At 70.3% G+C, this 57671-nt stretch carries 45 protein-coding genes and 2 tRNA genes (2 of these 47 cut by a window edge); 13 read left to right on the forward strand and 34 right to left on the reverse strand.

The genetic code is table 11. From position 1 onward, the window contains the following. The 12 genes from leuC to ACVFI9_RS12485 form a co-directional block, all read right to left on the reverse strand. Positions 1 to 453, reverse strand: the start of a protein-coding gene (gene leuC, locus ACVFI9_RS12430) for a 3-isopropylmalate dehydratase large subunit (protein WP_474762531.1). Its footprint begins 996 nt before the window's first position; 453 of the gene's 1449 nt are visible here — the first part of the coding sequence; its start codon is at positions 451 to 453; its stop codon lies beyond the left edge, outside the window. Positions 454 to 571: 118 nt separating this feature from the next. Then, entirely contained in the window at positions 572 to 1135 is a 564-nt protein-coding gene (locus tag ACVFI9_RS12435; protein WP_474762532.1) for an FHA domain-containing protein, read from the reverse strand. A gap of 9 nt (positions 1136 to 1144) precedes the next feature. Further along, entirely contained in the window at positions 1145 to 3454 is a 2310-nt protein-coding gene (locus ACVFI9_RS12440) for a transglutaminase domain-containing protein (protein WP_474762533.1), read from the reverse strand. Continuing rightward, entirely contained in the window at positions 3451 to 4749 is a 1299-nt protein-coding gene (locus ACVFI9_RS12445; protein ID WP_474762534.1) for a DUF58 domain-containing protein, read from the reverse strand. The genes ACVFI9_RS12440 and ACVFI9_RS12445 overlap by 4 nt, the downstream gene beginning before the upstream one ends. After that, positions 4746 to 5714 carry an AAA family ATPase gene (locus tag ACVFI9_RS12450; RefSeq protein ID WP_474762535.1) on the reverse strand — a complete coding sequence of 323 codons (969 nt, stop codon included), beginning with the start codon at positions 5712 to 5714 and terminating at the stop codon, positions 4746 to 4748. The genes ACVFI9_RS12445 and ACVFI9_RS12450 overlap by 4 nt, the downstream gene beginning before the upstream one ends. A 45-nt stretch (positions 5715 to 5759) precedes the next feature. Continuing rightward, a complete protein-coding gene (locus ACVFI9_RS12455; protein WP_474762536.1) occupies positions 5760 to 11105 on the reverse strand; it encodes an Ig-like domain-containing protein in 5346 nt (1781 codons plus the stop codon). Between the two features lie 144 nt (positions 11106 to 11249). Beyond that, on the reverse strand, positions 11250 to 11951 hold the full coding sequence (locus ACVFI9_RS12460) for an FHA domain-containing protein (RefSeq protein ID WP_474762537.1): 702 nt from the start codon (positions 11949 to 11951) through the stop codon (positions 11250 to 11252). Beyond that, positions 11948 to 13651: a serine/threonine-protein kinase gene (locus ACVFI9_RS12465; protein ID WP_474762538.1), complete on the reverse strand. Its 1704-nt coding sequence runs from the start codon at positions 13649 to 13651 to the stop codon at positions 11948 to 11950. The genes ACVFI9_RS12460 and ACVFI9_RS12465 overlap by 4 nt, the downstream gene beginning before the upstream one ends. Next, positions 13651 to 14781 carry an FHA domain-containing protein gene (locus ACVFI9_RS12470; RefSeq protein WP_474762539.1) on the reverse strand — a complete coding sequence of 377 codons (1131 nt, stop codon included), beginning with the start codon at positions 14779 to 14781 and terminating at the stop codon, positions 13651 to 13653. Before ACVFI9_RS12470 ends, ACVFI9_RS12465 begins: the two co-directional genes overlap by 1 nt. Continuing rightward, the gene (locus tag ACVFI9_RS12475) at positions 14762 to 15643 is read right to left on the reverse strand and encodes a PP2C family protein-serine/threonine phosphatase (protein WP_474762540.1); all 882 of its coding nucleotides are present in this window, start codon (positions 15641 to 15643) and stop codon (positions 14762 to 14764) included. The genes ACVFI9_RS12470 and ACVFI9_RS12475 overlap by 20 nt, the downstream gene beginning before the upstream one ends. A gap of 133 nt (positions 15644 to 15776) precedes the next feature. Further along, positions 15777 to 16820, reverse strand: a complete 1044-nt coding sequence (locus ACVFI9_RS12480) for a TerC family protein (protein ID WP_474762541.1) — start codon at positions 16818 to 16820, stop codon at positions 15777 to 15779. Between the two features lie 199 nt (positions 16821 to 17019). Further along, entirely contained in the window at positions 17020 to 17850 is an 831-nt protein-coding gene (locus tag ACVFI9_RS12485; protein ID WP_474762542.1) for an alpha/beta fold hydrolase, read from the reverse strand. A gap of 23 nt (positions 17851 to 17873) precedes the next feature. Between ACVFI9_RS12485 and ACVFI9_RS12490 the strand changes: the two genes are divergently transcribed. Then, positions 17874 to 18482, forward strand: a complete 609-nt coding sequence (locus ACVFI9_RS12490; protein ID WP_474762543.1) for a TetR/AcrR family transcriptional regulator — start codon at positions 17874 to 17876, stop codon at positions 18480 to 18482. A 41-nt stretch (positions 18483 to 18523) separates the two neighbouring features. On the opposite strand, the gene ACVFI9_RS12495 is transcribed toward ACVFI9_RS12490, so the two are convergent. Continuing rightward, positions 18524 to 18596: transfer RNA gene (locus ACVFI9_RS12495), tRNA-Glu, on the reverse strand. A gap of 76 nt (positions 18597 to 18672) precedes the next feature. Then, entirely contained in the window at positions 18673 to 19575 is a 903-nt protein-coding gene (locus tag ACVFI9_RS12500; protein WP_474762544.1) for a diacylglycerol/lipid kinase family protein, read from the reverse strand. Positions 19576 to 19638: 63 nt separating this feature from the next. Here ACVFI9_RS12500 and ACVFI9_RS12505 point away from each other — a divergent pair, with 63 nt between their 5' ends. From ACVFI9_RS12505 to ACVFI9_RS12515, 3 genes are all read left to right on the forward strand, one after another. Continuing rightward, positions 19639 to 20277, forward strand: a complete 639-nt coding sequence (locus ACVFI9_RS12505) for an MBL fold metallo-hydrolase (RefSeq protein WP_474762545.1) — start codon at positions 19639 to 19641, stop codon at positions 20275 to 20277. A gap of 8 nt (positions 20278 to 20285) precedes the next feature. Continuing rightward, positions 20286 to 21215, forward strand: a complete 930-nt coding sequence (locus ACVFI9_RS12510; RefSeq protein WP_474762546.1) for an NAD-dependent epimerase/dehydratase family protein — start codon at positions 20286 to 20288, stop codon at positions 21213 to 21215. Positions 21216 to 21520: 305 nt separating this feature from the next. Beyond that, complete coding sequence (locus ACVFI9_RS12515; RefSeq protein ID WP_474762547.1) at positions 21521 to 23248, forward strand: hypothetical protein; 1728 nt, start codon at positions 21521 to 21523, stop codon at positions 23246 to 23248. A 56-nt stretch (positions 23249 to 23304) separates the two neighbouring features. Here ACVFI9_RS12515 and ACVFI9_RS12520 read toward each other — a convergent pair whose 3' ends face one another. Then, complete coding sequence (locus tag ACVFI9_RS12520) at positions 23305 to 25659, reverse strand: transglycosylase domain-containing protein (protein ID WP_474762548.1); 2355 nt, start codon at positions 25657 to 25659, stop codon at positions 23305 to 23307. 334 nt (positions 25660 to 25993) lie between these two features. Beyond that, complete coding sequence (locus ACVFI9_RS12525) at positions 25994 to 29017, reverse strand: hypothetical protein (protein ID WP_474762549.1); 3024 nt, start codon at positions 29015 to 29017, stop codon at positions 25994 to 25996. Between ACVFI9_RS12525 and ACVFI9_RS12530 the strand changes: the two genes are divergently transcribed. From ACVFI9_RS12530 to ACVFI9_RS12540, 3 genes are all read left to right on the forward strand, one after another. Continuing rightward, the gene (locus ACVFI9_RS12530) at positions 29016 to 29861 is read left to right on the forward strand and encodes a dienelactone hydrolase family protein (protein WP_474762550.1); all 846 of its coding nucleotides are present in this window, start codon (positions 29016 to 29018) and stop codon (positions 29859 to 29861) included. The two genes, ACVFI9_RS12525 and ACVFI9_RS12530, sit on opposite strands and share 2 nt — an antisense overlap. A gap of 271 nt (positions 29862 to 30132) precedes the next feature. After that, positions 30133 to 31056 carry a hypothetical protein gene (locus tag ACVFI9_RS12535; protein WP_474762551.1) on the forward strand — a complete coding sequence of 308 codons (924 nt, stop codon included), beginning with the start codon at positions 30133 to 30135 and terminating at the stop codon, positions 31054 to 31056. A gap of 47 nt (positions 31057 to 31103) precedes the next feature. Then, positions 31104 to 32318, forward strand: a complete 1215-nt coding sequence (locus tag ACVFI9_RS12540) for a hypothetical protein (protein ID WP_474762552.1) — start codon at positions 31104 to 31106, stop codon at positions 32316 to 32318. A 714-nt stretch (positions 32319 to 33032) separates the two neighbouring features. Here the strand turns inward: ACVFI9_RS12540 and ACVFI9_RS12545 are convergent. The 3 genes from ACVFI9_RS12545 to ACVFI9_RS12555 all read right to left on the reverse strand — a co-directional run bounded on the left by ACVFI9_RS12545 (position 33033) and on the right by ACVFI9_RS12555 (position 35721). Continuing rightward, positions 33033 to 33104, reverse strand: a tRNA-Gln gene (locus ACVFI9_RS12545). Positions 33105 to 33203: 99 nt separating this feature from the next. Next, positions 33204 to 34721, reverse strand: coding sequence for a glutamate--tRNA ligase (gene gltX / locus ACVFI9_RS12550; RefSeq protein WP_474762553.1), 1518 nt, complete (start codon positions 34719 to 34721; stop codon positions 33204 to 33206). Between the two features lie 55 nt (positions 34722 to 34776). After that, positions 34777 to 35721: a LysR family transcriptional regulator gene (locus ACVFI9_RS12555; RefSeq protein ID WP_474762554.1), complete on the reverse strand. Its 945-nt coding sequence runs from the start codon at positions 35719 to 35721 to the stop codon at positions 34777 to 34779. A gap of 81 nt (positions 35722 to 35802) precedes the next feature. Here ACVFI9_RS12555 and ACVFI9_RS12560 point away from each other — a divergent pair, with 81 nt between their 5' ends. The 3 genes from ACVFI9_RS12560 (at position 35803) to ACVFI9_RS12570 (ending at position 38039) form a co-directional block, all read left to right on the forward strand. Continuing rightward, entirely contained in the window at positions 35803 to 36834 is a 1032-nt protein-coding gene (locus ACVFI9_RS12560) for an aminotransferase class V-fold PLP-dependent enzyme (protein ID WP_474762555.1), read from the forward strand. Between the two features lie 160 nt (positions 36835 to 36994). Continuing rightward, the gene (locus ACVFI9_RS12565) at positions 36995 to 37348 is read left to right on the forward strand and encodes an SPW repeat domain-containing protein (RefSeq protein ID WP_474762556.1); all 354 of its coding nucleotides are present in this window, start codon (positions 36995 to 36997) and stop codon (positions 37346 to 37348) included. A 64-nt stretch (positions 37349 to 37412) separates the two neighbouring features. Then, positions 37413 to 38039, forward strand: coding sequence for a TetR/AcrR family transcriptional regulator (locus ACVFI9_RS12570; RefSeq protein ID WP_474762557.1), 627 nt, complete (start codon positions 37413 to 37415; stop codon positions 38037 to 38039). Between the two features lie 2 nt (positions 38040 to 38041). Here ACVFI9_RS12570 and ACVFI9_RS12575 read toward each other — a convergent pair whose 3' ends face one another. Genes ACVFI9_RS12575 through ACVFI9_RS12590 form a run of 4 tightly spaced genes read right to left on the reverse strand, consistent with a single transcriptional unit; the run spans position 38042 to position 41521 of the window. Beyond that, positions 38042 to 38815 (reverse strand): fumarylacetoacetate hydrolase family protein, encoded by a 774-nt coding sequence (locus ACVFI9_RS12575; RefSeq protein ID WP_474762558.1) that lies wholly within the window; start codon positions 38813 to 38815, stop codon positions 38042 to 38044. Positions 38816 to 38824: 9 nt separating this feature from the next. Next, positions 38825 to 39289 (reverse strand): GNAT family acetyltransferase, encoded by a 465-nt coding sequence (locus ACVFI9_RS12580; RefSeq protein ID WP_474762559.1) that lies wholly within the window; start codon positions 39287 to 39289, stop codon positions 38825 to 38827. Further along, on the reverse strand, positions 39286 to 40404 hold the full coding sequence (locus ACVFI9_RS12585) for a branched-chain amino acid aminotransferase (RefSeq protein ID WP_474762560.1): 1119 nt from the start codon (positions 40402 to 40404) through the stop codon (positions 39286 to 39288). Before ACVFI9_RS12585 ends, ACVFI9_RS12580 begins: the two co-directional genes overlap by 4 nt. A 43-nt stretch (positions 40405 to 40447) precedes the next feature. Further along, a complete protein-coding gene (locus tag ACVFI9_RS12590; RefSeq protein WP_474762561.1) occupies positions 40448 to 41521 on the reverse strand; it encodes a 3-isopropylmalate dehydrogenase in 1074 nt (357 codons plus the stop codon). Between the two features lie 139 nt (positions 41522 to 41660). Here ACVFI9_RS12590 and ACVFI9_RS12595 point away from each other — a divergent pair, with 139 nt between their 5' ends. Continuing rightward, positions 41661 to 41921 carry a DUF6458 family protein gene (locus ACVFI9_RS12595; protein WP_474762562.1) on the forward strand — a complete coding sequence of 87 codons (261 nt, stop codon included), beginning with the start codon at positions 41661 to 41663 and terminating at the stop codon, positions 41919 to 41921. A 95-nt stretch (positions 41922 to 42016) separates the two neighbouring features. Here the strand turns inward: ACVFI9_RS12595 and ACVFI9_RS12600 are convergent, their stop codons facing one another. Then, positions 42017 to 43606 (reverse strand): MFS transporter, encoded by a 1590-nt coding sequence (locus ACVFI9_RS12600; RefSeq protein WP_474762563.1) that lies wholly within the window; start codon positions 43604 to 43606, stop codon positions 42017 to 42019. Between the two features lie 77 nt (positions 43607 to 43683). Between ACVFI9_RS12600 and ACVFI9_RS12605 the strand changes: the two genes are divergently transcribed. After that, positions 43684 to 44265 (forward strand): TetR/AcrR family transcriptional regulator, encoded by a 582-nt coding sequence (locus tag ACVFI9_RS12605; protein WP_474762564.1) that lies wholly within the window; start codon positions 43684 to 43686, stop codon positions 44263 to 44265. A gap of 27 nt (positions 44266 to 44292) precedes the next feature. On the opposite strand, the gene serA is transcribed toward ACVFI9_RS12605, so the two are convergent. From serA to ACVFI9_RS12650, 9 genes are all read right to left on the reverse strand, one after another. Then, positions 44293 to 45882: a phosphoglycerate dehydrogenase gene (serA, locus tag ACVFI9_RS12610; RefSeq protein WP_474762565.1), complete on the reverse strand. Its 1590-nt coding sequence runs from the start codon at positions 45880 to 45882 to the stop codon at positions 44293 to 44295. Positions 45883 to 46023: 141 nt separating this feature from the next. Then, on the reverse strand, positions 46024 to 46422 hold the full coding sequence (locus tag ACVFI9_RS12615; RefSeq protein ID WP_474762566.1) for a hypothetical protein: 399 nt from the start codon (positions 46420 to 46422) through the stop codon (positions 46024 to 46026). Position 46423: 1 nt separating this feature from the next. Continuing rightward, entirely contained in the window at positions 46424 to 46915 is a 492-nt protein-coding gene (locus ACVFI9_RS12620) for a hypothetical protein (protein WP_474762567.1), read from the reverse strand. 54 nt (positions 46916 to 46969) lie between these two features. Continuing rightward, positions 46970 to 48790 carry a 5'-nucleotidase C-terminal domain-containing protein gene (locus ACVFI9_RS12625; RefSeq protein WP_474762568.1) on the reverse strand — a complete coding sequence of 607 codons (1821 nt, stop codon included), beginning with the start codon at positions 48788 to 48790 and terminating at the stop codon, positions 46970 to 46972. A gap of 206 nt (positions 48791 to 48996) precedes the next feature. After that, positions 48997 to 50025 (reverse strand): ketol-acid reductoisomerase, encoded by a 1029-nt coding sequence (gene ilvC, locus ACVFI9_RS12630; RefSeq protein ID WP_474762569.1) that lies wholly within the window; start codon positions 50023 to 50025, stop codon positions 48997 to 48999. Between the two features lie 105 nt (positions 50026 to 50130). Further along, entirely contained in the window at positions 50131 to 50640 is a 510-nt protein-coding gene (ilvN, locus tag ACVFI9_RS12635) for an acetolactate synthase small subunit (protein WP_474762570.1), read from the reverse strand. 2 nt (positions 50641 to 50642) lie between these two features. Further along, positions 50643 to 52445 carry an acetolactate synthase large subunit gene (locus ACVFI9_RS12640; protein ID WP_474762571.1) on the reverse strand — a complete coding sequence of 601 codons (1803 nt, stop codon included), beginning with the start codon at positions 52443 to 52445 and terminating at the stop codon, positions 50643 to 50645. A gap of 41 nt (positions 52446 to 52486) precedes the next feature. After that, positions 52487 to 54181, reverse strand: a complete 1695-nt coding sequence (gene ilvD / locus ACVFI9_RS12645; protein ID WP_474762572.1) for a dihydroxy-acid dehydratase — start codon at positions 54179 to 54181, stop codon at positions 52487 to 52489. Positions 54182 to 54191: 10 nt separating this feature from the next. Continuing rightward, the gene (locus tag ACVFI9_RS12650; protein ID WP_474762573.1) at positions 54192 to 56444 is read right to left on the reverse strand and encodes a bifunctional alpha,alpha-trehalose-phosphate synthase (UDP-forming)/trehalose-phosphatase; all 2253 of its coding nucleotides are present in this window, start codon (positions 56442 to 56444) and stop codon (positions 54192 to 54194) included. Positions 56445 to 56531: 87 nt separating this feature from the next. On the opposite strand from ACVFI9_RS12650, the gene ACVFI9_RS12655 reads away from it, so the two are divergent. Then, the gene (locus ACVFI9_RS12655; RefSeq protein WP_474762574.1) at positions 56532 to 57395 is read left to right on the forward strand and encodes a sugar phosphate isomerase/epimerase family protein; all 864 of its coding nucleotides are present in this window, start codon (positions 56532 to 56534) and stop codon (positions 57393 to 57395) included. 51 nt (positions 57396 to 57446) lie between these two features. Here the strand turns inward: ACVFI9_RS12655 and ACVFI9_RS12660 are convergent, their stop codons facing one another. After that, on the reverse strand, positions 57447 to 57671 hold the 3' end of the coding sequence (locus ACVFI9_RS12660) for a YhgE/Pip family protein (RefSeq protein WP_474762575.1). Its footprint extends 1734 nt past the window's final position; 225 of the gene's 1959 nt are visible here — the last part of the coding sequence; its start codon lies beyond the right edge, outside the window; its stop codon occupies positions 57447 to 57449.

Here is a 57671-nt window from a genome sequence, read left to right on the forward strand (position 1 = left end):
CGCCATGGCCCCGAAGGCACCGTGCGTCGACGTGTGCGAGTCGCCGCAGACGACCGTGATGCCGGGCTGGGTGAGCCCGAGTTGCGGGCCGACGACGTGCACGATGCCCTGCTCCACGTCGCCGAGGGAGTGCAGGCGGATGCCGAACTCGGCGGCGTTGCGGCGCAGCGTCTCGATCTGCGTGCGGCTCGTGGGGTCGGCGATGGGCCGGTCGATCGCGAGCGTGGGGGTGTTGTGGTCTTCGGTCGCGATCGTGAGGTCGGGTCGGCGAACCGGGCGCCCCGCCATGCGGAGGCCGTCGAAGGCCTGCGGGCTCGTGACCTCGTGCAAGAGGTGCAGGTCGATGTAGATGAGGTCGGGGGTGCCGCCATCGCCCTTCTTCACGAGATGGGCGTCCCAGACCTTCTCGGCAAGGGTGCGGGGTCGGGCTTCTGTCGTGGGTACTGCGTTCAACGTTCGCTTCCTCAGAATCTGTGGTCAGCCGACGACGGACTCCGCGACGGGGATCGGCCTAGGAGGAGGCCCCGCCGCGGCACAGAAGGAGGAGTCGTGGAGCGCGCACCATCTCAGGCTACACCGTGTCGAGCGGCACTCGATCCAGTCGCACGGCGAACTCCCCGAACAGCAGGGTCGCGCCGTTCGGCGCGTCGACGGCGCGGCCGGGCTCGAGCTCGTACGACTCGCCCTCGGCCGTGAGCACGCGGGTGCCGTTCGTCGAGGCGAGGTCGGTGACCCGCACGCGGCCGTCGACGACCTCGACGCGCGCGTGCGTCTTGGAGACCGATCGGGCCGGGTCGGCGAGCGGGATCGTCGCGGCAGCGGGCCGTGCGGGGTCGGCCACCGGATCCCGCCCGAGCACCACCGGACGCACGAGCAGCACCTCGAGGCCGCCCGCCGCGCGCAGTCGCCAGGCTCCCTCTGACGGGCTCGGCCCGGGGGCCTCGATGCGCTCGACCGGGTCGCCGGGAACGACCGTCGGGCGCGCCGGGCCGAGCGGCGGCACGAGGCCGGGGGGCGGGCTGAACGATGGGAGCACGCGGCGCGGCGCATCCTGCACCGTGCCCTCGGGCTCCTCGGTCGGCGGCGCCGCCGGGATCAGCCCCGGCGGCGGCACGATGAAGTCCGGCGAACCCACGCGACCACTCTAGCGACGCCGGTGCACGCGGTACCGGGCCACGAGGCGGCGCAGGCGACCGGCCCCGCCTGCGACGGTGTCGACCGCGGCATCCGACGCCTTCCACCGGTCGGCCACGACCGTGTCGCTCACGGCGACGCCGCCGAAGACGTCGCGATCGATGGTCGCCGCGAGGGTCGACAGCCGCACCGCCGACGGTGCCGCCTCGGCGACACCCGGCGCGCCCGACGGTGCGAGCCCCTGCTCGGCGAGCTCCTGCTCCATCGCCCGGGCGACCTGGAGTCGCGAACCGCGCACGGGCGGATCGAGCCCGAGCTCCGCAACGCGATCGACGAGTTCCTCCCAGGCTCCGGCGGCCTGCCGGTCGTTGGAACCGCGTCGGCGCCGTCTCCGCCGAGACGCCTTCATGACCGCGACGACGAGCATCGGGGCGAGCAGCGCGATGGCGGGGATGCCGACCGCGGCCATCGCCACCCATGCCCAGGCCGGGAGCTGGAACGGGCGATCGCGATCGTCGTCGTCGGTGTCGTCGATCTCGACGGTCGTGAGGAGCTCGTCCTCGAGCTGCTCCGCCCTCGGCGGCTGACGCACCTGAGGCTGCGGCTCCGACTTCGGCTTGGGCGTCTGCTCCTGCGGCACGTCGACCTGGTCGGGGGTAGGGCGGAACGGGAGCCACCCGATGCCCTCGAAGGGCACCTCGACCCACGCGGTCACGTCCTCGCCCACGACCTCGACCGATTCGGCATCCTCGGGGATCTCGGGTGCGAATCCCATCACGACGCGCGCCGGATAGCCGAGGTGCCGCGCCATGAGGGCCATGGCGGCGGCGTACTGCTCCTCGTCACCCACCATCTGCGTCCTCGTGAAGAGCTCGATGAGGCGGTCGGCGCCGTGGCCGGCCCGTGACGGCACGGAGTCGCTCGCCAGGCCGTGGCTGAGGTAGCCGCTCGTCTTCAGCGCCCGCTCGATGGCCCGCAACTGCTCGATGGGGGTCACCGCGTCGCCCGCGTACTCCTCCGCCTTGGCCGCCACCACGTCGGGCACGTTCTCGACCGACGGCATCGGCACACGCGCCACGGGCACGTCGACGAGATCCTCGAGCTCGGGCTCGCGCTGGACTCGCGACTCGAGGCGGTAACGCACGTCCGGCCCGACACCGCTCGTGAGCACGGCCGTGCCGGCCCCGGCGTTGTACCGCAGGTCTCCCGCCCGCTCGACCGAGTCCTCGTCGCGGAGGTCGAGCGTCGTCCCGTAGCCGACCGTCGGAAGCCACATGTCGTCGTACGACGCGCCCGACACCTCGATCGCGCGCGTGCTGCCGAGGCTCGCGAGCGGCGGCTCGGGGAGCGTGGGTCCGACGATCGCGTACCCGCCGTCGGCGGCGTCCTCGGGACCGGCGACGGTCCACAGTCGTCCGGTGTAGGCATCCATGGCCGCGAGGCGGATGACGTCGCCCGGCTCGAGTCCCGACACGCGGAACAGCGGCTCCTCGGCGAGGTCCTTCGTGTACGTGCGGAACCCCGAGAGCGGACTCGGGAACTCGAGGGGGTCGAACGGCGGCACGACCTCGTCGCGCAGCACGAACCGATCGGGCGCGATCGGAGTGAACGCGACGCCGGCGATCGCGCCGAGCGCCACGGCCCCCGCGACCACGGTCGCGGTGCCCGCGAGCTTCTGCCGCTGCAGCCGCACTGCGCCGTCTCCGCTCGACTCGACCGTCGCGCCCCGGCGCCAGGACATCCAGACGAGCGCGATCGTCGCGAACGCGACCCCGCGGACGCCCGCGAGATAGGCCTCATCGGTTCCGAGCAGGATGCCAGAGAGGTAGAGGGCCACCGGACCGAGGAGCAGCACGCTCGAACGGAGGGCCGTGCGTCGTCGCGCCAGCCACCGCGTGACGAGCATCGTGCCGACCAGCGCGATGAGCCACGCCGCGAAGTACGGCACCACGGCGACGTAGTAGGGAGCCTCGACGGGCGTGCCGATGGTGACGATGTCGGCCCAGCCGTACACCGGGCCGATGGCGAGGCCGGCCAGGCCCTCGAGCGAGGGCAGCACGGCGAACAGCGCGCGATCGGGCATGGTCACCGGCACGCCGATCAGGAAGTACCCCGCCATCGCGACGAGCACCGTCGTCACGACGCCGAGTCGCCAGAGCGCACCGACCGTCGCGGTGAACGTGCCGACAGCGAGGCCCGCGACCGCCGCGATGAGGAAGCCGAGGCCGCCGTACGCCGTCTCGTAGCCGGCGATGCCGAGCAGGGAGAGCACACCGAGCACGCCGAGGTCGGTCACGACCGATCGGGACAGCCTGGTCACGGTCGCACCCTTCGCACGAGTCGCGGCAGCTCGGCGAGCTCGCCGACGGTCACGACCGTGGTGTCGCCGATTCGCGTCACACGGGACGCCGCGCCGAGCTCGACCCGGAACGCGATCGTCTGCGTGTCGGCGCCGAACAGCGTCTCGAGCGTTCGGAGGTCGGCCACGGGGAGCCGGGAGCCGGCGACCGTGATGACGACGCTCGGCGGCGGGAGTCGCTTCGTGGCATCCCGAGCGAACTCCCGGACCGAGGCGAAGGCGCCTCGGACGGGCTCGATGCGCGAGCTGTCATCGAGGAGCGCCGTGGGCGTCGCCGTGCGGAGCGACCGCGCCTCGGTGAGCACCGCGAGCCGCGTGGCGTCGCGGATCACCTGCACGCCGATGGATGCCAGCACCGACACGGCCAGCTCGAACTCCGCTTCGGACGCGTAGTGCGTCGACTCCGTCGGCTGCAGGAGGATGAGCTGCGAGCGCCGCGTCTCCTCGTACTGGCGCACCATGAGCTGGCCCGTCCGGGCCGACGTGCGCCAGTGCACGTTGCGCAACGCGTCACCCGGTTCGTAGGCGCGCAGTGCGTGGAACGAGATGTCGTTGTTCGTGATCGTCTTGGTGACCTCGCCCTCGAGGTCGCGCACGAGGCCGGCCGCCGACGGTCGGAGCCGAACGGTCAGCGGGTGCACGAACAGCTCGACCGGATCGTTCCATCGCATCGTGCGCCGCAGCAGGCCGAGCTGGTCGCCGCGCACCGACGTCGCCGGTCCGGCGACGATCACGGCGCGGCGCGACGTGGGTACCGCGAACAGCTCCTCGTGTTCCCCGCCCTGCGGCAGGGCCGGCACGATGAACTCCGCGAGACCCGCGCCGACCGGGAGTTCGAGCCGCGACGGCGTCGTGGTCCGCGTGCCGGCGTTCTCGACGACGAGGCGCCCGAGCGCCCGCTCCCCCGCCACCACGCGGGCCGGCTGCAGCTCGACGGCGACGCGGAAGTCCATGCGGCCGAACACGAACGGCACCGCGACGAGCAGCGCCGCGAGCAGCGTGAAGCCGAGGAAGGCGAACTCGACCCAGCCGAGCAGCCACGCGATCACGAGGCAGGCTGCCGCGGCGCCCGCGACGAGCCATCCGGCCGTCGACACCACGCCCGTCACCGGCCGGGCGAACCGGGCGACCGCTCGACCGATCGCACGGGCCCGTCGGCCGAGCGAGCGAGTGGATGCCGCGAGCGACCGCCCGATCGTCCGCAGCGCGATGCGCGTCTGCGAGGGCGGCTTCAGGAGGGGGTCGGGCTCGCTCATGCCGCCCGGTACGCGGGTGGGGCGACCTCGACGAGCACGCGCTCGACGATGTCCTGGGCGGTCGTGCCCGCGAACTCCGACTCGGGATCGACGATGATGCGGTGCGCGAGCACCGGCACCGCGAGCTCGCGCACGTCGTCGGGCGTCACGTACGTGCGTCCCTGCGCGATCGCCCAGGTCTTCGCGGTACGCGCGAGCGCGAGTGCGCCACGCATGCTCACGCCGAGGGCCGAATCCTGATGCTCGCGCGTCGCCGAGACGAGCTGGTTGAGGTACGAGAGCACCGCGGCATCCACGAACACCTCGGACGCGAGCTGCGACATCGTGGTGACCGAGCTGGCGGCGATGATCGGCGCGACCCTCGATGCGCGGGCCCGGTTCGCGGAGTCGAGCAGCAGCGTGACGGCCGTGTCGTGGTCGGGGTAGCCGAGCGAGGTCTTGACGAGGAACCGGTCGAGCTGCGCCTCGGGCAGGGAGTAGGTGCCGGCCTGCTCGACCGGGTTCTGCGTCGCGATGACCATGAACGGCGAGCCCACGTCGTAGCTCACGCCGTCGACGGTGACGCGGCCCTCCTCCATGACCTCGAGGAGCGCCGACTGCGTCTTGGGGCTCGCCCGGTTGATCTCGTCGGCCAGCACGATCGACGCGAAGATCGGTCCGCGGTGGAACTCGAACCGGCCCTTGCCCTGGTCGTAGATGGTGACGCCCGTGACGTCGGAAGGCAGCAGGTCGGGCGTGAACTGGATGCGCGAATTGGTGCCGTCGAGGGTGTTCGCGAGGGCCTTCGCGAGCACGGTCTTGCCCGTGCCGGGGAAGTCCTCGAGCAGCACGTGCCCGTCGGAGAGCAGCGCGACGAGCACGAGCTCGATGACCTCGCGCTTGCCGAGGATCGCCTGATCGATGTTGTCGACGAGCTTCGAGAAGGCGTCCTGGAACCAGAGTGCCTGTTCCTGTGTCACTGCCATGCCTGCTCCTTCGTGTGTTCGGCCCGCGCCGGGCGGCTCACGTGGTCACCACGTGTTGTAGGGGATGTTGTTCCACTGGGTGCCGCTGATGGCGCCCAGCGTGCGCGACGTGCCGCCGCTGACGTTCTCGAAGCGAACCGCGATCGTCTCGCTCGCCAGGCGGACGCCGAGGTGATTCATCAGCTGGAGCTGACCGCTCGCTCCGACGTCGACGGTCTGCTGGTAGCCGCAGCAGGAGCTGCCGTTGATCGTGGCGAACACGCGGTAGGTGCCCGGATCCATGTTGCTCCACGTGATGCGCACCTCGGCACAGCCGCCGCCACCGCTGTCGCACGACCGGCTCGGGCCCTTGCCGATCGTGCCGGAGGGCTGCGGGTTGGCGACGTTGAAGTTCGTCCCCGCGGCGGGGCCCGTCCTTCCGCTGCCCACGTTGATCGCGCGCACCTGCACGCTGTGCCCGCCGGCGCCGACGTCCGTGAACCGATGGGTGCGATCGGTGCCGGAACCGGTCCACGCGCCCGAGTCGAGCTTCACCTCGTAGCGGACGCTGCCGCCGCCGGTGTCGGCGGGTGCGGCCCAGCTGATGTCGACGCTGGTGGGCGCCGTGCCGTTCACCTGAGCGCTGACGTTCCGCGGCGCGGTCGGTGTGCCGTAGGGCGTGACGGCGGCGGACGGCGCCGACCAGGCGCCCCATCCGATCGCGTTGTGGGCACGGACCTTGAAGGTGTACGCCGTGCCGTTCGTCAGGTTGCCCACGCTGTAGTTCGTGCCGCCTGCCGATGCGGCCACATCGCGGATGGAGCCGTTGACGTCGAGCTGGTAGCCGTCGATCGGCGAGTTGTTGTTGGCCGGGATGTTCCAGCGAACCGTCGCCGCGGCGTCGCCCGCGGTCGCGGTCGGCGCCGCGGGAGCATCGGGCTCGTCGCGCACCGTGACGATGATGCGCCCCTGCACCTCCCGGGCCGGATCGCGCGTGCCGTCCTGGATCCGGTAGATCACGCTCAGGGTTCCCGTGAAGCCCGCTCCGGTCCGCACGGTGACGTCGGACGCGGTGAAGCTCGCCGAAGCTGCGGACCCGACATCCGCCTGGTCGATCTTCGCATCGACGACGCGCAGCGGGGTGTCGGGCGCGAACGGGTTGAAGTCGTTCGCGAGCACGTCGACCGTGCGCGAGTCGCTGCGCTGCAGGTCGACCGCATCGTCGTTCGCCCTCGGAAGCGCGCGCGTCGACGACACCACGCCCACGTCGACGTAGCCGGGGACCGTGAACCCGTTGAAGCCGACATCGAACGTGATGCGGGCCTCGGTGCCCGGTTGCACGCCGAGCGGTGACGACACCCGAAGGATCGATCCCTCGATGATCTCGCCCCGGATATCGGCCGTCGCGCCGCCCAGGTTCGAGTACGAGATCCGTTCGATGTTGTCGGGGTTCGGATGGTCGCTCGACGAGCGCAGGTCGATGTCGAGCGGGGCCTCGCCGGCCTCGATCGTCTCGCTGCGCGGCGTGAAGGTCGGCGGCGTGTCGTTGAAGTCCGGATCGCCGACCGTGATCGGGATCGTGAGGATCGCGGTGCGGCCGATCGGATCGTCGGCGCCCTTGCCGTCGGTCACCTCGAAGGTGACGGATGCCGCGCCCCGGTAGTCCTGCGCGGGTACGAACTGGAGCGCCGTGCCGCTCACCATCGGCTCCTCGCGCGCGTTCGTCGCCGAGGCCGAGAGGATGAGCGCGGGGTTGCCAGACGGCACGACGACGAGGTCGTCGACGTTCCAGCTGATCCTGCCGTTCATCGGCACGATGATCTCTCCGATGTCGGCGAGGTGGGGGGCGGGGAACTTGGCCTTCTCCTCGGCCGCCAGCTGCTCGGGGGTCTTCGGGCGCTGCGTCTCCTCGACCGTGTCGTCGCCCGACGGAACGGGCGGCACGATCACGAACGCCATGGCCGAGAGGTCGTCGAGCTCGTTCGTCAGCCGGTACGCCACCGCGAAGCGCTCGCGGCCGGGCGTGACCCGGATGCGACCGTCTGGGCTCACCTCGGCGCGCCCGGCGTTCGGCCCCTCGAGGCTCACCGCGAGCTCTTCGACGAGTCCGCCCGGATTCGTGGCATCCGCGAGCGGGGCGACGGTGACGGGCTCGCCGTCGACCACCTGCTCGGGCTCGATGACCTGGTCTTCCGCGGTGGGCGGCTCGATCACGGCGTCGTTTGTGACCGCCACCTGGAGGAATGCGGTGTCGGCGCCGCCGTGGCCGTTCGAGATCTCGTAGCGGATCGTGTACGCGGCCTCCTGCTCAGGTGCCGTGACGACGACACGTCGACGGTCGCGGATCTCGGCCTCGATGCCGTCGTCGACCTCGGGGAGGTCGGCGACGCTGAGGCTGAATCCGCTCGGATCGGAGTCGTTCAGCAGCACCTCGACCGAGGCCGTGCGACCCGGCTTCATCTCGATCGTGTCGTCGACGGCCGTCGGCGGCAGCTGCACGATCGGACGCGGGATCACCCCGATGCGGATCGTGCCCTCGGCGGTGGCGCCGAGCGTGTCGCGCAGTTCGTAGGTGAACGAGTCGGTGCCCGCCGAGCCGTCGAACGCCTCGTACGTCAGCGAGGTGCTTGTTCGCTCGATCACCCGGCCGAGGTTCGGCGCCGCCGAGATGCCGGTCAGCGTCACGGAGTCGCCGTCGGGGTCGAGCTGGTCGAGCGGGATGTCGATCTTCACGGCCGATCCCGCGAAGGTCCTCGACGTGAGCGGCGTGGGCAGCGGCTCCCGGTTCTCGCCGGCGTCCCGCGGAACCACGGTGAAGCTCACCGTCGCTCGCGCCGCCTGTTCGTAGTCGTCGCCGATCGTGTAGACGACCGAGTAGACGCCGGGGCTCTCGGGAGCCTGGAACCGCACCGTGTCACCGTCGACGAATGCGAGGCCGTCAGGGGTGTCGGCCTCGGCGAGCTCGGGCACCACGTGGAGCTGCGCGGCATCGGGATGGTAGTCGTTCTCGAGCACGGGAACGGTCACGATGTCGCCGGCTCGCACGATCGCGCCGTCGTCGACGGCCACGGGCGGCTGGTGCTTCACGAGCGGCGGCACCGGCACGACGGTGACCGTCGCGGTGGAGGCGTTCACGCCGTCGGAGACGGTGTATGCGAACTGCAACTGCCGGTCGAGCGCCTGCGAGGCGGTGACCCGAGTGACCGTGTTCGTGAGGATCTCGACCGACACGAGGCCCTCGGTGTCGGAGTCGTCGATCGACTGCACGGCGAGTACGCGGCCCGACGGCGAGACGTCGTTCGCCAGCACCGGCACCGACAGCGGCTCGCCGGGCCTGAGGTAGGCCGTGTCCTTCACGGCGATGGGCGGCGGAGCCTCGGCCGGCTGCTCGACGACCTGCACGCGCAGGAGTCCCTTGCTCACGGATGCCCCGGCACCGAGGCTGTACAGGAACACGTACTCCCCGGGCACATTGCTCGAGAACGAGATCGTCCCCCGCTCGACGTTGGGTGTGATGGCCGCGTTCTCGGGGATCTCGTCGACGCCGAGCAGCTCGAGCCCGGCCCCCGACGGAGACAGGTCGTTGGCGAGCGGTTCGATGAGCTCGGTCTCGCCCAGGAACACCCGTGCGAAGTCGGGCGTTCCGATGGGGTTCAGCGTGCCCGTCGGCTTGACGTCGACGACGAGTGTGCCCGCCGCCGTGGTCTGGCCGTCGGACACGGTGAACTGCACCTCCTTCTGCCCGAGCTCGGCCGAACGGTGCTCGAACGTGAGGTAGCCGTCGGGGCTCGAACGCACGGTGTCGCCACCCGTCGGCGAGGCGTTGACGAGGTACAGGTCGTCGCCGTCGGGGTCGTTCCAGTCGCCGAGCACGTTGTACGAGATCTGCTGCCCCTGTTCGACGCTGACCGCGCCCGCTCGCATCGACACCGGCGGGGCGTTCTCGCTGTCGGGGACGATGCGCACGTCGACGGACGCCTCGTGCACGCCGCCGCGTCCGTCGTCGACGGAGTACCGGAAGGAGACGGTGCCCGCGGCACCCTCGGCGGGCGCGAACTGCAGGGCCCGGCCGCCGTCGATGAGCTCGAGCCGCCCCGCGGCATCCGAGATCTCGGTCGTGCTCGCCACCGTCAGCACGTCGCCGTCGGGGTCGGTGTCGTTCTCGAGCACCTCGAGGATCGTCGTGCGACCCGGACGAACGCCGTAGTCGTCGTCGCGGGCGACCGGTGGCCGGTTCACGTCGGTGCGCTCGGCGAGCGTGTCCTCGAACGTCTGCTGGGCGCTCTTCTCGTCGCCCTCGAGCTCGTCGCTCTCTTCGGGCGGCGTGACCTCCTCCCAGTTGTCGACGAGACGCAGGTCGGAGTCGACGAGCCAGGAGTTGCCGTTCGTCAGGTTGTTCAGCACGATCACATCGCGGTTCACGCGGAACTCCAGCCGCGAACCGGCGGTGGGCTGGTCGATCGAGACGGCCCTCGGCTCCTGCCCGTCGCAGGCGGCGAGGTAACGCCCGCCGGTCGCCCACGCGCCGTGGATGCAGTCGCCGAGTCGCACCGGCGCCGCCACCTCGCCGGGCGCCGCCGCCGCGGCATCCGCCTCGCTCTCGATGACACGGGACTCGCCGCCGTCGAGGGGCACGTCGAGCAGCGCCGAGCCCGTCGCGAGCACGACCCGGTCACGTTCGGGCCCCGACTGCTGGAGCCGCACGGCGGGTTCGGGAAGCTCGATCGTGCGCCCGTCGACGACGACGGCGTCGGCCTCGACGTCGAAGGCGACGGCCCGTTCGCCGACCGCGGCGAGCTGGTGCCTGCCGAGGCTCGGCAGCGTCGAGGTGTCGGCGTCGTCGGCATCGCGCCTGAGGGTCAGGAGCTCGCCCTCGTCCGGCGAGGTGGCGAAGACGGTGCCCTCGGCGCTCACGGCGACCTGGGCGTCGTCGCCGAGCTCGGCCACGGGCTCGGCACCGCGGAAGTCGAACGAGAGCTCGCCGCCCGCGGGGACGCGCCAGAGCTCGCCCTCGGGCGAGAGGACGGCGAGGATGTCGCCGCCATAGGCGACCTTCGACGCGGGCGGCACGTCGATGCGCTGCACGAGGGTGGTGAACGAGGGGTCGATGCGCTCGAGCGAACCCACGCTCGGATCGAAGAGGAAGGCGTCGTCACCGTGCTGGAAGACGTCGATCTCGTTCGTCGCCGTGGCGACCGCCGCGTCGAGCTCCTCGATCTGCCGATTGAGCCGGCCGGCGAGCAGCTCCTCGGCGTTCGTGACCCACACCTCGCGCGCCCGCAGATCGGGGTCGGTGACCGGGAACCCCTGGTGCAGCACGGCGAACCCGAGCGGGACCCCGGCGAGCACGGCGAGCGCGGTGACCGATGCGACCTGCTTGCGACCCTGGAACCAGGACGTGAAGGTACCCACGCGCTCAACTCCCCAGGTGGATTCGCTCGATCGCAGCAACGGAAATCCGACCGCTCAGCGGCCGGACGGCACTCACGCTAACACGTACCGGCGACCCTCGAAATGGGGACGACTGCCCATCGGGATCTCGGTCGTCGCGCGAAGTCAGCGCTGGTCGCCGGCCTGCCCGTCGAGGAGCTCGAGATCCTCGACGCTCACGAGCCGCGTCGCCACGGCGTACTCCACGAGACGCGCCCGACGGTTGGTGGCGAGCCTGCCGCGCCCGCCCCGCAGCCCGTCGACGCCGATCTTGTCGAGCTTCTCGCAGACGTTGTCGAGCTTGCGGTTGAACGTCGTCATGCTCCACCCGAGTCGGGCGGCCGCCTCAGCCGACGTCGGCACGGTCGCCCGGCCGGCGGACGGCTGCGAGAGCACGTGCTCGGCGAGTGACACGACGAGCAGCCGCTGGCTCGTCGTGAGGGTCACGGGCAGGATCGTCGTGCCGCCGTCGAGCGGCTTCGCGGTGAGCGAGGTGTTGTAGAAGTCCTCCTCGGCGTGCACGGTGAAGTCGTAGGTCGTCGATCCGGCGCTGAACATGACGTGCACCATCTGGAAGACGAGGGGCAGCTTCGCCCCAGGTGCGAGCCAGGCCTGCACGCTGCCCGTGGCATCCGACACCGTCGCCGACAGCAGCTGGCCGACGTTCGAGAGCCACCACAGTCCGAATTCGCTCGAGAGGGTCAGGAAGGTCCGGTGCAGGTATGGATTGTCGTCGATCGTGAGATCGGACTCGCGGCCGATGCCGAACGGCGAGCCTTCCTCGACGGTGTACCACTCGCCGCAGTACTCGACCCGCAGCGGCCTCATGGCGTGCACCCCCTCGCCGTCTCCGACGTCTTGCTGTCGCGCTGCACCTGCACGTCGATGCAGATGCGTTCACCGGCCTGCACACCCGTCACGACGATCTCGGGTCCTTCGGCGACCTCGGTCGAGCCCGATCCGTCGGCGCGCTGCCAGCGGTACCGGTCGCCGTCCTCGGCGTTCGGATGCGACACCGCGAACGAGACGCTGGCGCCGTCGGCCGACCGCACCCCGGGCTCGACGGCGGGCACGGGCACGGTGGCCGCGATGACGGCGTCCTCGCCGTGCGGCGCGGCAGTGGGTTCGGCGGCGCCCTGCTGGATCGTGCCGGAGAGCGCGATGGCGATGCCGACGGCCCCGGCGACCACGAGCCCGGCCGCGATGCCGATCACGGCACCGACTCGCGAGGATTTCGCGGCGGCACGGGCATCGGCGGTCTCCTCGGCGGCAGCGGGGTGGGGCTCTCGTCGCGGTCGCACGAGCGTCGCGTCCACGAGATCGGGGGCGGATGTCGCCGCGGGGCGTGCGCCGGCGACCGTCGCGTCGACGCCGGCCGCGGCGGTGCCCCGCGTGGCGGTGACCGAACGCACCACCGTTCCCGCGTCGATCACCGCTCCGGCTGCGCCCACCTCGCGTGCGGGTTGCGCCTCGATCGGGCGGGGAGTCCGCGCCCGGGTCGCGTCGTCGTTCGCGGACGGCGGCGCCGCGGGCTGCGCCTCGATCGACTGCACGGCTCGGGCGCGCGTGGCATCCGCCTCGTCGTCGTCGGCGGCGGCATGCGACGCGCTGAGATTCGGCACCTCGATGCTCGTGGCGGCATAGCCGAGCTCGAGCTCGATGCGCTGGAGCGCCCGCGCGAACTCCACGGCGCTCGGGTAACGGTCGCTGCGCCGGGTGGCCATGCCCTTCGCCAGCACGGCCGCGAGCGCCCGCGGAACGTCGTCGCGCCCCATCGGGGTGATCGCCCCGCGCTCGATGCGTCCGATCAGGTCGAGCGAGCCGTTGGGCCGGCCGGCGATCTCGAACGGCGTGCGGCCGGCGAGCAGCGTGTGCACGGTCGCGGCGAGCGAGAACACGTCGCTGCGCTGGTCGGGCCTGGGGACGTCCTCGAACATCTCGGGCGGCGACCACGGCACGCTCATGCCCACGGCCGACTGGCCCGACGTCGTCGCCGAACCCTCGACGGGTGACGTGACCGTGTGCACCGGCAGCTCCCCCTCGAGGTTCGAGGAGATGCCGAAGTCGGTGAGCGCCGGCCATCCGTAGGCGTTCGTGAGCACGTTCGCGGGCTTGATGTCGCGGTGCAGGATGCCGGCCTCGTGGGCGGTTGCGACCGCGCCGGCGAGGCGGATGCCGGTGCGCAGCGCATCTTCGGGCGTGAAGCGTTCGCGCTTGTACTGCTCGGCCAGGCTCGGGCCCGAGCAGTACTCCATGACGAAGTACGGACGGCCGTCGGCGGAGACGTCCGCGTGGAAGATCGTCACGATGAAGGGATGCGCCGAGAGCTGCGCCATGAGGTTCGCCTCGGCGACGAACTGGGCGCGGGTGTCGCGGCCGAGGCTCTCGGTGAGCAGCACCTTCACCGCGACTTTGCGGCGCGGCAGGCGTTGCTCGTAGAGGAAGACGTCGGCGAACCCGCCGGAGCCGAGCAGGCGGATGGGCGTGTAGCCGGGCAGGTCGGGAGGCGTGGACGGGGCGCGTCGCATCAGTCCGCGACCACCTGGACGGTCCAGCCGCCGCCGAGGTCGACGACGGTGCCGGCGAGCACGGGTGTCGGCTCGCCTGCGCGCAGCTTCACGGGCGGCTTGCCCGGCGCGACCACGTGCGTGCCGTTGCGGGAGTGCAGGTCGGTCACCACGACCGTGTCGCCCTCGACCGTGATGCGCACGTGGTTGCGGGAGATGTCGGGGTCGCCCGCGCCGATGGTGAGGAGGCGGGGAAGCCGCACCCCGGAGACCTGGCTCACGCTCGGGGCACGGCCGAGGACGACCTCGTGCCCCAGAGTCTCCAGCGCGCCGTCGGGCATGCGGAGCGTCGTCATGGCGGGAGTCGGCGGTGCGCCGACGAGGGGAACGTCGACCGCCGGGATCTCGTCCGCACGGGCGGCCCGCTGGGCGCGCAGGCGCTGCAGGTCGATGCTCGCGACCGTGAGACCGTCGTGGTCGCCGTCGAATGGCTCGGGCGCGGTCACGCGCGTCGGCGACCCCGCGATGGTGTCCTCGGCGGGCACCATGGTCTGCTCGGTCGCCGCGACCTGGGGCGAGACCGGCAGCACCGGCGCGGGCTCCGGCACCGACGCCGGAGCGGGCGCGAGCACGGGCACGGGCGCGGACGCGGACACGGGCACCGTCGCGGTCGCCAGCGTCGTCGCCGGCCTCGGGGCAGGGGGCGCGGCCGGGCTCGCCACGGGCTCGACCGCAGACGATCGCACCGACCAGGCGGGCACGATGCCCTCGACGAGCGGCCACTCGATCCCGTCGGTTGCCGCGCCCGGCACGCCGAGCTCGACGTCGTCGCCCGTGATGACCCGCTCGGCCCACGTCGCGATGTCGGCCCCGGAGACCTCGGTGTCGCCGGCTCGCACGAGCAGTTCACCGCGCACCACGACACGCACGCCATGGTTCGCCGGGTCGCGTACGACGAGCGCGAACGACGGTGTCGCCGAGAGGCCGCCGGCCGTCAGCCGGTCGAGCACGGCCGAGGTGGGGTCGGTGGCGGAGAGCTCCGGCCAGAGGGCCGCGAGTTCGGCAGACGCCGAGGCGGGCACCATGAGCACGACGCCGCCACGCACCGCGACGAACCATCGGGCCGCCGCGTCAGGACGATACGTCGCCATCGCCACCCCCTGCGCCCCGCGGCGTCGTGTCCTCCTCGGGTCGATCGCGCGTCGCTTGCTCGTCGGCCTCATCGCCCTCGACGCCGAGGTCGGACTCGACGACGATCACCGTCACGTTGTCACGGCCGCCGTGTTCGAGCGCGGCATCGACGAGCTCGCCGGCAAGACCGGCCGCGTGTCCGGTGTCGCCGGCGAGGATGTCGGCGAGCCGCTGGTCGTCGACCTCCTTCGAGAGGCCGTCGGAGCAGATGAGGAAGACCTGCCGGCCGGTGGCCGGGATGAGCCAGACATCGGGATCGACGACGTCGTCGGCGCCGATCGCGCGCGTGATCACGTTGCGATCGGGGTGGCGTTCGGCCTCGTCGGCGCGCAGCAGGCCGGCGTCCACGAGTTCCTGCACGGCGGAGTGGTCGACGCTGAGCTGCTCGAGCGTGCGGCCGTCCCACGCGTACACGCGCGAGTCGCCGATGTTGAAGACCATCCAGTGGAATCCGGCACCGGCTCCGGCGTCGACGAGCGCGACCCCGGTGAGCGTGGTGCCGGCGACCGCGGTGCCCTCCTCGCCCTCTTCGGTCAGGGCTCGCACGGCCTCGTTCGAACTGTGGATCGCGTCGAGGACCTGTTCGGGAGTCGAGGGTCGGCCGGCCTCGAGGTGACGACGGAACGTCTCGACGACGGCGCGGCTCGCGGCGTCGCCGCGGGCGTGCCCGCCCATGCCGTCGGCGACCAGGTAGACGGGCGCCTCGGCGAGGAACGAATCCTCGTTGACGCTCCGCACGCGCCCGACATCGGTCTGTGCGCTGTGCGCGATCACCGCGGACCCGCGAGGGAGGGGGACGACGTCCTCGCCATCATCCGACACGATTCTCCTCGCCGCCGCTCGTCACCGGGCCCCCGGCCCGGGCGCCCCACCCAGGCGCCGCCTCACCACGCTAGCAAGTCCCGCCCCCACCCGACGACCGCTGTGGAGAGCGGCACGGGCGCGCGATCGGGACTCAGCGCTCGCTGCGGTCGCTCTCCTCGGTGAAGTGGGGCACCTCCTCGAGGAGCTTCGCGCCCCGCTGCTGCGAATCCACACGGGCCTTCACGACGCTGGCGATGGTCGCGACGGCCATGGCGGCGACGATGACGCCGAGCGAGACCCACGTCGAGATCTCGGGCGCCCACTCGATCGGCTCGCCGTTGTTGATGAACGGGAGCTCGTTCACGTGCATGGCGTGCAGCACGAGCTTCACCCCGATGAAGGCGAGGATGAACGCGATGCCGTACTTGAGGTACTCGAGTCGCTCGAGCAGTCCGCCGAGCAGGAAGTACAGCTGCCGCAGGCCCATGAGCGCGAACACGTTGGCGGTGAACACGATGAACGCGCTCTGCGTGATGCCGAAGATCGCGGGGATCGAGTCGAGCGCGAACAGCAGGTCGGTGGTGCCGATCGCGATGAACACGATGAGGATCGGCGTGAACATCCGGGTGCCGTCGACCGTGGTGCGCAGCTTGATGCCGTCGTAGTCGTCCGAGATGCGGACGCGCTTGCGGAGCATCCGGATCAGCCGGCTCTCGTTCTCCTCCGCGGACTCCTCGCGGTGCAGGAACGCCTGCTGGATCGCCGTCCACACGAGCCAGGCGCCGAAGATGTAGAACACCCAGCTGAAGTTCTCGATGAGCTGCGCGCCGAGCAGGATGAAGACGCCGCGGAAGAGCAGCGCGAGGATGATGCCCACCATGAGCACCTCCTGCTGCATCTTCTTCGGCACGGCGAACCGCGCCATGATGATGACGAAGACGAACAGGTTGTCGATCGACAGGCTGTACTCGGTGAGCCAGCCCGCGATGAACTGGCCGGCGTGCTCGGCATCCCCGAGCAGGAACATCAGCAGCGCGAAGATCAGCGCGAGCACGACGTAGAAGACGACCCAGAGGGTGGACTCCCGGAACGAGGGGACGTGCGGCCGTTTCACCACGAGCAGCAGGTCGGCGATGAGGATGAGGGTGAGGACGACGAGCGAACCGACCTCGAACCAGACGGGGAGTTCGAGCACAGGTGGCCTTCCGGTGAGGGGTCAGGTGAACCCGAAAGTCTCTCCCGACCGCGCCTTCGGCGCGCCGCCACGCCCGGAGTGCCGACTTCGGCGCTCGTACTGACGATCGTGGCCCGGGGCTCAGGCCCCGCGGGATACTCCCCTTCGCTCGCACGAGTCTAGCCGATGCGACGACGGCGGATGCCGAAGGGCGGACGCGTCACGCCTGCTGCGCCCAGAACGCCAGGATCCGGTCGGCCAGCTCCCGTGGCTGCTCGAGCGGGATGAGGGTACGCGAGCACGCGATGGTCACCGCTGTCGCGTGCGGCGTCAGCGCGGCCGCCCGTTTCGCGTCGTCGGGGCTCCAATCGCCGCGGTCGTCGGACGCGACGAAGAGGCACGGCACACCGATGTCGGCGAGCCGATCGGTGACGTCGGTGCGGTCGATGATGAACGAGCGCAGCGCATTGGCGAGGCTCTCCCGAGTCGGTCGGTGGAGGCTGTCGACGACGACGGCCACCGTCCCGGGATCGGATGCCGAGGCGTCGGTGAGCATCCCCGCGACGACGGCGTCGCGTACCGGCCCGACGGGTCCGGCGATCCGCAGGACCGGCTTCAGGAGCCCGATCTTGCGCCGCAGGTCGGGGGTGATCGGCTCGGTCGGCGAACTGATCGCGATGAGGCTGCGCAGCACCGCGGGATCGGTCGCGAGGTCCAGCCCGACATGACCGCCGAAGGCATTGCCGACCCAGTCGACCGGGCCCGGGACGCCGAGGTTCGCAAGCAGGTCGCGCGCGGCATCCGCGGCCTCGGCGATGCTGCTCCGCCGCCGCAGCGTCTCGCTCAGCCCGAGGCCGGGCGGGTCGACGAGCAGGTACCTGCGGGGCGTCGTGTCGCCCTCCAGGAGCAGCGGAAGGATCGGGTCCCAAGTGTGGCTGTCGACGAACATCGACGACCAGAGCACGGTCGTGCGACCGGTTCCGACGACTCGGACGTGGAGGTCGCCCAGCCGGGTGGCGACCCGCTCGGCGTGTTCGGTGAAGGTGTCCATGTTTTGATGTTAGCTTAACTAACATGAAATCACGACCATACCGGATGTCCGCCCGCGCCGACGCGGCCGAGCTCACCGGTGAGCGCATCGTCGATGCGATGCTCGAGCGGCTGGCGACCACTCCGTACGAACGCATCAGGCTCGAGGACGTCGCGGGCGACGCGGAGGTGACGGTGCAGACGGTCATCCGACGCTTCGGCGGCAAGCCCGGCCTGATGACGACGACGGTCGAACGCGAGCTCGGCCGCATCGCCGCGGCCCGCGATGCGGCGGCGCACGCGTCGCCCGCCGACACGGTCCGCGCGCTGGTGGCCCACTACGAGTTCTACGGGGCGCTGATCCTGAAGACGTATTCCGAGGCGCCGCTCGTGCCTGGGCTGCCCGAGCTCGCGGCACGCGGACGGGAGGTCCACCTGGACTGGTGCCGCCGCGCATTCGGCGACCACCTCGCCCCGGTCGAAGACGAGTCCGCTCGGCGACGGCGGCTCGCCCAGGTCGTGGCGATCTGCGACGCGACGACGTGGCGCATCCTCCGCTTCGACGGCGGGCTCGATCCCGGCGAGACGGAGGAGGCGCTGTGGGAGCTCCTCGGGCCGCTCCTCCGATCGGAGGGCAGGCAGCATCGCCCCTGAAACGCAGAAAACCCCCGGATGACCGGGGGTTTTCGCTGTTGTGACCCCAGCGGGATTTGAACCCGCGCTACCGCCGTGAGAGGGCGGCGTCCTAGGCCGCTAAACGATGGGGCCGAAATCGACAACTCGAAGAGTATGACACAGGCTCCGGCGTGCCGCAAAATCGAGGCCGCCGCGGCATCCGGAACCCTCAGACGAACACCGAGACGGCCCCCGGGACGACCTCGATCTCGACCGGAAGCGCCCCGATGCGCTCACCGTCGGCGTACGCCACGATGTCGTCGGCCTCGATGACCACGCGACGTGCGCTGACGAACTCGACCGCCGGATGATCGACATGCTCCCCCGCGAACACCTTCGGGAACACCCTGATGAGCCCGATGCGCGACAGCGGATGCACGATGAACACGTCGAGGATCCCGTCGGAGAGATCGGCGTGGGGCACGATGCGCATGCCGCCGCCGAACGACGGGCTGTTCGCCACCGACACGAGCATCGCACGCTGCTCCCGGCGCACCCCGTCGATCGTGATCGTGTAGGTGCGCGGACGGAAGGTGGCGAGTTCGCGGATGAGGGCGATCGTGTACCGGCTCGGTCCGCGTGGGCGGGTCATCCGGTTGGCGCGCTCGTTCACCACGGCATCGAACCCGGCCGACACGACGCACGCGAACAGTGTGCGGTGCGCGCCGTGGCGGATGGCGCCGACGTCGATCGCCCGGGGCGCGCGCTCGAGGGCGGCCACGAGTTCCTCGGTCGCGGTGAGGGGGTCGTCGAAGCGCAGGCCGAGGCCACGTGCGAGGTCGTTGCCCGTGCCCGTCGGGACGATGCCCACGGGAACTCCCGTGCCGGCCACGAGATTGACGGCGAGCGAGACCATGCCGTCGCCGCCGACGACGACGAGTCCGTCGGCGCCCTGGGCGAACGCCTGCTCGGTCTCCCGGCGCAGCAGCTCGAAGTTCGCCTCGCGCACGAGGGTCACCTCGTAGCCCTCCATCATGAGACGTTCGGCGGCGGCGGGCCCGACGGCGCGGTGGCGGCCGAAGGAGGCCGCGGGGTTGACGGCGACGATGAGGCGCCGGGGGGCACGATCCATGGTGCGATTCTGGCAGGGCCGCCGGACTTGCGCCGCGACCGACGAGCAGTGTTGGCTCGAGGCATGCGCCTCACCAAGCTCGAACATGCCGCACTGGTCATCGACGACTCCGGCGACAAGCTCTTCATCGACCCCGGCAAGTTCACGACGCCCATCACCGAGTCGGCGGGTGCCGTCGCCATCGTCGTCACGCACCAGCACGACGACCACTGGACGCCCGAACAGCTCAAGCGCATCGTGGAAGGGAATCGCGACGTGCGCATCTTCGGACCTGCTGGTGTGGCCGAAGCGGCCGCGGACTTCCCCGTCGAGGTCGTCGCCGCGGGCGACGAGGTGACCGTCGGGCCGTTCCGGCTGCGGTTCTTCGGAGGCCGCCACGCGCAGATCCACTCCTCCATCCCGATCATCGACAACGTCGGCGTGCTCGTGAACGACCGGCTGTACTACGCGGGCGACTCGTTCACCGTGCCGGAAGGCGTGGCCGTCGAGGTGCTCGCGGCACCCGCCGGAGCGCCGTGGATGAAGATCGCCGAGTCGATGGACTACGTGATCGCGGTCGGGCCGCGCCGGACGTTCGCCACGCACGAGATGGTGCTCTCCCAGGCCGGCAAGGCCATGTCGAACGCCCGGCTCGGCTGGGCCACCGAGCAGGGCGGCGGCGAGTTCGTGCCGCTCGAGCCGGGCGACACGCTCGACTTCTGAGGCGACGGATGCGACGTCATCTCGTGATCGGGGCGGGACCCACGGGTTCCGCGCTCGCCGAGCACCTCGTGGCGTCCGGCGAACCCGTGCGCGTCGTGACGCGTTCAGGGCGAGAGCCGATCGCCGGCGCCCAGGGGCTCGCGCTGGACGCGACCGATCCCGAGGCGTTGGCCCGGGCCGCCGACGGCGTCGACGTGATCTACGACTGCGCCAACCCGGGCATGTACCCGCGCTGGGAGACCGGGTGGCCGCCGCTGGCGGCAGCGGCCCTCTCCGCGGCCGAGCGCACGGGCGCCGTGCTCGTGACGATGGGCAACCTCTACGGCTACGGGCCGGTCGACGGTCCGATCTCGCCCGACCTGCCGCTCGCCGCGACCTCTCGCATCGGCCGGCTCCGCGCCCGTCTCTGGTCCGATGCGCTCGCCGCGCACGAGGCGGGACGAGTGCGCACGACCGAGGTGCGCGCCTCCGACTACCTCGGGCCGACGATGACCCCGGCGCACGGGCTGGTCGCCCGATACGGTGCCGCGATCCTCTCAGGCCGTCCCGCGACCGTGATCGGCGACCCGGATGCCCCGCACAGCTGGTCCTACGTCGCCGACATCGGTCACACCCTCGAGGTCGTCGGCCGGGACGAACGCGCCTGGGGACGCGCATGGCACGTGCCGACCGACCCGCCCGTCGCCATCCGAGCCCTGCTCCAGGAGCTCGCCCGAGCCGCGGGCGTCGCGGAGCCCGTCGTACGTCGGATGCCCCGAGCCGTGCTTTCGGCGCTGGCGCCCGTCGTCCCCCTCCTCGGGCACGTGCGTGAACTGCGGTACCAGTTCGATCGGCCGTTCGTCGTCGACGCGAGCGAGACGACGACGGTGCTCGGCATCCGCCCGACGCCGTGGACCGAGGTCATCGAGCGCACGGCCGCGGCCTGGGCGCCGCGCTGACCGGTCGCCCGAGCTCCCCGGCTGTCGCTGTTCCACAACGCCGACCTCGGCCGACGCCCTCGCCGTTGGCGGATGGCACATAACTTCCGCGGCATCCATCTGCGTCCGCTCCCGCGCTGCTACGTTCGTGACACTTCAGGGGCCCGGGTGCCGGGATGCCAGCGCCGATGTCCGACGCCACGAGCTGCTCCTGCGGTCGCCCGGCTTCGGCACACCCCGCCTCCGCCGGGCATTCCGGCCTGCACCGGCCGGTGTCCATCCGCGCATCAGCGCGCCCTTCGGCGCGCCCACCCACAGGAGTCTCAATGACGAGAATCGACCCCGCCTCCGAGCATCGCCATGGCGTCGGGCTCAAGATCACGGTCGCGCTGCTTGCGATCGCGCTCGCAGCCATGACCATCCTCTTCCTGCTCACGACCGACAGCATCGCGGCCGGTTCGGCCCGGCTCGCCGCAGGCGCGGGCAGCGCCGATGAGGGCTCGACGAAGGTCGCCGACGGTGCCGGCGAGCTGTCGGACAAGACGGCGATGCTCGCGGACGGTGCCGCCGAGGCGGCGACCGGCGCCCAGACGCTGGCGGCCGGGGCCGCCTCCGCGTCATCGGGGGCCGAACGCGTTCGCGCCGGTGCGGACAAGGCGGCGCTGGGCGCCGCATCCCTCGCGGACGGTGCGTTCCGCACGGCAACGGGCGCCGAGACGCTGCACGACGGCGCGGTACGTGCCGCCGACGGCACCGTGCTGCTCGCCGACGGCATCATCCGGGCCGCAGCCGGGGCAGGTGACGTCGCTGCCGGAGCCATCCGGACGCGCGATGGTGCGGCGCAGGTCGCGGCCGGGAACGGTGCCATCGCGGAGGGCGCGTCGCAGCTCACCACGGGGGCGAGGAACCTCGCGAAGGGTGCGGAGGCCGCCTCAGACGGCGCCGGACTGGTGGCTGGGGGCACCGCGTCGCTCTCGACGGGTCTGCAGACGGCGAAGGCCGGCGCGCAGACGGTCGCCGGCGGGGCCTCCGCGCTCGCGGCCGGGGTGAGCGCCATGTCGACAGCCGGCACCGCGGTGTCGACCGGCGCGGCGGGCGTGCGCGATGGCGCCGCCGCCGTCGCCGGCGCCAACGCGAGCCTGGTCTCGGGCATCGGCACCCTGCTCGATCAGGCCGTGCAGGCGGGCGCGGACGCGGACTTCGTCGCTGCCCTCGACCAGCTCCTCACCGGGGCGGAGCAGGCTCGGGCCGGAGCCGACGCGGTCGCGGCCGGTTCATCCGACCTCGCGGCGGGCGCGTCGACCCTGGCGACCAAGCTCAACGAGGTCGCCCCGCTCGCAGCGGAGCTCTCGGCGGGCGCGGCGAAGGTCGCCGACGGAACCGCGACCCTCGCCGACGGCGCCGCGACGCTCGCGACTCGCACGGGAGAGCTTGCGGCGGGAACGACCCTCGTCGCCGAGGGCGCCGCGACGCTCGCCGGCCGCAGCGCGGTGCTCACCGACGGCGCCATCTTCCTCCGAGGCAAGACCGGCGAGCTCGCGGCCGGCACGGCTCTGGTGAGCGCCGGTGCCGATCAGGTCAGCGACGGCACGGCGACCCTCCGGACCAAGTCGGGTGAACTCGTCTCGGGCACCGAGCGCGTCTCCGAAGGTGCGTCGTCGCTCGTCGACGGAGCGGCCCGGCTCTCGACCGGCGCCGACGATCTCGCCGCCGGCACGAGCACGCTGAACACCGGCGCGACGAGCCTCGCCGCGGGAGCGACGTCGCTCGCGGGCGGCGCTGCCGACCTCGCCGACGGCACCGAGACGCTCGCGGACGGCGCGACGAAGCTCGCCGCCGGAGCCGAGACGCTCGCGGGCGGGGCGGCGGAGCTCAACGACGGCACCTTGCGCATCGCCGACGGCACTGCGACCCTTGCGGGCCGTGCGGCCGGGGTGTCGCCGCAGAGCGTGGCGCCGTGGATCCTCGTTGGTCTCGGTCTCGCGGCCGCCGCCATCGCGGCCTGGATCGTGCACCGGGTGCGGTTCCGCGCACGGGAGGTCACGACCGCCTGATGCAGCAACGCGACGCCCGGTCGGTCCTGGAACCGACCGGGCGTCGCCGTTCGGCATCAGTCGTTGCCGTTCCCACCGCCGTTGCCGTTGCCGTTGCCGTTGCCGTTCCCGTTGCCCGGGCCGCCGTCTCCACCGCCGCCGTCTCCACCGCCGCCGTCACCGCCGCCGCCGCTCTCAGCTGGGCTCGGGCCCGGCGGCGGTCCGGTCGGGCCGAACGACTCGGTGAACGGGTCGCCGCCGTACTTGGCCGCCGCCACCGACATGACGATGGGCCACATCCGGTGCCGCGCCTCGGAAGCTCGCCCGCTGTCGAAGGAGATGCCGCGCTGGTTGGCCTCTCCGTTGACGCTGACCACGGCGGCGGCCGTGGCGACCTTGGTGCTCGCGCCCACCATCCAGGTGTCCTTCGCGCCGTCGGTCGTTCCCGTCTTGCCGATGAGCGGAACCCGCGGTTGCGTTGCGCCATAGGACGCCTGCGCCGTGCCGCTCGTCATGACGCGTGTCAACGCGTAGTGCATGGCGGCCGCGACATCCGGCGACACCGCCGCGGAACAGGTCGACTTCGGCGGCGGGATCTCCTCGCCGTCGCGGCTCACGATGCGGTCGATGGCGATCGGCGTGCAGGTGACGCCGTTGTTCGCGATGCCCGCGAACGCGACCGCCATGCTGAGCGGTGCGACCTCGTTGGTGCCGATGACCGACGACGGTCCCTGCTGCAGCGGGTCACCGTCGGCGCGGTGCACCCCGAACGCCTCCGCCGTCTGGCGGATGCCGCAGAGGTCGAGCTTCTTGGCCATGCCGACGAAGCCGGTGTTGATCGATCCGATCGTCGACTCGAGCGCGCTGTAGTTGCCGCCGGACTCGTTCGCGTCGTTCCTGGGCGCCCAATCGCCGGCGAAGTGCGGGCCGAGGCAGCTGTCCTGGAACGTGCCCCAGTTGCTCTTCGGGCGGGAGTCGACGCGCTCCCCGAGGCTATGGCCCTCCTTCAGCCATTGCGCCAGGGTGAAGACCTTGTACGACGATCCCGGCTGGAATCCGCTGGAACCCCCGTAGGCGAAGTCGGTGTTGTAGTTGATACTCGTGTACTGCGGGCCCTGCTGCAGTACCAACGGGTCCTGACTGTAGGTCCTGTTCTGCGCCATGGCGAGCACCCGCCCGGTGCCGACCTGCACGCTCGAGATCACTGCGCCGACGTCCCAGCCGGGGTACGTCTGGGGCACGTTGTTCGCGATCGCCGTCTGGGCGGCGTTCTGGAGATCGAGGTCGAGCGTCGTGAAGACCTGGTATCCCCCGCGCTTGAAGTTGAGCATGCGAGTCTCGACGTCCTCGCCGAAGGTGGGATCGGTCTGCAGGATGTTCTTCACGTAGTCGCAGAAATAGGCGCTCCCGCCGGCGGTCTGGCAGCCCGTGCTCGGCTCGGTGATGGCGGGCTGCACGGGCGTGGCGATGGCCTCGTCGTACTCGGCCTGGGTGATCTTCCGCTCCTCGAGCATCTGCTTCAGCATGTAGTTGCGGCGCCCGAGGTTCTCGGCATAGCCGTTGGCGGCGCCGTTCTCCGGATCGTCGGGGTTGTCGATCTTGAACTTCGCCGGGTTGTTGACGATGGCGAGCAGCGAGGCGGCCTGCGCCAGGGTCACGTTCGCGGCTGTGGTCGAGTAGTAGTAGTTGGCCGCCGCCTCGATGCCGTAGACGGTGCCACCGAAGCCGGCGATGTTGAGGTACCCCAGCAGGATCTCGCTCTTCGTGTAGCGCTTCTCGACGCCGATGGCGAGCCGCATCTCCTTGAGCTTGCGGTCGATCGTGGTTTCCGTGACGGAGTCGTAGCAGCCCAGCCGCTCCTCCTCGATGAGTGCGAAGCGCTGGTCGCCCGTCAGTGCAAGCCGCTCCTCTTCGGTGAGGTCCTCCAGTGCGACCGTCGCGGCGTCGCGCTCGCACTCCTGCACTCGCACGTTCTTGACGTACTGCTGGGCGATGGACGAGCCGCCCTGCGTCTCGCGTCCGGTCGCGGTGGTGATCGCTGCGCGCACGGTGCCCTGGAGGTCGATGCCGCCGTGTTCGTAGAAACGGGGGTCCTCACCGGCGACCGCGGCATCCTTCACGAACTGGCTGATCTGGTCCCAGCCGACCTCGACGCGGTTCTGGTCGTAGAACGAGGCGAGCAGCTCCGGCGTGCCGTCGGACCGGGTCGCGTAGATCTCGCTCTTCTCGGAGAGCTCGCCGATGCGGAGGTAGCCGGGCAGGTTCTCGAAGATGCCGATGGTCCCGGATGCCGCGATGCCCACGGTCGCGAGCGCAGGCGTCAGGCCGACGGTCACCAGGGTCGCGGCCGCGACGCTCGCCGCGATGAAGCCCACGAAGCCGCCAAGCACGCCGAGGGGCGTACGGTTCTCGGCGAAGTCGCGATTGCGCATGTTCCGAACGTAGTCCACGGCCTCACCTCCGCCCGTCAGGGGCCGTGCGGTTCGACCCCGCGTCAGCCTTCTCCCATGCAACCCCAGCGCGTGCCCCCTGTAAAGGGGGCGCTGATCGGTTGCATCGGCCGTCGGCCAGTGCGTAGTGTACGCCCCGACTTCGGGGGACTACAGGCGCCGGAGCACGCTGCGTAGGATGTGCGGACAGCCGCGCCGATGCGAGTCCGCGGCCACGAGCCCGCCACCCAAGGGGAACGAGGGGTTCCGTCCAATTTCTCCGGGGCGGGCCCCTCGATTCGCGCGGCTGGCCGAGCACTGGCACCTGCGGGTCCGGTCAGGCCATCTTGGCCGGGCGGTCGTCGGGTGCGGCTGCGAGGTCGTTGAGCAGTTCCTCGCGGGCGCTGGAGTACTGCAGTGTGCCGAGGTAGTCGTTGTGGCGGGCGATCCTCCAGAGGTAGGTGAGCGGGGCGCGTTCGCTTGCGCCGCGATCGATGGGGTTCCCGTCCCGCTTGTAACTGAAGACGGGGAAGCCGAGGTAGTCCGTTCGACGCCAGAGGCTTCGCCAGCGCGGGCGGGCGTCAGGAGATGCGCCAAGGGTTTCAGTGAGCGTCCATGGTTCGGACTTCGGAGTGGGCATCGGCTCGTTCCAGTCCTCGAGGACTTGAGTCTTCCACGGGTCCAGCCTGAACAATGAGGGACCATGTGTTCCCGGGACGCCGAGTACAGCGGGGCCGAAGACCGAGGGGAAGAATCGGCTGAAGTACGGGCGCAGTTGGACGCCGTAGCTCAACAGTGCTACTCGGTCGGTTGCCCGGATCTCCTCGCTGCGCGGGTCGGATGCGTCTGCGGGGACGGATTCGCCACGAAGCGACAGGATCGCGGCCGTGGCGATGGTGGCTCCCATGGAGTGCACTGCGAGGATGACCCGCCGGGGGTGCGCCGCGACTTCCGTGGTCGTGGCAGTCGGTTTCAGCCAGTCGAGGACTCGGTCCCGCAATTCCGGTACCGCGCGTTCGGCGTAGCAGGGTGGTGCGAACGGATGCCCTGCCCGTGGGAAGAAGCACACGACGTCCCAGAACAGTGAGATGGGGCGTTCGTCACTCGATGCGGCCTGTGTCGCGACGGCGAGCACGATGCTGATCGCCACGACCACGAGGACCGTGCCTGCTGCGGTCCGCACGAAGGTCTCGATCGGGTCGGCGACGCCGCTCCGGATCGCGTTCCCGATGATCGGTGAGACGATCCCGAGCAATGCCGCGGCGGCGAACGCGGCGAGCCATCCGAAGAGCGCTTCGCCACGATGCAGCAGGGAGGACGCCCTCCGTGCCGCGACGATCTTCCGATCTCGTCCTTCGAGCTCCTTCACGTGGAGTGGGTATGGCGGGGGTGTCGGCTGGGTCGCACCTACGACGTTGCGATCCGGGTCGTCATCGCCGCCGCCGACGTCGAGCGAGGGCAGCACGAAGAGCGCGAACGTGATCATGTTCCTGACCAGTGCGATCAGGATGACGATGAGCGTCGCGATCACGGTGAGGGTGAGCACCACGGCGAAGCGCTCGTACGCGACCGGCACCTCGAGCCGGAGGTCACCCGGATCGGCCGGCGTTCGCCAGATGTCCGAGATGCGTCCAGGTTCGGCGGGTGTCGAGAGCCAGCTCGCCACCCCGAGGACGAGCAGGCTGGACAGGAACATCGATGCGAAGAGCGCGAGGATCATCGCGATCGTTGCGCCGAAGCCGCTCCACGCTTGCAGGGGGTCGCCTCGCCGTGCGAAGACGGCGACGAGGTAGACCACGAGGAGCACCCCCGCGATGCCGGCGAGGATGCTCGCGAGTTCGGCATGGACGAAGAAGCCGGCTGCGAGGAAGCCGAGGCCGGCAAGGAGCAGTGGGATGGAGACGAGACGCGGGAGCCCGCGGCCCCATGATGCGCCGGCGAACGCGATCACGAGCGCGAGCGCGACGAGGATGTTCGGTGCGGCGATGAGCCCGAGGGACCTCGGGTCCGGATCGGATGGCGGTGGCGGCGTCGCCGGGCCGAACGCTGCCGCGAACCAGAGCGCGTAGGCCGTCACCGATGTGGCGAGGAAGATCGCCGCCGCGACTCGCTGTCCGGCCTGCCGCCGGACGACGTTCTTCGTGTGCCGGCGCAGATACTCCGTGAAGTCGTCCTGCGTGCCGCCCGGCCACGGCCGCGGTGGCTTGACCGTCGAGGAGGCGAGCATCACGAACACGGCGGTGGCGATGAGCAGCAGTGCCGCGGTGATCACGCCGGCGAGGGCGAAGCCGTTGCCCCCGACGACCCGCCCGAAGCAGGTCAGGGCGCCTTCTTCGCCCCAGCAGGAGTCGTAGTCGTCATTGCTTCGGTTCTCGGCGACGAGGCTCTGGTTCAGGGAGTCCCAGCAGAGCAGCAGCAGGACCAGTGCGATGGAGGCGGCGAAGTGGAGGCGTTCGGAGGTCTGCCCCACCCTCGCGAGTGCCCAGAATCCCCTGGTCGCAAGCAGTGGTGGCGTGGGCGCTTCGGCCTCCGCAGCTCCGGGGAGTTGACCGACGGTCTGGCCGATCTGGTTCGCGTATTTGCGGATATTGGCTTCGTAGGTCACGCGACCGCGGCGTGCGATGAGGTAGATCAGCAGCATCGCCATGATCGGCAGGATCCCGAACAGGGCCGCGCGTGCATCTCGATCGATGACGAGGAGTCCGTCGAGCCACGCCGGCAGGACCGCGCAGACACGCTTCCCGTCGCGGAAGCACTGCACGGCCACGAGGTCGACCGCCACGGATGTGAACGCTGCGACGTACACGAGGGTGAGTACGAGTGCGAACAGTCGTAGCAGGCTGGCGCCGCGGCTTCCGTGCCATTCCAGTGCTGCCGGGGATGATGGCGGGTCGATCCGTCGTGTCCAGTACGCCAGATTGCAGAGCGCGAACGGCAGGACGAGCAGCCATCCGAGGTGCACGATCACGCGACCGATCGCGACCAGCGCACCACCCCCCTTGCGCACCAGGCGCCCCCATGAGTAGGCCTCGGGGATGATGCGGAACCGGCCGGTCACGTGGTCGGGGTTGGTGCGGCGACGCCAGAACGACCCGATTTCGTCACCTGCGGCCTGAGCGACGTCGTCGACCGGAACTTCGAGCATGTCTTTCGGCGGCGCGTTCGCGATCCCGTGGACGCGTAGTTCCAGGACATCGATCTGAGGCACGACCATCGCAACCAACCCCCCTTGGCTGACGCGGCAGACACTAGACCCACCAAGACGTCGGATGCACCCCCAGTTCGGGGCCCACGACGACGCCGTCGCGAATTCACCCGATACGGTGTCGCCGCAGTGCATTTCCGCGTAATTTCTCACCATGGATCACGCTGGGAGATTCCCGCTCGAGACACGGACGATCTCGACGAAGCACATCACGCACGACGTGTGGTTCGGGCCGAAGCTCGGCGCAGGTGTGCTGCTGCTCCACGAGCTCACCGGGCTGTCGCAGGCCACGGCAACCTTCGCGGAATCGCTCATGGAAGCCGGGTTCACAGTCGCCATGCCGCACCTGTTCGGGCGCGTCGGCGCGAAAGGGAACGAGGGCGCAGGAGCAGGCATCACCGGCCTGCTGGGTCGGTGCATCGCGCGCGAAATGAGCCTCTTCCTCCGCGATCAGCCGCCGCGCGGTACCGATTGGCTGAAGAAGGCGGCGATGAAGCTCGGCGAGCACAGCGACTCACCCCGGGGTATCGGCGTGATCGGGATGTGCGCGACCGGAGCTTTCGCCATGGCGGCGGTGCTTGATCCTCAGGTGGGTGCGGTCATCGCGAGCCAGGCCGCACTGCCGGCATTACGTCGCGGGAGCTGGGGAGTTCCCGGCGGAGACCGAAGGCTCGCGGAAGGGGACACAGCGGTGATGGCGCTCAGATTCTGCACGGACGTGAGATCCGGCAAGGGACGCATGACGCGCCTGCCGGGGCTGATGGGAGAAGCGCTGGAGTACACCGAAACCGGACCGGCCGATTCGAGACTCCCGCACGCGGACCGAGGCATCACGGTGGGAGCAGGCGATCGGCTCCATGTCATCTGGGCCGGTGGATCGGGCCACTCGGTCCTCACCGCCGACCGCGTCGACCTCGCGGTCCCTGCGGTGATCGAATTCCTCCGAAGCAACTTGAACCCGACCGCGGCATCCGAGGCGACCGGCCCAGCGACTGCGTGACGTGAGACGCGATGTCGACGGGCCTGCGATACCGCCGGATGCCGGACTCGAGGCCGCCGCCGCCCCGTGGGCCCTCGTCACCGATGAACGGCGACGTTGCCGGCCATGATGACTGGCACCCTACGGCCACCATCCGCGACAATTCGACTTGTCAAGTATGCGGGCCGCCTCCCAACATGGTCGAATGGGGACACTACAAGACCCCGATCAGGTCTCGTCACACGACGGATCGGGATCGACGGAGCAGGGGCGCGCGGCTCGATCGCCGTGGGTGCACGTCGTCTGGATCGTCGGCAGCGTGCTCGCTGGTGTTATCACTGTGGCGACCATCGTGATTCCGTGGGTCGCCGACGCATCGCGGCGCCCTACGAGCGGTGAAACGCTCGTAGGCGGCCTCACTGCCAGCGCCGAGCCGAGTGCAGCGCCGTCGACTGAGGCTGTGGCGTCCGCCAGCACCGCCTTCGCGCGCGATTCCGAGTACTTGGGATGGATCAGCGGATCGGTCTCGGTGGAGGTCGATTGGAGTTCGTTCCCCCTCGACTCGACCGACGAAACCGGCTGCGGCGATGCGCAGGAGGAGTGGCTTTCGAGCAACGGCATCCCGAGTCTGCAGCCGTCTGTCTCGGGCGAGCTGCTCAACATCGCGACCACGGGCGGGTCGCTCTCACTACGCAATCTACGAGCCGAGGGCGGGTTCGTTCAGCAGGATCCGCCGCGCGTGAGGTTCTCGTGCTACGTCGGCGGCATAGGCGCCGTGTCCCGGCCGATCTGGACCTCACTGACACTCGGCGACGATGCTCCGGCCGTGTTCATCGAGAACACCGAGCCCCAGCCGATCGACACCGAGACCACCCCGCCTCACCTCATCGGAACGCCCTTCGTACACAACCTCGCCCCGGGCGAGATCCTTCAGCTGACGGTCTTCTTCGAGACCCTCGACCAGGGACAGGACTTCGTCGGCCGCATCGTCACCGACGTGATCGCCGACGGGCACACATCCGAACACGTCCTCGCCGAGGGCCGTCTGTACGCGTCACCGGGCTCAGTCGAGGCCGTGTCGGGGTACTACGCGTTCGGGCAGCTCCACTGCATGCCCGCCGGCGTCGCGCTCGACGACTCCTCGATCAGCGCCGAAGACATCGCGCAGTACGCGTGCACCCCACTCGAATTGCAGGCAAGGGCGTCGGCGCAATGACGTCGGGGGAAACACCAGATAACGACCACCTCACACGAGCGCCGAACATGCATGTTCCCGACGAGCCACCGGCTATCGAGCCCTCGTTCGGCGAGGATTCCAAGGCACAGGAGACGCCACCACTGTCAGCTGAGTCATCCGAGACCGAGCGTGTGCTGGATGATGCGACCAGCCCGCCGTCGAGTGCGGGAACGCCCGCACAGCCGACGGCGGATGAGGGGCAGCGGACACCCACCGCACACCCCAGCGCAGTCGCGCCTGCATTCCACGAAGCGATCGAAGCGCCACTCGACGAGCGAACGCCGGCGGCTCGGACTGCACCACGGCACGAGACGACGACCTCGGACGCACAGAACCTCTTCTCTCCGGCACGGATCGACGTGCCCGCCTCGGTCCCCGTTGCACGAATCGAGACGACCACCCGCGCCCCGTCCCCCTCCGCAATCGCTTCGACAGCCCTCGGCCAGCGCCGTGCGCGCCGACGCCAGGCTTGGAAGCTCACAGGAAAGGTGTTGTCTTCGATCATCGCTGTCGTCTCACTCATCGTCGGTGTGATCGCCGTCGTGCCGATCCTGACTCGCGATGCGACGAACTTCTCCGCGCTTGAGGTCAGTGTCGTTCCCTTTCCCGCGACGAGCACAGACTGGGCCGTCCCTCTGACGGCCCCTTTCAACACCTTCCCCGCCGGCGCGGAAGACACGTGCAGCGATGCGCAGCGAGACTGGCTCCTTGCCTACGGAACGCCGATCACATCGCGCATTCTCGTCGACATGAGGAACACGGCATCCGAGGGACCGATGCTGACGGTCAAAGACTTCCGCATCAAGGGCGAACGAACGGCTGCGTCGCCCGCCGCCCTGCGAGTGATCTGCGATACCGAACCGGCCAGCAGTGTGGCGATCCGGACCGCGCGACTCGACTCGACTACTGATGAGAGCCGCGCAGTCCTCGACGCAAGTGCGTTCGGCGCGACGACTGACGGCCTGGAAGATACGCCCGTTGCGTGGAACCTGGCACCAGGCGAGACGGGGCTGGTCATCATCGAAATGAGCGCCCCAACGACCCTTGCGGGTCATCTGACAGCGACTGTGCTGAACTCGAATGAGTCGCGCGACCAGTTCTTCGACGAGTTCGACATTGCCCTGACGCCGCTCGTTGAGGATGGCCGGGTCTACCTACGAGCCGAACGCGAGCTCGTGTGCGTCGACGTCTCTGGCGATGCGCCGACCGATTGCGACGCACAGCAACTCATCGATCCCTAGGCGCGCGTCGCCGAAGGCTCCGAAGGGCGCGGGCGTCTTTCACGCACGCGTGCGGAGTTGGGTCGTTGCATGCTCGTCCCACCGCGGCGCTGGCCCACCTCACCGCGCAAGCGTCGCCGACGCTACTGCAGTCGGGAGAGCCCTTCTCTGAACTCGCCCGCCATGGCGAGCTGCTCATGCAGCCGGTCGCGGCGCGCATGGGCCTCGTCGAGATACCGGCGGACGCCCTCGACTGTGGGGCCGCCGACCCCCCGGTGAGGGGCCGGTGCATGGTGATGAAGCCGGTCCGCCACGAACCTCGCACGTGAACAAGTTGTCCCAGGCCTCCATCCCCGAGACCAAGAACGAGACCGGAAACCCGCCCGGCTTCTCGGGCACCAACGCCAGAAGCAGAAGGCCCGGCCAAGGGAGCATTCCGGCCACTTCCAGCGGCCACGATGAGGCCGAGCATGTTCCGAGACGGTTCCTTGAGCTCGGCCAACGCTACGAATTGAACTGCAGATCAACCCGATCTCCGCCAGACTCGAACCAAGATTCATTCGTACTGAACCAAGTCCACTTCGGCGACGTCGAACGAACGAAGATCCCGGATTTCCGGGCGCGAGAAAGCGCACGACACGCTCGCGAAGGCCCGAGTAAGTAGCGGAAACCAGACGCGCGAGCGGTGCCACCCACGAACGCGAAAACCCCGGTTTGACCGGGGTTTCCTTGTTGCTGGGGTACCTGGACTCGAACCAAGAACAACTGAACCAGAATCAGCCGTGTTGCCAATTACACCATACCCCAATGGCCTGGAACCGAAGCCCCGGGCCGACATGCAACTCTAGCCTACGCGAGGCGGCCCGACCAAACTGAGCGAGCCTCGCCCGAGGCCGACCCGGTCGCCTACCCGAGCCGCGCCGCCAGCCGGTCGATGCGCTCGAGCGAGTCGATCTTGCCGAGGATCTGCATCGACTCGAAGAGCGGCGGCGACACGCGCCGGCCCGAGATCGCCGTGCGCACCGGGCCGAACGCGACGCGCGGCTTCAACCCGAGCCCGTCGACGAGCGCGTCGCGCAGCGCCTCCTCGATCTCGGCGTGATCCCATGCCTCGGCCGGCAGGCGATCGAGCGTCTCGCGCGCGGCCGCGAGCACGGCCGGCGCGTCGGTGGGAAGGCCCGAGACCGCGTCGTCGTCGTACGCCAGCCCCGAGGCATCCGTGAACAGGAAGCCCAGCATGCCGGGCGCCTCGCCGAGCAGCCCGATGCGCTCCTGCACGAGCGGCGCCGCCTCGGCGAGCACCGCCTCCTGTGCGGGCGTGATGGGCGTCTCGACGACGCCGGCCGCCTGCAGGTACGGCACCGTTCGGGCAGCGAAGTCGGCGCCGTCGAGCAGACGGATGTGGTCGCCGTTGATGGCCTCGGCCTTCTTCAGGTCGAATCGAGCCGGGTTCGGGTTCACGTCGGCGACGTCGAACTTCGCGACGAGCTCGTCGCGGCTGAAGACGTCGCGGTCGGCGGCGAAGCCCCAGCCGAGCAGGGCGAGGTAGTTGAGGAGCCCCTCGGGGATGAACCCGCGGTCGCGGTGGTGGAAGAGGTTCGACTCGGGGTCGCGCTTGGAGAGCTTCTTGTTCCCCTCCCCCATGACGTAGGGCAGGTGCCCGAACCGGGGCACGAACGTCGTGACGCCGATGTCGATGAGCGCGTGGTAGAGCGCGATCTGGCGCGGCGTCGACGAGAGCAGGTCCTCGCCGCGGAGGGCGTGCGTGATGCCCATGAGCGCGTCGTCGACGGGGTTCACGAGCGTGTAGAGCGGTGCGCCATTGGGTCGCACCACGACGAAGTCCGTCGTCGAACCGGGCGCGAAGTCGATGCGGCCGCGCACGAGGTCGTCGAAGCCGAGGTCGAGGTCGTCGGGCACGCGCAGGCGCAACGCAGGCTCGCGGCCCGCGGCGCGGTAGGCCGTGCGCTGCTCGTCGGTGAGGTCGCGGTCGAAGTTGTCGTAGCCGAACTGCTTCGGCCGGCCGGCCGCCTCGTTGCGGGCGTCGATCTCCTCGGCCGTCGAGTAGCTCTCGTAGACGTGCCCGGCGGCCTTCAGCCGCTCGACGACGTCGGCGAAGATGTCGAGCCGCTGCGACTGGCGGTACGGCGCGTGCGGGCCGCCGACCTCGATGCCCTCGTCCCAGTCGAGGCCGAGCCACTTCATGGCGTCGACGATCTGCTCGTAGCTCTCCTCGGTGTCGCGCGCCGCGTCGGTGTCCTCGATGCGGAACACGAACGTGCCCCCCGTGTGCCGGGCGTACGCCCAATTGAAGAGGGCCGTGCGCACGAGGCCGACGTGCGGCGTGCCGGTGGGTGACGGGCAGAAGCGCACACGGATGTCGCTGCCGGTGGCGGTGGTGGTGGGATCAGCTGTCTCGGACATACGGGTCAATCGTATCGACCGGCCGGTGAGCGCGATGCCCGCGCTGCGGGGACGCTCAGTTCACGGGCAGGAGCCGCCGCACCACGCCGAGCATGGCATTGACCGCGGGCACGCGGTCGGCGCCGCGAGCCATGACGAGATGGAGCGAGCGCACGTCGGCGCGAGCGGTCGGCCTCGTCACGACGCCGGGATGCCGCGGCGACGCGTCCAGGGCGAGCGACGGCAGCAGGGCCACCCCGAGCCCTTGGGCGACCATGCCCTCGACCGCGACGAAGTTGTCGGTCTCGAACGCGATGCGGGGGCGGAAGCCCGCGGCATCCGCGAGCTCGAGGAGATGACCCCGGCAACGCGGGCACCCGGCGATCCATTGGTCGTCGGCGAGCGCCGCGAGGTCGACGACGTCGGATGCCGCAGCCGGATGACCCTCGGGCAGCAGGAGCTGCATCGACTCGTCGCAGAAGGCGAGCACGTCGAGCCCGCGGGCACTCGCCCGGTGCGGATCGTCGCGGTCGCCGGGATAGCTGAACGTGATGGCGACATCGGCCCGGTCTGCGCGCACCGCGGCGACCGCCTCGGGCGGCTCGGCCTCGACGTAGGTCACGGTGACGCCCGGATGCTCCGCGGCGAGCGTGGCGATCAGCCGCGGCACGAGCGTGGCCGACGCCGACGGGAACGCCACGAGCCGCACCCGACCGGCGCGAAGTCCGCGGATCTCGGCGAGCTCGCCCGCGGCCGCCTCGATCGCGGTCGTCACCGCGTTGGCGTGCCGCGCAAGCACGCGGCCGGACTCGGTGAGCCGGATGCCGCGGCCGACGCGTTCGACGAGGGCGATGCCGGTGCGCTCCTCGAAGCGACGAAGCTGCTGACTGACGGCGGGCTGGCTGTAGCCGAGCGCTTCGGCGGCAGCCGTCAAGGAGCCGTGCTCGGCGACCAGCCGCACGACGCGCACGGTCTGCAGGTCGATGGCGCCGGCGAGGTGTTCGATCGAGGCGTCGGACATACCGGAATCATAACCATGCGTCATGAATACGTAAGACACCTGCACTTGTCGAATGGATGACTCGGGCGAAGACTGACTCTCATGCTCTCCCTTCGCGACCGATTCACCGCGGGCCGGGGCCACCTCGCCGCCTGCACGCTCGGCATCCCCACGCACGCCACCCGGGACGCCGTCCAGCGCGACCTCGACCGCTGGGCGGCGGGCACCGCGAGCGCCCACGACTACTCCGCGGCCCTCGAACGCGCCCGCGGCCACGCCGCGTCGCTGCTCGGGGTCGCATCCGAGCGCATCGCCACGGGGTCCCAGGTGTCGGTGTTCGCCGGGCTCGCGGCCGCTTCTGCACCGCAGGGCGCCGAGGTGCTCTGCATCGACGGCGACTTCTCGTCGGTCGTGGCACCCTTCCTCGTCCGCGGCGACCTGCGGGTGCGCCACGTGCCGGTGCACGCGCTCGCCGCGGAGGTCACCGACGCCACGTGGCTCGTCGCGTTCTCGCTCGTGCAGTCCGCCACCGGCGAGGTCGCCGACGCGGCATCCGTCCTCACGGCCGCCCGGCAGCACGGCGCCCTCACGCTCGTGGACACGACACAGGCGACCGGGTGGATGCCGACGACCGACCTCGACGCCGATCTCATGGTCTGCCATGCCTACAAGTGGCTGAGCGCGCCGCGCGGCGCCGCGTTCGCCGCATTCTCCGAGCGGGCCGCCGACGAGATCGTGCCCTACACCGCGGGCTGGTATTCGGGCGGCGACCCGTGGGCGTCGGTCTACGGCCCGAAGCTCCATCTCGCCGACGACGCGACGAGGTTCGACGTCTCGCCCGCGTGGCACGCCTGGGCGGGCGCCGAGGTGGCCCTCGAGTTCGCGGCGTCGCTCGACGCCGAGGCGGTTCGCGAGTACGACCTCGGTCTCGCGAACGCGTTCCGGGAACGGCTCGGGCTCGAGGCATCCGACAGCGCGATCGTCACCTGGCCCGACGCCGATGGTGCCGACCTCGCCGCGCTCGGCGCCGCCGGCGTCACCGCGTCGGGGCGAGCCGGGCGCGCACGCGTCGCCTTCCACCTGTGGAACGACGAGGAGGACGTCGAACTCGCGGCGACGACGCTCGGCCGCTGACCGCAGGCCGGCCGCTGAGCTCGTCGAAGCGGCCCTTCGACAGGCTCAGGGACCGACGAGCCGATCGTCCGCTGCGGTATTGACCGGGCGGTCAGTCGGTCGTACCGTCGGATCGACCCCGAATCGGGAGCCACCACCTGTCTGAAGGAGGGTGATTCGAATGAGGAAATGGTCACGCTGGGAGGACTGGGTCGCCGTCGCGGTCGGCCTCGTCGCGGCACTCTCGCCCATCTTCATGGAGCGCGAAGGCGCCTCGATGGTCTGGATGGTCGTGCTCGGCGTCCTCCTGATCGCATCCGGGGTGGTGAACCTCGCGATGCCCGGACTGGTCGCCACCGAGTACGTGCAACTCGCCCTGGGCGTGCTGCTGTTCATCGCACCCTGGCTCGGCGGCTACGCCAGCGCCATGGGCCCGGCATGGGTGTCGTGGATCGGCGGAGCATTCGCGGCGATCGTCGCGGCCCTCGCCATCCGGCCGGCCATGCAGGTTCACGACCGCACGGTTCCGCACTGACGACGAGATCCGAACGGGGGCGGCGGCCTGGTCCGCCGCCCCTGCGACCCGCGCGGAGACGACCATGACCACCACACCCGAGACACGCGCGCGCATCCTCGACGCCGCCGAGCGGCTCTTCGCCGAACTCGGCTTCGACGCGACGCCCACGGCTCGCATCGCCCAGACGGCGGGCGTGCCCAAGGGCCTGCTCTTCTACTACTTCCCCACCAAGACCGACCTGCTGCGCGCACTCGTCGGCGAGCGGCTCGCGCTGGACCCGATCGACACGACCCCGTTCGTGACCCTCGGCGATCCGGCGCGGTCGTTGCTCGACGTCACGCGTCGGCTGCACGACCTGCAGGACGCCTCCGACGTGCGTCGCGTCATCGTGTGGCGCGAGCAGCGCACGCATCCCGAGGTGCGCGCGCGGCTGCGCGAGTACCGCGCGCAACTCCAGGGCGTGATCGAACGGGTCCTCGGCGCGAGTCTCATGCACCCGATCGCGGCACGCCGGGTGCGCACGGCAGCGGCGGCATGGGTCGCGATCATCACCACGGCGTCGTCCGCGGATACCACCGGCACCGGCGCTGATGCGGTGGGTGCGTCGGCCGGCGCCGAGGGCGGCGTCCCGATCCCCGATGAAGGCGCCACGGCCCTTCCCGCGTTCGCCGAACTGATCTCGGCAGGCCTGCGAGAGCCGGCCGCCTGAGCTCAGATCGCCGCGCGCACCGGGTTCGACAACGTGCCGAGACCCGACACGGTGACCTCGACGACATCGCCGTCGACTATCGGGCCGACGCCTGCCGGCGTGCCGGTCAGGATCACGTCGCCAGGCAGCAGCGTGAACACGCTCGACGCGTACGCGATGAGCGCCGGGATGGAATGCACCATGTCGGCGAGCCGACCCTCCTGCTTGCGCACGCCGTTCACGCTCGTCTCGATCGTGCTGCGCTCGACGTCGAGCTCGGTGCTGATCACCGGCCCGAGCGGACAGAACGTGTCGAAGCCCTTCGCGCGCGTCCACTGCTCGTCGCGGCGCTGCAGGTCGCGCGCGGTGACATCGTTCGCGATCGTGTAGCCGAAGATCACGCCCGCGGCATCCGCCTCGGAGACGTGCTTGGCGATGCGGCCGATGACGACCGCGACCTCGCCCTCGTGCTCGACTCGCTCGCTCTGCTTCGGCAGCACGATGGCGTCGTCGGGACCGATGACCGAGGTGTTCGGCTTGAGGAAGATGAGCGGTTCAGCCGGGACCTCGTTGCCGAGCTCCGCGGCGTGCTCGCGATAGTTCCGGCCGACGGCCACGACCTTCGAGCGCGGAATGACCGGTGCCAGCAGCTTCGCCTCGGCGAGCGGCACCCGCTCCCCCGTCGGGTCGTACCCGGCGAACATCGGGTCGGACTTCAGCACGACGAGCTCGTGCTCCTCCTCGTCGACGATGCCGAAGGCGATGGTCTCGCCGTGCGAGAAGCGCGCGATCTTCATGCCTCCACCCTACGGGGCCACCGCAGGCGTGTCGGGGATGAGCCGCTTCCCGAGGCTCACGGCCTGGTCGGGCTCGTAGCCGAGCGTGCGGTACCACTCGATGACCCCGGTGTTCGTCGTGCGCACCTGCAGGTTGAGCTTCGGGCAGCCTCGCTCGATGAGGAGGCGCTCGGCCTCGGCCATGAGCCGCGCACCGACGCCCTCGCCGCGATGCGCGGCGTCGACCGCGAGGTAGTTGACCCAGCCGCGGTGCCCGTCGTAGCCCACCATGGCGGCGCCGATGACGGCAGCGGGATGCCCGTCCGTCGGCAGTGACTCGACCACGAGGAACAGCTCGGGCTGCACGCTGAGCTTGCGCTCGATATCGCGGTACGGGTCGTTCCAGGGCACGACGAGGCCGGCGTCACGCCAGAGCGCGACGACGGCCTCGGTGTCTTCCCGGCGGAACGGCCGGATGACCGTGCTCGCCGTCACGCGTCCAGACGGGTCATCCAGCCGTGCCGATCCTCGACGCGGCCGTACTGGATGCCGGTGAGCTCGTCGCGGAGCGACAGGGCGAGCTCCGACGACTCGGCGCCGTGGTGCACGATCTCGAAGTCCTCGGCGAGGAGGCGGCCGATCGGCACCACGACGGCGGCGGTGCCGCAGGCGAAGGCGCCGATGATGTCGCCGGATGCCGCGCCCTCGCGCCACTCGGTGAGGCTGATCGGTCGGCGCTCCACGACGTGTCCGCGGTCGGCGGCGAGCTGCAGGATCGAGTCGCGCGTGATGCCCTCGAGGATCGAGTCCGACTCGGGGGTGAGCAGCGTTCCGTCGCGCTTGACGAGCACGATGTTCATGCCGCCGAGCTCCTCGAGGTTGTCCGCGTCGTCGAGGAACGCGACCTGCTGGCATCCCTTCTCGTACGCCTCGGCCTGCGGCAGCAGGCTCGACGCGTAGTTGCCGCCCGTCTTCGCAGCCCCCGTGCCGCCCTTGCCCGCGCGGGCGTAGGTCGTCGAGAGCCAGATGTTCACGGGCTCGACGCCGCCGGGGAAATAGGCGGCCGCCGGGCTCGCGATCACGTAGTAGTTGACCTTCTTGGCTGGGCGCACGCCGAGGAATGCCTCCTTGGCGAACATGAACGGCCGCAGGTACAGGCTCGTCTCGGCGGCGCTCGGCACCCAGGCGCCGTCGACCGCGATGAGCTGCTTCAGCGAGTCGATGAAGTACGACACGGGCAGCTCGGGGAGGGCCATGCGCCGTGCGGAGCGCTGCATCCGCGAGGCGTTCTCGTAGGGGCGGAAGCTCCAGATGGAGCCGTCGGCGTGCCGATACGCCTTCAGCCCCTCGAAGATCTCCTGCGCGTAGTGGAGCACCGCTGCGGCGGGGTCGAGCTGGATCGGCCCGTACGGCGAGACGCGGGGCCGGTGCCAGCCGCCCTTCTCCGACCAGCAGATGTCGACCATGTGGTCGGTGAAGTGGTTGCCGAAGCCGGGGTCGGCGAGGATCGCCTCGCGGTCGGCGTCGCTTCGGGCGTTCTCGTTGCGGGTGATCGCCCAGGTCAGGCCCGCCTCGGAGGGGGTCTGCAGGGTGAGGTTCGTGGTCGTCATGGTGCCTTCCTTCAGATGCGCTGAATGCCGGTTGCGCTGAACGTCAGATGCGCTGCGTCTCGAGTGCGCCGATCCGCTCGACGATCGCGTCGCCGACCTCGGAGGTCGAGCGTCTCGCGTCGCCGCGCTCGGCGATGTCGGCGGCGACCGCCCGCTGCACCTTCGCCGCGAGCTCCGGATGACCGAGGTGGTCGAGGAGCAGCGCGACCGAGAGGATGGCCGCGGTGGGGTCGGCGATGCCCTTCCCGGCGATGTCGGGTGCGGAACCGTGAACCGGCTCGAACATGCTCGGGAACCGGCCGTCGGGGTTGATGTTGCCCGAGGCCGCCAGGCCGATGCCGCCGCTGATCGCGCCGGCCAGATCGGTGAGGATGTCGCCGAAGAGGTTGTCCGTGACGATGACATCGAATCTAGCAGGATCCGTCACGAGGAAGATCGTGGCGGCGTCGACGTGCAGGTAGTCGACCGCGACATCCGGATACTCGGCGGCGACCGCGTCGACCGTGCGCTTCCAGAGGGAGCCGGCGAAGACGAGCACGTTCGTCTTGTGCACGAGCGTCAGCTTCTTCTTGGAGCGAGCGGATGCCGCGGCGAACGCGTAGCGCACGACGCGCTCCACGCCGTAGGCGGTGTTCACGCTCACCTCGTTGGCGACCTCGGCGGGCGTGCCGACCCGGATCGCGCCGCCGTTGCCGACGTAGGGACCCTCGGTGCCCTCGCGCACGACGACGAAGTCGACGTCGCCCGGGTTCACGAGCGGGCTCGCGACGCCGGGGTACAGCACCGACGGCCGGAGGTTCACGTAGTGGTCGAGCTCGAACCGGAGCTTGAGCAGGAGCCCGCGCTCGATGTTCGCACCAGCCAGCCTCGGGTCGCCGGGCACGCCCCCGACCGCACCGAGGAGGATCGCGTCGTGCTCGGAGATCGCCGCGAGGTCGTCGTCGGTCAGCACGTCGCCCGTCTCGAGGTACCGTGCGGCACCGAGCGAGAACGGCGTCTGCTCGAACGAGACGTCGGTTCCGGCGACGGTCGCATCGAGCACCTTGAGCGCCTCTCCGACTACCTCGGGACCGATGCCGTCGCCCGGGATGACCGCGAGCCTGACCGTGCGTACCATGAATTCTCCTTCGTGCGCCAGCCCTCCCAGCGTACTGTCCGTGCGGGCGGGCGCTCGTTACACTCGGCCTCAGGACGAGGTATCCGCCTCATCGAAACGCGACGCGCCACGCGTCGCCGGAGAGAAAGCAGGACCCCACATGAGTCTCGGTCTCGGTATCGTGCTCTTCGTCATCGGCGCGATCCTCGCGTTCGCGCTGAACCTCGCCGTCGACTGGATCGACCTCCAGCTCGTCGGCTACATCCTCATGATCGCCGGCGCGGTCGTGATCATCCTCGGCATCGTCCTCCTGGCGCGCCGTCGCCGGTCGGTGACGACCTCGCACACGAGCGTCGACCCCGCCACTGGCGAACGGGTGACCCGCAACGAGCACTCCGCGCCCGAGGACCCGATGCTCTGAGTCGCGATCGAACGAACGGCCGCAGGTCTCCGCCCGAACGGAGCCGGCGGCCGTTCGGCGTTCGCGGGGTCGGGCTCGCCGTGCATTGGTCCGCGTCACTCCTCGTGCGGCGGCGCCGGATTGCGAAGTGCGACCGCGGCGACCACGGCCGCGGCGGCCATGAGCGCGACGCCGATGAGCGAGGTCAGCACCACTCCGTCGCCGAAGGCACGGGCAGCGGATGCCGCGAGCTCGGCGCCGACGGCATGGGGCAGCCCCTCGGCGACCGCGACCGCGCCGGCGAGCGTCTCGCGAGCGGCGTCGGCAGCGTCATCCGGAAGGAAGGCGGGCACCTCGACGCCCCCGCGGTAACTCAGGGCGAGGATGCTGCCGAGGACGGCGGTGCCGAGGACCGCCCCCAGCTCGTACGCCGTCTCGGAGACGGCCGACGCCGCACCCGCCTTCGCGGGCGGAGCACTCGAGAGGATGAGCTCGTTGGAGACCGTCTCGGCCGCTCCGACGCCGGCACCGAGCAGCACGAAGGCCGCGACGATCGGGGCGATCGAGTCGACGCGCGTCGTCAGCGCGATGAGGAGGTACCCCGCCGCCGACAGCGCGAGCGCCGACGGCACGAGCACGCGCGGCGGCACCCGCCGGGCGATCGGCACCACGGCGAGGCCCGTGAGGATCATCGCCGCCAGGCCGGGTACGAGCGCCAGTCCCGCCGCGACCGGGTTCAGGCCGGCGATGAGCTGCAGGTGCTGTGACACGAAGAAGAGGAAGCCGACGAGGGCGATCACGCTGAGCAGGTTGACGAGCACGGCGCCGCCGAAGGAACCCTGACGGAACAGCCGCACGTCGAGCAGCGGCGACGTGCTCCGCAGCTGTCGCCGCGTGAACCACACCGCGCAGCACACGCCGATGATGATCGTCTGCACGCCGCCGCCCCCTGGCCCCTCGGTCGCCAGCGACGTGAGGCCGTACACGATCGGCCCCATTGCGGCGAGCGAGAGCACCACGCTCACGAGGTCGACGCGCCCCGGGACGGGATCCCGGCTCTCGGGCACGAGCAGGGGCACGAGCACCAGCATGGGCACGAGCACCGGCACGGCGAGGAGGAACACCGAGCCCCAGGCGAAGTGCTCGAGCAGCACCCCGCCGACGAGCGGCCCCAGGGCGCTGCCTGCCGCGAAGCCCGACGCCCAGATCGCGATGGCGAGTCGTCGCTGCTCGCGGTCGGTGAACACGGCCCGCAGCAGGGACAGCGTCGAGGGCATGAGCATCGCGCCGAAGAAGCCGAGTGCCGCGCGAGCGGCGATGAGCGCCGCGGCGGTCGGGGCGAATGCTGCGGCGACCGAGAGCACGGCGAATCCCGTCGAGCCGATGAGGAGCACACGGCGTCGGCCGAAGCGATCGCCGGCGGCCCCCATCGCGACGAGGAGACCGGCGAGCACGAGCGGGTAGGCGTGGATGATCCACAGCTGCTGCGCCGCGCTCGGGGCGAGGTCGCGCGAGATGGCCGGCAGCGCGAAGCTCAGCACGGTGTTGTCGACCGACACGAGGAGCACGGGCAGCATCAGCACGCCGAGCGCCACCCACGCGCGCCGCGGTGCACGTGCGCGTCGGCCGGGATCGACGGGTGCTGCGGCCTCCGTCGCCGTGGTCCCGTGCTGGGTCTCGACCGTGCGGTCCGTGCTGTGTGTCATTGAAGTCTTCATTACTGCACCGTCCAGCCGGTATAGTATCAGAGGACGGAACCCCTCCGCTGGGTACGATCGAGCACATGAGCCGACCACCCGCCGCGCGCGAAGCGGTGCTCGACGCGTTCGAGCACCTCCTCCTCCATGACGGCGAGCGGGCGGCGACCCTCGACGCGACCGCCAAGGCCGCCGGCGTCTCGAAGGGCGGACTGCTCTACCACTTCGCCACCCGCGACGCACTCATCGACGGGCTCATCGCGCGCCTCGACGCGCTCGTCGAGCAGGACGTGCAGGCGATCGAGGAGGCACCGGAGGGACCCATCGCGTACTTCGTGCGATCATCGGTCGCCATGGAGCATCCCCTCGACCGTGCCGTCGTGGCGGCCGCTCGACTCGCCCAGGGCGGGAACGCGGCAGCGGGGCGCGCGATCCGCAACGCGCGGCGGCGCTGGTTCGAGGCGATCCGCCGTCACGTCGCCGACCCGACCGTCGCGCTCGCCATCACGCTCATCGGCGATGGCCTGTACTACGACTCGGCGCTGCACGGCCAGGTCGACGACCTCGGGGTCGACGCGCCCCGCGCCGCCGAGATGGACGCGCTCGTCGCGCTGCTCGAGCGCCTCGCCACGGAGCCGCCGGCGAACCCGACTGCACCGGTCGGGTAGCGCCGACGGCGCGTACCGCGGCCCCGGCTACTCGGTGATGTCGATCTCGACGAGGAGTGCGGCGTCGATGGCGGTGCGTACGCGCTCGAGCACCTCGGAGGGAACCGGCGAGTCGACCGTGAGCACACTGAGGGCCTGGCCGCCGGCCTCACGGCGCGCGATCTGCATGCCCGCGATGTTGATCGAGGCGTCGCCGAACTCGCGGCCGTAGATCGCGACGATCCCGGGCCGGTCGGTGTACTCCATGATGATGTGCGTCGTCGCGATCGGCACCTCGATCTCGTAGCCGTTGATGCCGACGAGCTTCTCGATCTGCTTCGTGCCCGTGAGGGTGCCGGCCACCGACACCTGGGTGCCGTCGGCGAGCGCACCGCTCAGGGTGATGACGTTGCGGTACTCGGGGCTCTCGGGATCGGTGATCAGGCGCACGTCGATGCCGCGCTGCTCGGCGAGGAGCGGCGCGTTGACGTACGACACCGTCTCGCTCACCACGTTCGTGAACACGCCCTTGAGGGCCGCGAGCTTCAGCACGCTCACGTCGTAGTCGACGAGCTCACCGCGCACCTCGACGTCGAGGCTCGTTAGCGGGCCGTGGGCGAGGCCGGCGAAGAGCTGGCCGAGCTTCTCCACGAGCGGGATGCCCGGACGTACGTAGGGGTCGATGATGCCGCCCGCCACGTTCACGGCATCGGGCACAAGTTCGCCGGCGAGCGCCAGGCGGACGGACCTCGCGACCGAGACACCGGCCTTCTCCTGCGCCTCGTCGGTCGACGCGCCGAGGTGCGGCGTGACGACGACGTTCGGTAGCGACAGGAGCGGCGAGTCCTTCGGCGGCTCGGCGACGAAGACGTCGAGGCCCGCGCCCGCGATCGTGTTGGCGACGAGCGCGTCGTGCAGTGCCTCCTCGTCGATGAGGCCGCCGCGCGCAACGTTCACGACGAAGGCGGTCGGCTTCATCTTCGCGAGCTGTTCGGCGCCGATCATGCCGGTGGTCTCGGGCGTCTTCGGCATGTGGATCGTGATGAAGTCGCTCCGCTCGAGGAGCTCGTCGAGGCTCACCGTCTGCACGCCGAGCTGCTGCGCGCGCGCCGCCGTGATGTAGGGGTCGTAGGCGATGACGTCGGTGCCGAACGCCTGCAGCCGGGCGGAGATGAGCGCGCCGATGCGGCCCAGGCCGATGATGCCGACGGTCTTCTCATAGAGCTCGACGCCGGTGTAGTGCGAGCGCTTCCACTCCCCCTGCGCCAGCGCAGCGTGGGCGGCGGGGATGTGCCGGGCGAGGCTGAGGATGTGACCCACCGTGAGCTCGGCGGCCGAGATGATGTTCGACGTGGGCGCGTTCACGACCATGGTGCCCGCCGTGGTGGCGGCCTTGATGTCGACGTTGTCGAGGCCGACGCCCGCGCGCGCGATGACCTGCAGCTTCGGCGCGGCCGCGATCGCCTCGGCGTCGACCTTCGTCGCCGAGCGGACGAGGATCGCGTTCGCGTCGGCCAGCGCCGCGAGCAGTGCCGGACGGTCGGTGCCGTCGACGTTGCGGACCTCGAAGTCGGGCCCCAGGGCTTCGACGGTGGCGGGTGAGAGTTCTTCGGCGATCAGCACGACCGGCTTTGACACGAATCGAATCCTTCGGGGCGAGAGCGAGGCGCGCGAATGCGCGCTGATGCGGGGTGGAGATGCGCCACACGCCGTCGGGGCGCCTACGCGGCCATTCTACGTGAGCGCGTATGCCCGCTCCGTTCTGTGACGTCGCGAAGGTCAGGAGAAGTCGATGCCGCCGAGCTCGAAGAAGGCCCCGAGGTCGAGGGTCAGCGCCTGCACGACGGCGTACCCCGTCAGGAACAGCACGACCTGCGCGAGCGGACCACGGCGGTAACCGAGCCAGAATGCCAGCGCGAACACGGCGAGCGGCACGAGGAGGGCCGCGATGAGCAGGGCGAGGCCGATGCCGGCGAGCGTGACGCCGAGGTCGCCGACCATGAGCGAGACGCCCACCAGGTCGCGCACGGCCTCCCACACGTCATAGGCGTACAGCACGCCGAAGAGCACGGCGATGGTTACGGCCAGCCACAGCGGGGTCACTGTACGGCTGCCGGCGCGAGCCTCGGTCGCGCCGGTCCCGGCGTCGCCGCCGGCGGGAACGGATGCCTCGGTCATCTCAACCTCGCAACAGGAACGGGACGGGCACGAGGACGACGGCTCCCGCGATGAGCCAGAGGAGCCGGGCGCGGCGACGCTCGGCGGCCAGCCACAGCACGGCACCGAACCACAGAGCCGGGGCGGCGACCGCGAACCACCGGCCGAGCCCGTACATGAACTGCGCGACCGGGTCGGCGAGCGCGGGTGCCGGCGTGGAGGCGGTGATCAGCCAGCCGATCACGTACAGCAGGTAGACGCCGCCGAGCACCCCGAGGATGACGAGCTCCGCCGATCCGGCCTGCGGCGGGGCATCCGTCGCCGTCGTGTGCTCGACGGCTTCGGGCGACGCCCCCGGGACGGCTTCGGATGACTCCACCGCGGCGGCTTCGGATGACTCCTCGGGCGCCCCCTCGAGCGGCACCGGCCGCCCCACGGTCTTCCAGCCGGGCGCGAGCGTCGGGTCGTCGTCGCCCTCCCATCGCAGTGCGTCGTCGTCGGGGTCGCGGGCCATGCGACCAGACTAGCCAGTCGGATGCCCCGCGACCCGCGTCGACCTCGGCGCAGGCTAGAACACGGGAGTCCCGTCTCGCAGGAGCCGCCAGTTCTCGACGTGGAACGTCGCGGGATCGATCGTGCCCTGCGCCGAGGCGTACGCCACGATCGCCTCGCGGATCGCGACCTGGGCGTTGTACACGACCGGTGCCGCCGCGATGTGCGGGAACCCGCCGCCCCCCGACTGGCGGTAGTTGTTGACCGCGACGAGGAACTGCTGGTCGTCGGCCACCGGTGCCCCCTGGTACGAGAGACCGACGATGCGCGAGCCGACCGGCTTCGAGATGTCGACGCCGTAGTCCACGCCCGAGAACTGGTCGTAGTTGTAGTCGGGCGTCGTGGGCGAATCGGGGTTCGGCCACGGCGCGTTGGTCCAGGCCGCCGGATCGACCGGGGCGTCGGGCGCGACCTGCTTGAAGTACTTCGCCGAGAACTCGAGGTAGTCCTTGATCTGCGCGCCGGTCAGCACCGACGCCAGCAGCGTGTTGTCGTAGATGTAGAGCCCCGCGACGTCCTTGATCGTGACGGGACCCGCCGGGAAGCTCGCCGCCCGGTTGAAGGGCGCGGCGATCGAGACGATCGGCAGGGATGCCTCGGGGCTGCCCGCGACCGCGGCCGCGACGGTGGCGGTCTGCACCTCGTTCACGTAGTCGAGGATCGCCGTGTCCTTCCAGCACGCCTCGGCCGCCGACATCTCGGCGGTCGAGTTCGCGACCGGGGTGTTCATGTACGTCACCACGGCGTCGTGCTGGTCGCGCACGAGGGCGACGAAGGCCGGATCGTCGACGACGGTGTTCGTGTTCACCGTCATCGCCGAGCTCTGCGCGACCCGCCAGTGACCGCGCACGAATTCGAGCTGCAGGTCGAACACGCTGACTCGTTGGCCCCAGTTCTTCGGCTCGCTCATGATGACCTGCGCACCGGTCTCGGTGTTCGTGACGAAGCGCTGCGGCACGTCGCGGTGCGCGTGGCCGAAGAGGATCGCGTCGATTCCGGGCACCTGCTCGGCGACGAGCGCGGCCGCGTTCTCGATCGGGAGATCGCCCGAGTACGACGACGTGCCGCTGTCACCCGAGTGCGCGCTCACCACGACGATGTCGGCCTGACCGCGCATCACGGGAACCCAGCGAGCGGCGGCCTCGACGAGTCCCTGCACCTCGACTGCGCCCTCGACGTTCGCCTTGTCCCAGATCACGACGCCGGGGTTCGTGAGCCCGAGCACCCCCACTCGGATCGGCGGGCGGCCCTCCACCTCCATCCGCTTGATCGCGTACGGGCGGAACCTGGGTACTCTCGTTCCCGCGTGGACCGCGTTCGCGGCGAGCACCGGAGCCTCCATCTGGGAGATCCAGTTGTCGAGGAAGGCGAGGCCGTAGTTGAACTCGTGGTTGCCGAGCGCGACGGCGTCGTAGCCGAGCGCGTTCATCTGCGTCGCCATCGGGTGCGTCGCGCCCGTCTCGGTGACCGGCTCCACCGTGGCGTAGTAGAAGCCCAGCGGAGTGCCCTGGATGGTGTCGCCGGCGTCGAACAGCAGGGTGCGCTCGCGACCGCGGTCGGCGCGGATCTGGTTCACGACGCTCGCCACCCGGGCGAGGCCGACGGCGTTGCCTGCGCTGTCGCTGTACACGGCGTCCTTGTAGTAGTCCCAGTTCACGACATTGGTGTGCAGGTCGGAGGTGCCCATGATCGTGATGGTCACGTTCGAGTCGCCCGGTGCCGCGTGGGCGGGGCCCGACCATCCGACGGCTGCGAGAGCGCTGGCCGCGGAGGCGCCGATGAGGACGTTCCGTCGGGAGATGCCGGATGCCGCGGGCTCGACGTCGTCGTCGGGCACTGCGCAGGAACACCAGCGTGGAGTGGGCTCGGGGTGGGAATGCGTGAGTCGCGTCATGGCACCACATGCGATCACAGCCGGGGCCACCGTGGCAAGGGGTCCGGCCCTGCTCATTCGCGCATCCTGCAGCGGGGCGAACGCCGACGGCGGGGCCGGCCGAAGCCGACCCCGCCGCGCGGTGTTTCAGATGGACGGGACGAGCCGCGTCAGCGAGCGACCTCGCCGTCGACGTAGTCGTCGTCGTTGGAGGCGTTCCAGGCGAACAGCTTGCGGAGCTCGCGGCCGGTGGCCTCGATGGGGTGCGCCTCGCCCTTCTTGCGGAGCTCGAGGAACTCGGGAGCGCCCGCGTCCTGGTCGGCGATGAAGCGCTTGGCGAACGTGCCGTCCTGGATGTCGGCGAGGACCGCCTTCATGTTCTCCTTGACGTGCGGGTCGATGACGCGCGGGCCCGAGACGTAGTCGCCGTACTCTGCGGTGTCGGAGACCGACCACCGCTGCTTGGCGATGCCGCCCTCCCACATGAGGTCGACGATGAGCTTCAGCTCGTGGAGCACCTCGAAGTAGGCGACCTGCGGCTGGTAGCCGGCCTCGGTCAGCGTCTCGAAGCCGTACTGGATGAGCTGCGACACGCCGCCGCAGAGCACCGCCTGCTCGCCGAAGAGGTCGGTCTCGGTCTCCTCGGTGAAGGTGGTCTTGATGCCGCCCGCGCGCAGGCCGCCGATGGCCTTGGCGTACGAGAGGGTGAGCGGCCAGGCGTTGCCCGAGGCATCCTTCTCGACGGCGACGATCACGGGAACACCACGGCCGGCCTCGTACTCGCGACGCACCGTGTGGCCGGGCCCCTTCGGAGCGACCATGACGACGTCGACGCCCTCGGGCGCCTCGATGTAGCCGAAGCGGATGTTGAAGCCGTGGCCGAACACGAGGGTCTTGCCCTCGGCGAGGTTGTCCTTGATGGACTCGGCGTAGATGTGGCGCTGGTACTGGTCGGGCGCGAGGATGACGATGACGTCGGCCCAGGCCGCGGCATCCGCCACGCTCTTCACCTCGAAGCCGGCCTCCTCGGCCTTGGGCTTCGACTTCGAGTCCTCCTTGAGCCCGATGACGACTTCGACGCCCGAGTCGCGGAGATTCTGCGCGTGCGCGTGGCCCTGCGAGCCGTAGCCGATGACGGCGACCTTCTTGCCCTGGATGAGCGAGAGGTCGGCGTCCTTGTCGTAGTAGATCTCAGCCATGTGCTGTTCTTTCTCCTTGGATCCGGTCCCTGAGCTTGTCGAAGGGACCTGTGGGTTGTGGTCCCTGAGCCCGTCGAAGGGTCGACGAGCTCAGGGAACGTATGGTCAGTTCTTGAAGACGCGCTCGGTGATGGACTTGCCGCCGCGGCCGATCGCGAGCAGGCCCGACTGGGCGATCTCCTTGATGCCGTAGGGCTCGAGCACCTTGAGGAGCGCGTTGGTCTTTCCGCTGTCGCCCGTGACCTCGATCACGAGCGCATCGGTCGACACGTCGACGACGCGCGCGCGGAAGAGGTTCACGGCCTCGAGCACCTGCGACCGGGTGGCGTTGTCGACGCGTACCTTGATGAGCAGGTGCTCGCGCTGCACCGACTGCGCAGGGTCGAGCTCCACGATCTTGATGACGTTGATGAGCTTGTTGAGCTGCTTCGTGACCTGCTCGAGCGGCAGGTCCTCGACGTCGACGACGACCGTGATGCGCGAGAGGCCGGGGATCTCGGTGTGACCCACCGCGAGGCTCTCGATGTTGAACCCGCGGCGGGCGAAGAGCCCTGCCACGCGGGTGAGCAGGCCGGGCTTGTCCTCGACGAGGAGGGAGAGCACGTGTGTCGACATGGTCAGTCCTCCTCGCTGAATGCCGGCGAGTGATCGCGGGCGTACTGGATGTAGCTGTTCGACACGCCCTGCGGCACCATCGGCCACACCATCGCGTCGGCGGAGACGACGAAGTCGATCACGACCGGCCGGTCGTTGGTCTCGAGCGCGAGCTTGATCGCGTCGTCGACCTCCTCCTCTTTCGTGACGCGGATGCCGAGCGCACCGTACGACTCGGCGAGCGTGACGAAGTCGGGGATGCGCACGGTGTCGTGGCCGGTCTGCAGGTCGGTGTTCGAGTACCGGCCGTCGTAGAACAGCGTCTGCCACTGACGCACCATGCCGAGCGAGGAGTTGTTGATGATCGCGACCTTGATCGGGATGTCGTTCAGCGTGCAGGTGGCGAGTTCCTGGTTCGTCATCTGGAAGCAGCCGTCGCCATCGATGGCCCAGACCACCCGGTCGGGCTCGGCGACCTTGGCGCCCATGGCCGCGGGAACCGCGTAGCCCATGGTTCCGGCACCGCCCGAGTTGAGCCAGGAGTTGGGGCGCTCGTACTTGATGAACTGCGCAGCCCACATCTGGTGCTGGCCGACCCCGGCCGCGTACACGGCCTCGGGGCCGGTGAGCTGGCCGATGCGCTCGATCACGTACTGCGGCGCCAGCAGCCCGTCGGAAGTCGACGTGTAGCCGAGTGGGAACTCCGAGCGGAGCCCATCGAGCGTCGCCCACCACTCCTCGAGGTCGGGCTTTTCGGCGGCCGTGACCTCGCGATACCCGGCGAGCAGGTCGACGAGCACGTCTTTCAGGTCGCCCACGATCGGGACGTCGGCCGTGCGGATCTTCGAGATCTCGGCCGGGTCGATGTCGACGTGGACGACCTTCGCGTTCGGCGCGAAGAGCGGCGCCTTGCCCGTGACGCGGTCGTCGAACCGGGACCCGAGCGCCACGAGCAGGTCGGCCTCCTGCAGGGCGAGCACGGCGGGCACGGTGCCGTGCATGCCCGGCATGCCGAGGTGCTGTCGGTGGGAATCGGGGAACGCCCCGCGCGCCATGAGCGTGGTGACCACGGGCGCGTTCGTCGCCTCGGCGAGCGCGAGGAGCTCCTCGGACGCCCGCGCCCGGATGACGCCGCCGCCCACGTAGAGCACCGGGCGCTTGGCCTCGGCGAGCAGCTGCGCCGCGGCCGCGACCTGCTTGCCGTGCGCCTTCGTGATGGGCCGGTAGCCGGGAAGCTCGACCTTCGGCGGCCAGCGGAACTGGAACTTCGCCTGCTGGGCGTCCTTCGTGATGTCGACGAGCACAGGCCCTGGGCGACCCGTGGTGGCGATGTGCACCGCGGCCGCGATGGTGCCGGGGATGTCCTCGGCGCGCTTCACCAGGAAGGAGTGCTTGGTGATGGGCATCGTGATGCCGACGATGTCGGCCTCCTGGAACGCATCGGTGCCCATGAGGTTCGAGAACACCTGCCCGGTGATCGCGAGCAGCGGAACGGAGTCCATGTGCGCGTCGGCGATGGCGGTGACGAGGTTCGTCGCGCCGGGGCCCGACGTGGCGATGGCGACGCCGAGCCTGCCCGACGACGAGGCGTAGCCCTCGGCCGCGTGGCCGGCGCCCTGCTCGTGGCGGACGAGGATGTGACGCAGCTTGCGGCTGTCGAGCAGCGGGTCGTAGACGGGGAGGATCGCGCCACCGGGCAGGCCGAAGACGTCGGTGATGCCGAGCATCTCGAGCGAGCGGACGACCGCGTCGGCACCGGTGATCTCGACAGGTGCGCCGGGTGGCGCTGGGGCGGGCGATGGCACGGGGGATGATTCCGTGGTCATTCGATTCCTGTTCTCTGGACGGTGTGCGGAGAGCGCAGCACTCAGCCCGTCGTGGCGCCTTCGGCGGCGGAACGCACGAGCTTCGAGTACTTCGCGAGGACGCCACGGGTATAGCGCGGAGGAAGCGGAGCCCAGCCTTCACGGCGAGCAGCCAGCTCGGCATCGTCGACCAGTAGGTCGATGGAACGAGCTGCGATATCGACCCGTATGAGATCACCATCGCGCACGAAGGCGATGGGACCTGCGTCCACCGCTTCGGGTGCCAGATGGCCGATGCACAGCCCGGTTGTGCCGCCTGAGAATCGACCGTCAGTCAAGAGTAGTACATCTTTTCCGAGGCCAGCGCCCTTGATGGCGGCAGTGATCGCGAGCATCTCGCGCATGCCGGGGCCGCCCTTCGGACCCTCGTAGCGGATCACGACGACGTCCCCGTGCTTGATCTCGCCGGCCGTGAGCGCGTCCATCGCGGCACGCTCGCGCTCGAAGACCCGCGCGGGGCCCTCGAAGGTCGCGGCGTCGAAGCCGGCGGTCTTCACGACCGCGCCCTCGGGTGCGAGCGAGCCGTGCAGGATGGTGAGTCCGCCGGTCTCGTGGATCGGGTTGTCGAGTGTGCGCAGCACCTCGCCGTCGAGCGGCGGGATGTCCATCTCGGCGAGGTTCTCGGCGAGCGTCCTGCCGGTGACCGTCAGGGCGTCGCCGTGCATGAGCCCCGCGTCGAGCAGCGCCTTCATGAGCACGGGCAGCCCGCCGCGACGATCGACGTCGTTCATGACGTACTTGCCGAAGGGCTTCAGGTCGCCGACGTGCGGCACCTTCGCCCCGATGCGGTTGAAGTCGTCGAGGGTGAGCTCGACGTCGGCCTCGCGAGCGATCGCGAGGAGGTGCAGCACGATGTTGGTCGAGCCGCCGAGGGCCATGCCCACGGCGATGGCGTTCTCGAAGGCCTTCTTGGTGAGGATCTGCCGAGCGGTGATGCCCTGCCTCAGCAGGTTCACGACGGCCTCGCCCGAGCGGTGGGCGTAGTAGTCGCGGCGGCGGTCGGCGGATGCCGGTGACGCCGACCCCGGGAGCGAGAGCCCGAGTGCCTCCGCGACCGAGGCCATGGTGTTGGCCGTGTACATGCCGCCGCAGGCGCCCTCGCCTGGTGCGAACGCGCACTCGATCGTCTTGGCGTCGGCCTCGCTCATCGTGCCCGCCTTCACGGCGCCGACGGCCTCGAACGAGTCGATGATCGTGATGTCCTTCTCGGTGCCGTCGGAGAGCCGCACCCAGCCGGGGGCGATCGAGCCCGCGTAGAGGAAGACGCTGGCCAGGTCGAGCCGTGCCGCGGCCATCAGCATGCCGGGGATGGACTTGTCGCAGCCGGCGAGCAGCACCGAGCCGTCGAGGCGCTCGGCCTGCATGACGACCTCGACGGAGTCCGCGATCACCTCGCGTGAGACGAGGGAGAAGTGCATGCCCTCGTGGCCCATCGAGATGCCGTCGGAGACCGAGACGGTGCCGAACTGCAGCGGGTATCCCCCGCCGCCGTGCACGCCCTCCTTCGCGGCCTGCGCGAGGCGGCCGAGCGAGAGGTTGCACGGGGTGATCTCGTTCCACGAGCTCGCGATGCCGATCTGCGGCTTGTCCCAGTCGGCATCGCCCATGCCCACGGCGCGGAGCATCCCGCGACTCGTCATGGCCTCGATGCCGTCGGTGACGGTACGACTACGCGGTTTGGGATCGAACTCGGGCATACCCACGAGTCTATGACCAGGGCGTGACCCCGTCGTGCGCGGCCCCACGGGCATCGGCGAGGAATTCCAGCATGATCGCGACGTCCTCGGGGCTTCGCACCCGATGGGTGGCGATCGACTTGCCCTGCCCCACCTTGATGCCCACGTCGTCGGCGTCGAGCGCCGCGAAGGCGTCCTCGTCGGTGACGTCGTCGCCGACGTAGATCGCGGCGGTCGCGCCGACGTGCTGGCGGAGCCGGGTGAGGGACTCCCCCTTGTCGCTCGAGCGCACCGAGAACTCCAGCACCGACTTGCCCGCGCGCACGGTGATGCCCTGCACCTCCCACTCCACGCGCTGACGGGCGGCGTGCTGCAGGGCCGTGCCGGCCGCCGAGCTCAGCTGCCGGGTATGCAGCGCGAGGCCGGCGGGCTTCTTCTCGATCCAGGCGCCGTCGGTGCCGGCCGCGACGTCCTCGAGGATCTCGGCAAGCCGCTGGAGCCGGGCGAACTCGGTGTCCCGCAGGTCGATGGTGACCTCGCCCGCATCGAGCTGCAGTTCGACGCCGTGGGAACCGCTGAGCAGCGTGCCCTCCGGGGGGCTCGCCACCTCGCCGAGACTCGCGAGGGCACGACCCGAGACGATGGCCACCCGGGTGTCGTCGAACTCGGCGAGCCGCTGGATCGCCGATCGCGCCCGGTCGGTCGCGCGTGCATCCTCGGGCCGGTCGACGAGGGGCGCGAGCGTGCCGTCGAAGTCGAGCGCGACGAGGAGCCGTTCGGTCTCGGCGACTCGCGCCAGCGCCGTGCGCAGCGCGTCGGGAACACCGGGCCTGATGATCCCCGCTCCCGTGAGCGTCTCGAGGAACGTCGCCGACCAGTTGGCCACGTCGTTGTCGCGCACGCGCTTGCGGAGGGCGCGCATGCGGCGTGTGCGTTCCCGCTTCGGCATCCGCACCGCCTCGACCATCGCGTCCTTCAGGCCCTCGATGTCATGCGGGTTCACGAGCACCGCCTGCCTGAGCTCGTCGGATGCCCCGGTGAACTCGCTGAGCAGGAGCACGCCGTCGTCATCGAAGCGGCAGGCCACGTACTCCTTCGCGACGAGGTTCATGCCGTCGCGCAGCGCCGTGACGAGCATGACGTCGGCGGCCAGGTAGAGCGCCACCATCTCCTCGCGCGGGTAGCCGTGGTGCAGGTAGGAGATGGCCTGGTGGCCGAGACTGGAGTAGTCGCCGTTCAGCCGGCCGACGAGGAGCTCGATCTCGTCGCGGAGCTGGCGGTAGGTCTCGACACGCTCCCGGGACGGGCTCGCGACCTGCACGAGCGTGGCGTGATCGACCGAGAGCCGCCCGTCGCGGAGCAGCTCGCCGAACGCCTTCATGCGATGCCGGATGCCCTTGGTGTAGTCGAGGCGGTCGACGCCGAGCATGATCGTGTCAGGGTTGCCGAGGCTCTTCCGGATCTCCCGCGCCCGCTCCTGCACGTCGGGACGGCGGGCGATCTCCTCGAAGCCGGCCGCATCGATGGAGATCGGGAAGTGGCGTGCCACCACGCGCCGGGTCTGGCCGTCGGCGCCGGTGTCGGGCACGTCGATGACGGTGCCGCGCGTGGTGTAGCCGAAGAGCCGGCGCACCGCCCTGGCGAAGTTGCCCGCGTCGGCCGCGCGCTGGAATCCGATGACGTCGGCGCCGAGCAGGCCGTCGAGCACCTGGCGGCGCCAGGGCAGCTGCGAGTAGATGCCGTAGGCCGGGAACGGGATGTGGTTGAAGAACCCGATCACGAGGTCGGGGCGGGCCTCGCGAAGCATCCGCGGCACGAGCTGCAGCTGGTAGTCGTGCACCCAGACGACGGCGCCGTCGGATGCCGCGCGCGCGGCGGCCTCGGCGAAGCGCCGGTTGACGCGCACGTACGCCTCCCACCACTCGCGGTGGAACGACGGCGGGGCGATGACGTCGTGGTAGAGCGGCCACAGCGTGTCGTTCGAGAAGCCCTCGTAGTACTCCTCGAGCTCGGCCTCGCTGAGCGGCACGGGCACGATCGAGATGCCGTCGTGCTCGAACGGCTCGAAGTCGCGGTCGGCGACGCCCGTCCACCCCACCCACGCGCCGTCGGCGGCGCGCATGACCGGCTCGAGCGCCGTGACGAGCCCGCCCGGCGAGCTCTTCCACTGGGTCTCGCCGTCAGGGCCCGCCTGGTAGTCGACGGGGAGCCGGTTCGAGACGACGATCATGTCGTAGGCGTGCTCGACGTGGAGCTCGTCGCGTTCAGGCCCGGCTGCATGCATGCGTCGGATGTCCCTCCTCCTCGCGGCTCCGTTCAGGCTAACAGCCCCCCGCAGACGCTCAGGGTGCGCGGATAGACTGCCGTCCTGATGATCCGCGTCGGCATGAGCACCACCTGCGTCTATCCGCTCGAACCCGAGCAGGCCTTCCGCCTGGCGAAGCTCGCGGGCTACGACGGCATCGAGATCATGGTCACCCAGGAGGAGTCGACGCAGCAGCCCGAGCCGCTGCTCGAGCTCTCGCGGCGCTACGCGCTGCCGATCCTCTCGATCCACGCCCCCGTGCTGCTGCTCACGCACTTCGTGTGGGGCCGCGATCCCCGCGTGAAGCTCGATCGCACGGCCGAACTGGCCGCGGCGGTCGGCGCCGACAGCGTCGTGGTGCATCCGCCCTTCCGCTGGCAGGCGACGTACGCCTCGAACTTCCTCGGCATCGTGCGCGAGATCTCCGGGAAGTACGACGTCGAGATCGCCGTCGAGAACATGTTCCCCTGGCGCGCCGCCGGCCGGAACATGAAGGCGTACGCGCCCGGCTGGGATCCACGCATCATGGACTGCGATGCGGTCACGCTCGATTTCTCGCACGCGGCGCTCTCGGGTGTCGACAGCCTGCAGTTCGCGAACGATCTCGGCGACCGTCTGCGGCACGTGCACCTCTGCGACGGCTCGGGCGCCATCGGCGAGGGCCAGATCTTCGACGAGCACCTGCTGCCCGGCCACGGGCGCGAACCGGTCGCCGAGGTGCTCGAGGCGCTCAGCGCGCGCGGCTGGAAGGGCTCGATCGTCGCCGAGGTGAACACCCGCAAGGCGAAGACCGAGCGCGAGCGACTCGAGCTCCTGCGCGAGACCCTCGAGTTCGCGCGCCGCCACACGCACCAGACGCGCCGCCCCATGCTCACGAAGTCGCGCCGGGCGCTCGAGGCCATCCGCCCGGGCCACCGGCACGACGGCTGACGCGCCGCCCCGATCGTCGACGCGTCAGCCTCAGACGGCCGGGTCGGCCGGTCAGCCGAGCGCGGTCGCCGCGAACCCGATCGAGCGGATGCCGCGACGCCGCCCAACGGCCACGAGCGTGCCGATGACGCCGATGAGTCCGAACAGCGCGATCACGCCCGCCGCGGTCGCGACTGCGGCGCCGCCCACGCCCGACACGATGAACTGCATGCCCTGCACCGCCCACGTCAGCGGCAGGAACGGGCTGATCGCCTGGAACGGCCCGCTCAGCACCTC

This window comes from Agromyces sp. NSFZ, assembly GCF_056156205.1.

Coding starts and splice junctions, on each gene's coding strand:
- ACVFI9_RS12445 (WP_474762534.1), bottom strand. CDS start 4,749: ATGAGCGAGCCCGACCCCCTCCTGAAGCCGCCCTCGCAGACGCGCATC.
- ACVFI9_RS12450 (WP_474762535.1), bottom strand. CDS start 5,714: ATGGCAGTGACACAGGAACAGGCACTCTGGTTCCAGGACGCCTTCTCG.
- ACVFI9_RS12460 (WP_474762537.1), bottom strand. CDS start 11,951: ATGAGGCCGCTGCGGGTCGAGTACTGCGGCGAGTGGTACACCGTCGAG.
- ACVFI9_RS12465 (WP_474762538.1), bottom strand. CDS start 13,651: ATGCGACGCGCCCCGTCCACGCCTCCCGACCTGCCCGGCTACACGCCC.
- ACVFI9_RS12470 (WP_474762539.1), bottom strand. CDS start 14,781: ATGGCGACGTATCGTCCTGACGCGGCGGCCCGATGGTTCGTCGCGGTG.
- ACVFI9_RS12485 (WP_474762542.1), bottom strand. CDS start 17,850: ATGGACACCTTCACCGAACACGCCGAGCGGGTCGCCACCCGGCTGGGC.
- ACVFI9_RS12490 (WP_474762543.1), top strand. CDS start 17,874: ATGAAATCACGACCATACCGGATGTCCGCCCGCGCCGACGCGGCCGAG.
- ACVFI9_RS12500 (WP_474762544.1), bottom strand. CDS start 19,575: ATGGATCGTGCCCCCCGGCGCCTCATCGTCGCCGTCAACCCCGCGGCC.
- ACVFI9_RS12505 (WP_474762545.1), top strand. CDS start 19,639: ATGCGCCTCACCAAGCTCGAACATGCCGCACTGGTCATCGACGACTCC.
- ACVFI9_RS12510 (WP_474762546.1), top strand. CDS start 20,286: ATGCGACGTCATCTCGTGATCGGGGCGGGACCCACGGGTTCCGCGCTC.
- ACVFI9_RS12515 (WP_474762547.1), top strand. CDS start 21,521: ATGACGAGAATCGACCCCGCCTCCGAGCATCGCCATGGCGTCGGGCTC.
- ACVFI9_RS12520 (WP_474762548.1), bottom strand. CDS start 25,659: ATGCGCAATCGCGACTTCGCCGAGAACCGTACGCCCCTCGGCGTGCTT.
- ACVFI9_RS12530 (WP_474762550.1), top strand. CDS start 29,016: ATGGATCACGCTGGGAGATTCCCGCTCGAGACACGGACGATCTCGACG.
- ACVFI9_RS12525 (WP_474762549.1), bottom strand. CDS start 29,017: ATGGTGAGAAATTACGCGGAAATGCACTGCGGCGACACCGTATCGGGT.
- ACVFI9_RS12540 (WP_474762552.1), top strand. CDS start 31,104: ATGCATGTTCCCGACGAGCCACCGGCTATCGAGCCCTCGTTCGGCGAG.
- gltX (WP_474762553.1), bottom strand. CDS start 34,721: ATGTCCGAGACAGCTGATCCCACCACCACCGCCACCGGCAGCGACATC.
- ACVFI9_RS12555 (WP_474762554.1), bottom strand. CDS start 35,721: ATGTCCGACGCCTCGATCGAACACCTCGCCGGCGCCATCGACCTGCAG.
- ACVFI9_RS12560 (WP_474762555.1), top strand. CDS start 35,803: ATGCTCTCCCTTCGCGACCGATTCACCGCGGGCCGGGGCCACCTCGCC.
- ACVFI9_RS12565 (WP_474762556.1), top strand. CDS start 36,995: ATGAGGAAATGGTCACGCTGGGAGGACTGGGTCGCCGTCGCGGTCGGC.
- ACVFI9_RS12570 (WP_474762557.1), top strand. CDS start 37,413: ATGACCACCACACCCGAGACACGCGCGCGCATCCTCGACGCCGCCGAG.
- ACVFI9_RS12575 (WP_474762558.1), bottom strand. CDS start 38,815: ATGAAGATCGCGCGCTTCTCGCACGGCGAGACCATCGCCTTCGGCATC.
- ACVFI9_RS12585 (WP_474762560.1), bottom strand. CDS start 40,404: ATGACGACCACGAACCTCACCCTGCAGACCCCCTCCGAGGCGGGCCTG.
- ACVFI9_RS12590 (WP_474762561.1), bottom strand. CDS start 41,521: ATGGTACGCACGGTCAGGCTCGCGGTCATCCCGGGCGACGGCATCGGT.
- ACVFI9_RS12595 (WP_474762562.1), top strand. CDS start 41,661: ATGAGTCTCGGTCTCGGTATCGTGCTCTTCGTCATCGGCGCGATCCTC.
- ACVFI9_RS12600 (WP_474762563.1), bottom strand. CDS start 43,606: ATGACACACAGCACGGACCGCACGGTCGAGACCCAGCACGGGACCACG.
- ACVFI9_RS12605 (WP_474762564.1), top strand. CDS start 43,684: ATGAGCCGACCACCCGCCGCGCGCGAAGCGGTGCTCGACGCGTTCGAG.
- ACVFI9_RS12615 (WP_474762566.1), bottom strand. CDS start 46,422: ATGACCGAGGCATCCGTTCCCGCCGGCGGCGACGCCGGGACCGGCGCG.
- ACVFI9_RS12620 (WP_474762567.1), bottom strand. CDS start 46,915: ATGGCCCGCGACCCCGACGACGACGCACTGCGATGGGAGGGCGACGAC.
- ilvC (WP_474762569.1), bottom strand. CDS start 50,025: ATGGCTGAGATCTACTACGACAAGGACGCCGACCTCTCGCTCATCCAG.
- ilvN (WP_474762570.1), bottom strand. CDS start 50,640: ATGTCGACACACGTGCTCTCCCTCCTCGTCGAGGACAAGCCCGGCCTG.
- ACVFI9_RS12640 (WP_474762571.1), bottom strand. CDS start 52,445: ATGACCACGGAATCATCCCCCGTGCCATCGCCCGCCCCAGCGCCACCC.
- ilvD (WP_474762572.1), bottom strand. CDS start 54,181: ATGCCCGAGTTCGATCCCAAACCGCGTAGTCGTACCGTCACCGACGGC.
- ACVFI9_RS12650 (WP_474762573.1), bottom strand. CDS start 56,444: ATGCATGCAGCCGGGCCTGAACGCGACGAGCTCCACGTCGAGCACGCC.
- ACVFI9_RS12655 (WP_474762574.1), top strand. CDS start 56,532: ATGATCCGCGTCGGCATGAGCACCACCTGCGTCTATCCGCTCGAACCC.